Here is a 56,651-nt window from a genome sequence, read left to right on the forward strand (position 1 = left end):
GTCGGCCAAGAGCGGCGCCAGCACCGAGAAACTGTCGAGCGACAAGCTCAGAAACAGGACCGCGGTGGCCACAAGGCTGCGCTGCTCCAGAACCTGCTGTTCCACCTTTTCCTGTCCGCGCCATTGTGCGGCGATGCCGTGCAGGCCCAGTGCCAACGGCACCAGCCCCAGATAGCCGACCCAATCGAGTGGCAGACCACCCAACCCCAGCGCCGCGGCAAGCGCCGCGCTCAGAACCACGGCCTGTGCCAGCAGATAGCCGCCCACAGCGGTGCGCGGCCCCGTGGCCACCACAAGCGCCAGCAGCAGCGCCAGATTGTCCAGATTGGTCAGGGTCTGCGCCAGTGCCGCCGAGGCGGCAAAGCCCAAAGGCGCGCTCACCCCGGCAACCGGTCCAGCACCGCCTGCGCCGCCCGCAGGCCGGGCAGAGCGCCGCCTCGGCCCAGACGCTCCATCGTCAGGCGCATCGCCGCATCCTGCGCCGAGGGGTTGGCATGCACTTCTGCCAACCGCGCGGCGATGTTATCGGGTGTACAGGTGGGGCCCAGACATTCCGGCACCACCCGCGTTTCGCTGACCAGATTGACCAGCGTCACCGTGTCGATGGTCACCATCCGCTCGGCGATCTTCTGGGTCAGCCAGTTCACCTTGTAGGCGATCACCATGGGCGTGCCCGCCGCCGCCAGTTCCAGCGACACCGTGCCCGAGGCCGCCAGCGCCAGATCGGCGGCGGCAAAGGCCGCGCGCTTGCGCACAGCGGCCTGTGCAGGCGCCAGCCCGCGCGGATCGACCAGCTCCGGCGCACCCGGCCAATCCGCCACATGCTGCGCCACCTGATCGGCCACATGCGGCACCACCGGCACCACCACCCGCATATCGGGATGCTCCGGCAAAAACCTCTTGAGTGCCGCGCCAAAGACGGGCGCCAGACGCTCCACCTCGCCCCGCCGCGATCCGGGCAGCGCCAGGAGCAACGGCGCGTCGTCAAGCCCCAGTTCCTCGCGCAGCGCCGCGATCTCGGCGCCGCTCGCCTCGGGCTCTCCCACCACCGGGTGACCTACGAAATCGCATTCCATTCCGGCGCGCTCCATATAGGGCGGCTCAAACGGCAACAGCGCCAGCACGTGGTCGATCACCTTGGCCATCTTGTCGGCGCGTCCGGGCCGCCAGGCCCAGACGCTGGGCGCCACGTAATGCACGGTGCGGATGTCGCTGGCCTCTTTGACCAGCCGTGCAACCCGCAGGCTGAAATCGGGGCTGTCGATGGTGATCATCACATCGGGACGCATCTCCAGCGCCGCTTTTGCGGTCTCGGCGATGCGGCGTTTGAGATGGAAATACTTCGGCAGTACCTCGACAAGTCCCATGATCGAAAGCTCGGCCATGGGAAAGCGGCTGGTCAGCCCCTCCGCCTCCATCGCGGGCCCACCGACCCCGGCAAACTGCACATCGGGACAGAGCTGACGCAGGCCCGCCATCAGCGCCCCGCCCAGACGGTCGCCCGAAGGTTCACCCGCAAGGATGAAGACGCGCATCAGGCGTCCGGTCCCGCAACAAACAGGAAAAGGCCCAGCCGGTCACATTCCGCGATCACCCGATCACGTTCCAGCACGATGACGCCGCCCGCCGCGATCACCAGCCCCGAGAGACCCGCCACCACGGCGGCGGTAACGGTATCGGGGCCGATGGTGGGCAGGTCGGCGCGCCGGTCCTGATCGGGTTTCGGTGCCTTGTAGAGGACGCCACCGCCCGCATCGGGACGCTGGCCAAGGGTTCCCAGCATCCAATTGGTGCCAAACACGCCTTCGACCGCCAGAGCCTGTCCGCGATGGACCACACAGGCCTGACCGATATCGGCGGCCGACATGGCGGCCACGATCTCGGCGCCGCGCTTGGCATCCGCCAAATCCGCAGGTTCAGGCTGCGCCTTGGTCGGGCAGCCGGGGGGCATCAGCAGATCGGGAGCGATTTCATGGGCTGCGCGCACCGCCAACCCGGCGCTTTCGAATATCCCCATCACCGCCCTCAGCGCGCCATCGTCGCCCGAGGTCAGCGCCTGCTGGATCACCGGCACCAGCGGCAGCGTGGCCGCGTCGATCCGGGACGGATCGACCGCAGGCCGCCCCACCGCGCCCGCAAGGCAGATCTCGGTCACACCGCGTGCCTTGAGTTGCTCCACCAGCGAGCCCAGATGCTCGATCGGGAACGGGATATCGACCGCGAGCCGTTCCGGTACAAAGCCCTCCATCGCGCAGATCAGCGGCGGCTCGGACAGGCGGGCAACCAGTTCCTCGGGCAGCGCCCCGGTCCCTGCGATCAACGCCAGCATGTCACTTGCCCGGCGTCAGGAAGGAACGGTCGGTCTGGCCCAGGATGAACTCGGCAATCTCGCGCACATAGGCGCTGTCGAACTCCTCGCCCATGCGGCGGGCGCGGTCCTGAAAGGTACCCTCGCCCTGGGCCAGCATCTGAAAGGCGGCGCGCAGCTGGGTGATATCGGCCCGCGCCACGCCGCGCCGTTTCAGCCCGATCAGGTTCAGACCGTCCAGTTCACCACGCGGCGCCTGCACCAGGCCATAGGGGATCACGTCATTGGCCACCATGGTCAGCGCGCCGATGATAGCGCCGCGCCCGACCCGGACCCATTGATGCAGGCCCGAGATACCACCGATAATCACGTCGTCCTCGACGACACAATGGCCCGCCGCGCCGGCATGGTTGACCATGATCACCCGGTTACCCAGCTGACAATCATGCGCCACATGGCAGCCCGCCATCAACAGGCAGTCGTCCCCGATCCGGGTGACGCCGCCACCCCCGGCGGTGCCAGCGTTCACTGTCACATGTTCGCGAATGCGGTTGCGGGCGCCGATCACGACGCTGGTTTCCTCGCCGCCGAACTTCTTGTCCTGCGGGATCTCGCCGATCACCGCAAAGCTGAAGATCACCGTGTCCTCGCCCACGGTGGTGTCACCGGTGACGACCACATGGCTCTTCAACTCGACCCGGTCGCCCAGAACCACCTTTGGCCCCACGATGCAGAACGGACCGATCACGCAATCGGCGCCGATCTGCGCGCCCTCTTCGATGATGGCGCTGGGATGGATCTGGCTCATGTGCTTTTCTCTCCGGTCAGGTCCACATAGGCCGAGAATTCGGCCTGTGCCGCCACCTCTCCATCCACGGTGGCGGTGCCACGGAACTTGAAGATCTTGCCGCCCATCTTGCCGCGCAGGGTCTCAACATGCATCTTCATGACATCGCCCGGCACCACTTTGCGGCGGAATTTGCAGTTGTCGATATTCATGAAGTAGATCAGCAACTCGCTGTCGACGATATCCATGCCGACCCCCAACATCACACCGGCGGTCTGGGCCATCGCCTCGACAATGGTGACGCCGGGCATGATCGGGGTGCCGGGGAAATGGCCCTGGAAATGCGGCTCGTTCATGGTGACGTTCTTGATTCCAACGGCCGAACTGTAACCGTCGATCTCGACAACCTTGTCCACCAGCAGAAACGGATAGCGGTGCGGCAGGATCCGCTGGATCAGCTGGATATCGGCGCTCTTGGTCTCGGTGGTCATGCTGCACTGTTCCTGTTCTTGTCGGTCTTGATCCGGGATTAGCAAGACTGGCCGCAATCGGCAAGCAAGCGCAAACAGGCGCTAATCCCGACGCAGGGCGCTGCCGTCGCCGATGGCCGCGTCGATGCGGCTGATCGCGATGGCGGTGATATCGGTGGTGTCGAGGCTGAGGAATACTGTCGAGCGCTCCAGGATCACGCTGGCCCCGGTGTCGCGCATCAGCGCCGCAAGGATCGGCCGGGCCAGTTCGACAAATGTGGCGCGGGCCTCTTCGCCGCGCGCCTCCAGCGCCTGCCGCTTTGCGGTCTGGTTCTCGCGATGGGCCTGCACCTTGACGTCAAAGGCTTCGGCCAGCACCCGGAACGCCTGCGGCTCCAGCTCGGTCCGGCGCCGGGTCAGCTCCTGCTCCTCGCGGCTCAGCTCGGCCACGATCCGCTCGTTCTCGGCCGCCAGCAGCGCGCCTTCGGCCTCGATCTCGTCGATGATGCGGCGGCCATAGGCGGATTTCACGAACAGGATCTCGCCCGAGATGGTCAGCACCTCGTGGCGCGGCAGGCCCAACTGCTGCGCGGAGGCATTCAAAGGCAGCGCCAGAAACAGCAGCAGGGCCCCCAAGAGGCCCCGCATTGCCTGCCCTGTGTGCCAAGGCCGCATGCCGTGATCAGAACCGCGCCTGAATGGTCAGGTCGAAGGACTGTTCCTTGTCAAAGGTCTCTTTCTTGAGCGCCTTGGAGAAGTTGAAGCGCAGCGGGCCAAAGGCGGTGGTCCAGAGCAGCGAGAAGCCGATCACGTGACGGAACGAGCCATCCGCACCGACAATGGTGCCACCGGCGGTGTTGACATCGCTCAGATCCCAGACATTGCCGACGTCGTAGAACACGCCGCCACGCAGGCCCAGTTCCTCGGGCAAGCCCAGCGGGAATTCGGCCTCGAACCGGGCCACTGCATAATAGTTGCCGCCAATCGCGTCATCGACCCCGTTGGACAGGTCGCGCGGGCCGACACCCGCAGGCTCAAATCCGCGGAAGGTGTTCGGACCGATCACGAAACGGTCGACCGCACGGCTAAACCCGCTGCCCTGCCAGCTGAACGCGCCCAGATCGAGCGAGGCCCGCAGCGTGATCTCTTCGTGCCAGACACGGGTCTGGGCGATGGCCTTGGCCGAGGTCTTGATATATTCGTTGTCGCCGCCCAGCCCGGCCGCATCGACGCCGACCTCGAACAACACGCCCGCATTGGGGTTCAGGCCACCGATCCGGCTGTCATAGGTATAGGTCAGCCCCAACGCGCTGGATGATTTCTTGCCCTGCGCGATTTCGCTTGCGATCACCGCGCCGCTGACCGTGGTCGCGGTCCGCTGCACCATCTCGCTGGCCTCCCAGCGATAGCGCAGTTGCAGGGTCGACAACTCGCCCAAGCGGAAGGTCAGGCCGGGAGCAAAGAAGGCTCGCTCGGTATCATAGCTGGCAAAGCTGGAATTGGTGTTCGCCACGCCGAGGTCGATGTCAAAGCGCAGGTCGCGGCCCAGCAATTGCGGTTCGGTGAAGGAGAGCACATATTGCTCGGCGTCTTGCGCGGTCGACAGGGTCAGGCCCAATCGCTGACCCCGGCCCAGCCAGTTGTCCTCGGTCAGGCCGATGGCCACGCCGAAACCATCGGAAACCGAGTAGCTGCCGCCAAAGCTGAGCGAGCCGGTCGGCTTTTCCTCGACATCTACATCGACAATAACCTGCGCCGGGGTCGATCCCTCGCGGGTTTCCACGTTGGCATCGGCAAAGAAGCCCAGCGCACGGATGCGCTCGGCGCTTTCACGGATTTCGCGCGGGTTGAACGGGTCACCCTCGACGGTGCGGAACTGGCGGCGGATAACCCTGTCCAGTGTGGTTGTGTTGCCTTCGATGTCGATGCGCTCGACAAAGATGCGCGGGCCTTTGACCAGCGCAAATTCGATATCCAGAGTTTGGTCCCTGTCGTTTCGCGTTATGCGCGGTTCGACCCGCAGGAAATCGACCCCGTTCTTGAGGCCCAAACGCTCCATGCGGGCGATCGAGTTTTCCACCAGGCTTGGTGAATAGACCACGCCCGGCTTGATCTTGAGCACCTCCTGATAAGCCGGCGCCGCGACCCCCGGAATTTCGCTGACCGTAGTGATCTTGCCAAAAGAAAACTGCTGCCCTTCGGTTACATCCATAACCAGGAAGAAGGCGTCACGCTCACGGGTGAATTCGACATTGGCGCTGTTGACGCGGAAATCCACATGGCCACGCGACAGGTAGAAATCGCGCAGCACCTGCTTATCGAATTCGATCCGGTCCGCAATGAATGTGTCCGACCGGATAAAGGTGCGCAGGATCCCGGCCTGCTTGGTCTCAAGCACCCGGCGCAGCCGCCGATCCGAGAAGGCGCGGTTGCCCACAAAGCTCACGCGCTCGATCTCGATCGTGTCGCCTTCGGAGATCTCAAAGACCAGATCGACGCGGTTGTCGCTGCGACGGATGATGCGCGGCACCACGGTGGCGGCGACGCGGCCCTGGGTCGAATAGATCTCGGCGATGGTGGCTGCGTCGCGCTCGGCCTGCTCGGGTGTGAAAACGCGGCGCGACTGCGAGCCGATGGCGCCTTCGAGCGTCTCGTCCTTTACCCGGCGGTTCCCCTCGAAATTGATCCGGTTGATGGTCGGATGCTCAACCACCTTGACCACCAGAGTATTGCCCTGCGGAATCAGCTCGACTGTCTCGAAAACGCCACTGTCAAGCAAACGCTGATAGGCATCGTTGAGCCCCCCGGCCGAGATCGTCTTGCCCCGTTCGATTCCCATCCGGGCGACGATGGTCGAGGTCTCGATACGCTGGTTTCCATCGACCTGAACGGTATTAAATCGGTAATCCTGCGCCTGCGCGTCCTGCGGAAGGGCAGAAAAGGTCATTGCTGTGACAAGAAAAATTGCGGAGACGGAGTTCAACAACATATGGCGGCTGGAAATGCCCGTACCGCAGTATGTACCTGCGCCTGTCCCGTTATGCATCTTTTTTCAACCCAGTTTGCAGCAGTCTTTCGTCTGTCAGTACCGGGATTGACCGGGGTTGTCAAAAGCCCAAAACGAAAGACGCGGCCTTGGCGGCCGCGTCTTGAACTCGAAGTCAGGAGTGCGCGTCAGAGGCTACCCAGAAACGCCCCCAGAAAAAGCGCTGCCACGATTGCGCCCACAAACAGGATACGATCCCAGTTGAGCTGCATCACCAGGCCAAGACCACGATACGATTGTTGCAAGACATGCATCTTTCACGCTCCTGCTAGTTTCCCAAGTCCCGCTCAGGTTAGCCCCCGAATGTGGCGAGACTTGGGCGCATTCACGCTTTGTTGAGAATTGTCGTCTCGTCAGCAGAACAGATCGTTACTGAGCGAGAACAGCATCAGCGACAGGATGAGGGTGATCCCCAGCGCCATCAGCACCCGCAGCACATTGTCGCTGGGCGGTTTGCCGGCCACCGCCTCGTAGGCATAGAACACCAGATGGCCACCATCCAGCGCCGGGATCGGGAACAGGTTAAGCAGCCCCACCGCCGTCGACAGTACCGCGATGAAAGCGATGAAGCTTTGCGCGCCCTGGCTGGCCACCGCGCCCGAGGCCTGGGCGATGCCCACCGGACCCGAGATGTTGCAGGTGGAAATCTGCCCCGCGATCATGTGCCAGAGCCCCGAGAGCGAGGAGTAGACGATATCGCCGGTACGGCTGACCCCGGTGGCCAGCGCCGCCAGCGGGCCGGGCGTTTCGGTCGCCGGGTCAAAGGCCTGACCGCTGGCCACACCGATCCGCCAGTTGGTCTCGTACCCTCCTTCGGGCGTGGGGCTGTCGGTGCGGCGTGGCACGAGCAGCAGCTGGAGCATCTCACCCTCGCGCCAGACATCCAGCAGCAGCGGCTTGCCGTCCGACCCCTCGACGATGTCCTTGAGTTGACGGAAGGCCACGATCGCTTCGCCGTCGATGGCCCGGATCACGTCGCCCGAGCGCAGCCCGGCATCCTGCGCGGCGCTGCGCGGCACCACAGAACCGACCAACGCCGGGAAGAACTGCGGTCCGGTCGCCGTAACCTCTGCCCCGTCGCGCATCACGGAGTATTCAAGCTGCGCCGCCAGCGGCAGCGCGCCTTCGAAATCGCGCCAGGCGGCGCCTTCCTCGGCATCGCTGGCGAAATCCGGCCCCGGAAGCGGCACGCCGCCCACCGACAGGATGGTATCGCCGGGGCGCAGGCTGGTCTCGACCCCGGGCAGATCCCGGATCTCGGCCACGGTCAGCGGCTCGACCGGGGCGCCGCGGGTCATGAAGATGACCGCGAACACCAGGATCGACATCACGAAATTGAACAGCGGTCCCGCCGCCACGGTCGCCGCCCGCGCCCAAAGCGGCGCGCCATGCATGGTGCGGCGCAGGTCACCGGGGTTGCGGCGATAGATCTCGGCCATGCTCTCGCCATCCTTGCCCGAGGCGGCATTGGCATCGCCCAGAAACTTGACGTAACCACCAAAAGGCAGCAGCGCAATCTGCCAGCGGGTGCCGCGCCGGTCCACGCGGCTCCACAACACCGGTCCGAACCCGATCGAGAACACCTCGGCATGGATGCCGGACCAGCGCCCGACGATGTAATGGCCATATTCATGCACCGCGACGATGACCGACAAGGCCACCACAAAGGCCGCGATAGTATAGAGAAGGCTGCCGAATTGCGGGATCAGTCCAATAACGTCCAAAATCTTACCCTGCTCGTTTTGCCAATGCGGCGTCGACCCTTTGACGCGCCAGATGGTCTGTTTGGGTCACAGTATCAAGGGTCATTGGGGCATCAATGAGGCCAGGATCGGACTCAAACCGGTCCAGAACGACCTCGACCAGATGCGCCATGTCCAGAAAGCCGATGCGCCCGGCGATGAAATGATCCAGCGCGCGTTCCTTGGCGGCGTTGAACACCGCGCCCGACAGCCCACCCCGCGCCATCACCCTCCGCGCCAGCCGCAGGGCGGGATAGCGGGCATCGTCCGGGGCGCGGAAATTGAGCTGCCCCAGCGCCGCAAGATCAAGCCGCGCCACCGGCAGGTCGCGCCTTTCGGGCCAGTGCAGCGCATAGCCGATGGCATGGCGCATGTCGGGCGCGCCCAGATGCGCCATCAGCGCACCATCGCGAAAGCCAACCAGTGCATGCACCATGGATTCGGGATGTACGATGACCTCGATCCGTTCCGGGTCGATCCCGAAAAACTCCCGAGTTTCAATGACCTCCAGCGCCTTGTTGAACATGGACGCGCTGTCGATGGTGATGCGCTGGCCCATGTCCCAGTTGGGGTGCTGGGCGGCCTCCTTGGCTGTGGCCCCGGCCAGCCGTTCCAGCGGCCAGTCGCGGAAGGCCCCGCCCGAGGCGGTGATGACGATCCGTTCGACCGCCGCCATGTCCTCGCCCACCAGCGCCTGGAACACCGCCGAATGCTCGCTGTCCACCGGCAGCAGCCGGGCGCCATGGCGACGCGCGGTTTCCAGTACCAAAGGCCCCGCGCAAACCAGCGTTTCCTTGTTGGCCAGCGCCAGCGTGGCGCCCTGTTCCAGAGCCGCCAGTCCGGGGGCCAGCCCCGCCGCGCCGACAATGGCCGACATCACCCAATCCGCCGGGCGCGCACCCGCCTCGATCAGGGCCGCCGGACCCGCCGCCGCCTCGACCCCGCTACCGGCCAGCGCGGCGCGCAGATCATGCAGACGCTCGGGAAAGGCAGTCACCGCCACATCGGCACGCAGCCGCCGGGCATCCTCGGCCAGTCGCCCGATATTGGCGCCACCGCTCAGCGCCACCACATCATAAGCGTCGGGATCGCGGGCAATCAGGTCAATGGTGTTCTGCCCGATGGAACCGGTGGCCCCGAAGATCGAGACCCTGCGCACAGACCCCGCTTGCATCACAGGCCCCCAAGCGTGCGCAGCAGCCCGGCCAGCAGGACAAACACCGCCGCCCCCATCATTCCGTCAAACCGGTCGAGAAATCCGCCATGGCCGGGGATCAGGTTGGAGCTGTCCTTGACCCCCATCTTCCGTTTCAGCGCGCTTTCGGCGATATCACCCGCCTGGCTGGCCATCGAGGCCAGCACCGACAGCACCAGCAGGCTGGCGCCCAGCCCCGCATATATAGCGAAGCCACCGCCAATCAGCGCGGCAGCGGCCCAGCCGCCCGCGGTCCCCGACCAGGTCTTTTTCGGGCTGACGCGCGGCCAGAACTTGGGCCCGCCGATCAACTTGCCCACGAAGTACCCCGCCACGTCGGTGGCAACCACCACCAGCACCAGCCACAGCATCCAGTCGAGGCCCATGACCTCGCGGATCCAGATGAAGCCAAGCCCGGCAAAGGCGATCCAAAGCGCGAAGACCGCGTAAAGCCCCTTGTATCGGGTCACCTGCCCGGCGCCCACCAGCGCCGGCGCCACCAAAACCGGCAGCCGGTAAAGCGGCGGAAGGTGATAGGCCAGCAGCACCGCAAATCCGGTCAGCAGCGCCATCTGCACCGCCGCCCCACCCCGTTCGGGCGCGATCATCCGCATCAGTTCCCACACCATCAGGCCGGTCACCACAGCGATGAAGCTTTCGAACCACAGACCGCCCAGCCACAGCTCGACCCCGGCCACGGCGGCCAGCACCACGGCGGACCCCACCCGGGCGGTCAGGTCGGACCAGCGCCCCTCGCTCATACCTTGACCGCGCCGAACCTGCGGTCGCGGCTCCCATAGCTTTGGCAGAGCCGGGCCAGCTCCTCGGCGGTGAAATCGGGCCAGAGCGTGTCGATGAATTCGTATTCGGAATAGGCCGACTGCCAGAGCAGGAAGTTCGAAATCCGTGCCTCGCCGCTGGTGCGGATCACCAGGTCGGGATCGGGCAGCACGCGGGTGTCGAGGTAGCGCGGCAGCGTCTCCTCGTCCACATCCTCGGGTTTCAGCCGCCCCTCGGCCACATCGCGGGCCAGACGGCGGGTGGCGCGGGCCACCTCGTCACGGCCACCATAGTTGAGCGCGATGGTCAGATGTACACCCTCATTCTCGCGGGTCTGCTCTTCGAGCGTGTCCATCAGCGCGATCAGCTTGGCATCCAGCCGCACCCGGTCGCCGATGAAACGTACGCGGACGCCCCGCGCATGCAGCGCCCGGGTCTCCTTGGCGATGTAGCGGCGAAAGAGGCTCATCAACCCGGCCACCTCGACCTGGGTCCGTTTCCAGTTCTCGGTCGAAAAGGCGAATATGGTCAGATACTTGATGCCCAGGTCGGGACAGGCCTCGACCACCTCGCGCACACGGCGGGCTCCGGCATGGTGCCCGAACAGGCGCGGACGCCCCCTTGCCTGGGCCCAGCGACCATTGCCATCCATGATGATGGCGACATGGCGCGGGCCAGAGACGGGCGCGGAAATGGGGTCCTTGGCCATTTGATCCGGCTCAGACCTGCATGATTTCGGCTTGCTTGGTCTCAAGCGCGCCGTCGACCGCCTTGATCATCTTGTCGGTCAGTTCCTGCACCTCGGCCTCCCAGAACTTCTGATCGTCCTCGGACATGCCGTCGGCCTTGGCCTTCTTGATCTGGTCCATGCCGTCGCGACGCACGTTGCGGATGGCGACGCGGGCATGTTCGGCATATTGGCCGGCGACCTTGGTCAGCTCGCGGCGGCGTTCCTCGTTCAGCTCGGGGATCGGCAGCATGATGATGGTACCGTTGAGCTGCGGGTTGATGCCGAGCCCGCTTTCGCGGATCGCCTTCTCGACCTTGCCCACCATCGACTTGTCCCAGACATTGATGGTGACCATGCGCGGCTCGGGTACGTTGACGGTGCCGATCTGGTTGATCGGGGTCATCTGTCCATAGGCCTCGACCTGGATCGGCTCCAGCATCGAGCCCGAGGCGCGACCGGTGCGCAGCGAGGCGAATTCGGTCTTGAGGTTGGCCATGGCGCCATCCATGCGGCGCTTGAGATCGTCGGTGTCGAGTTCGAAATCGTCAGACATGCTGCTCTCTCCTCTGCTTGAGGTCCTGTTTCTTGGGTCTTAAGCCATCCAGATTGGGTTGTATAGCAATCTTGGCCCGCCCCCTTTGGCCAGACGCCCGATCGCTGTGGTCAGCCCTGCACCTTGGTATAGGTGCCCTCGCCCGCCAGGATGCCGCGGAAACCGCCCGGCTCGTCCAGTGAAAAGACGATCAGCGGCAGGTTGTTGTCGCGCGCCAGCGCGATGGCCGAGGCATCCATCACCTTGAGCCGCTTGGCGAGCACATCGTCATAGCTGATCTCGTCATAACGCTCTGCGTCATCATGCAGCGCGGGGTCCTTGTCATAAACCCCGTCGACGCCATTCTTGCCCATGAAGATCGCCTCGCAGGCCATTTCATTGGCGCGCAGGGTGGCGGCGGTGTCGGTGGTAAAATAGGGGTTGCCGGTGCCGGCGGCAAAGATGCAGACCCGCTTTTTCTCGAGGTGGCGCACGGCGCGGCGGCGGATATAGGGTTCGGCCACTTCGTCCATCCGAATGGCCGAGATCACCCGGGTAAACACGCCCAGCCCTTCGAGCGCGGCCTGCATTCCCAGCGCGTTCATTACCGTGGCGAGCATCCCCATATAGTCGGCGGTTGTGCGCTCCATCCCCTGGGCGGCGCCGCTGAGGCCGCGAAAGATGTTGCCGCCACCGATCACCATGCAGATCTCGACCCCCATGTCATGCACGGTTTTGACCTCTTCGGCGATCCGCTTGACGGTGGGCGGGTGCAGGCCGAATCCCTGATCCCCCATCAGCGCCTCGCCCGAGATCTTCAGCATCACGCGCTTGTACCTGGTTTGCGAGGGATCGGACGGGGTTTCGGGGGATGTGGACGAGGTCATGTTGCGCTCCGCTTTGGCACCGGTCTATTTTCCGGCGCAAAATGGAGGAAAACCCCGATGGGTTCAATGCGGCATGGCCCCTGTCGGGCAAATGAGATGAACCGGGGCGCGCGACCATGGCTGTAGGCCGCGCCCTGCCCCCGATCCCCGAAGGCGTACCGGTGCTGATCGCGGGGCCGACCGCCTCGGGCAAATCGGCGCTGGCGCTGGAGATTGCCGAGCGGTTCGGGGGCGTTATCGTCAACGCCGATGCCAGCCAGGTCTATAACTGCTGGCGCGCGATCAGCGCGCGGCCCTCGCCAGAGGAGGAGGCACGCGCGCCGCATCGCCTCTATGGGCATCTGCCCTATGATGCGCCCTATTCCGCCGGGCACTGGCTGCGCGAGGTGACACCGCTGCTGGACGGCCCGGACCGGCCGATCATCGTGGGCGGTACCGGGCTCTATTTCACCGCGCTGACCGAGGGTATGGCCGAAATCCCCGCCACCCCGCCCGATATCCGGACCGAAGCGGATGCACTGCCCCTCGATACGCTGCTGGCGGGGATCGACCCGGCCACCGCCGCCGGGCTGGACCGGATGAACCGGGCGCGCGTTCAGCGCGCCTGGGAGGTCGAGCGCGCCACCGGGCGGGCGCTGCATCTGTGGCAGGCAGACACGCCACCACCCCCACTGCCGCTGGCGCGCACGGTGCCGCTGGTGCTTGAGGTGGACAAGCTGTGGCTGTGGGACCGCATCGCGCGCCGGTTCGACCAGATGCTGGACGAGGGCGCGCTGGCAGAGGTGGCCGCGATGGCCGACCGATACGACCCGGCCCTGCCCGCCTTCAAGGCGATCGGCGTGCCCGAGCTGATGGCGCATCTGCGCGGCGAGATCACGCTGGACGCGGCGCGCGAACGTGCCAGTATCGCCACACGCCAATATGCCAAGCGGCAACGCAGCTGGTTCCGCGCCCGCATGGGCAATTGGCATCGCCTGCCCGTAAACGGCTGAGCGGTTGGCATTGACCACAAGCGCTGGCAGGATCGCATGTCATGGCCCATGACCCCGCCGAGATAGCAGATATCCGCCTGTCGACCCTGGCGCAGCTGATGCCGCTGGGGCGCTGGCAGGTGCAGCTGGCGCATGACCGGGGCCACCACCTGCTGCTGTGGATCACCCGTGGTCAGGGCACCGGGCTGTTGGATGGCGGACGGATCGGGTTCGGCGCCCATAACGCGCTGTTCGTGCCGGCGCGCCACCTGATGGCGCTGGACCTTGGGCGCGGCTGTCTGGGGCAGGCGCTGCTAATCCCAGGGACCAGCGCGATCCCGCTGCCGGCGCGACCGCTGCTGCTGCGCATCCGCGCGGCGGCGGATCAGGTCGAGCTGACCGGCCTGCTCGACGCGCTGGCGCGCGAGCAGAGCGGCACAAGGGCGCTCGGCGCAACCGCGATGGAAAGCTGGGCGCAGCTAGCGGCGATCTGGCTGCGCCGACAGAGCGATCACGACGACCTGCCCCGCCCCAGCGACCGCGCCCGCGACCTGACGCGCCGCTATGGCGCGCGTTTGGTTCAGGCCTTTGACAGTGGCGCCACCGTGGCCGAGCATGCCGCCGCTATCGACGTCTCGCCTGCCCATCTGACCCGCCTGTGCATGACCGCCACCGGGCTGGGCGCGGCCGAGCTGTTACACCAGAGGCTGGAGCACGCCGCGCGCGGGCTGATCTGCACCAGCCCGGCCAACCTAGGCGATATCGCGCGGCACCTTGGATTCGCCAGCTCGGCGGTTTTTGGCCGCTTTATCCGTCGCCGCACCGGACTCACCCCGGGGGCGCTGCGCCGCAACAACCACCCCAAATAGACACTCCTGTCCATTTTTGCTGAACATATGAAGGTTTTCGACATACCGATGTCGCTTTTTGGCCAAGATGTGACGAAACCAATCATTGACGCAGGCGGGAATCTATTGCGGAATAGGCGCATGGGGACGCCAGAATTCCATCGGACGGCAACAGACCCGCAGCAGCGCAGCAGGCGCCACACGGGCCGCAGACCGACCGCTAATCGAAAAAAGTCACAGGGAGACTTTCATGACCACACACGAAACCCGCAAGCAGCCGGTACACTGGGCTGCCGAAATGCATGCGCAGGAGTTCCGCGACGGCAAGCTGAGCCGCCGTGAGTTCCTGACCCGCGCCACCGGTCTGGGTGTCAGCGCCGCCGCAGCCTATGGGCTGATCGGTCTGACCGCGCCGACCCCTGCTGTCGCCTCAGAAGCCAAGCAGGGCGGTACCCTGCGCGTGCAGATGAGCGTGCGCGAACTGAAGGATCCGCGCACCTACGACTGGTCCGAACTGGGCAACGAAACCCGTGGCACCATGGAATATCTGGTCGAGTACAACTCGGACGGGACCTTCCGCGGGATCCTTCTGGAAAGCTGGGAGATCAACGACGACGCCACCGTCTATACCCTGAACGTCCGCAAGGGCGTCACCTGGAACAACGGCGAAGACTTCACTGCCGATGACGTGGCGCGCAACATCGCCCGCTGGTGTGACAAGAGCTCGGAAACCAACTCGATGGCGGGCCGTTTCGCCACCCTGATCGACGCCGACAGCGGCCAGGCGATCGACGGCGCGATCGAAGTGGTCGACAGCCACACTGTGCGCCTGAACCTGCCCAATTCTGACATCTCGCTGATCGCGGGCATGTCGGACTATCCGGCGGCCATCGTACACAGCTCGTTCAGCGAAAGCGACCTGACCAACAATGTGGGCACCGGCCCCTATGTGATCGAAGAGCTGGAAGTGGGCGTGAAATGCACCCTGGTGCGTAACGAGAATCACAACTGGTGGGGCGAGGCGGTGTTCGGCCGTCCGGCACTCGACCGGATCGAATATATCGACTATGGCACCGACCCGTCGGCCTGGCTGTCGGCTCTGGAATCCGACGAAGTGGACATGCTGCACGAGTCCGTCGGTGAATTCATCGACGTGATGGATGGGCTGGGCTATGCCAAGTCCGAAGTGGTGACCATGAGCACGATCGTGGTACGTCCGAACCAGCTGGCCGAGATCGACGGCGTGAAACCCTATGCCGACAAGCGCGTGCGTCAGGCCATCTCGATGGCCGTGGACAACGCGGTCTGCCTGGAACTGGGCTATGGCGGGCGCGGCGCGCCGGCTGAAAACCACCATGTCGGCCCGAGCCACCCGGAATATGCCGAGCTGCCCGCACGCAAGCACGATCCGGCCGCGGCCAAGGCCCTGATGGAAGAAGCCGGGATGATGGATTTCGAGCACGAGATCGTCTCCATCGACGACGACTGGCGCCGCAACACCACCGACGCCGTGGCAGCCCAGCTGCGCGACGCGGGCTTCAAGGTGAAACGGACGGTTCTGCCCGGCTCGACCTTCTGGAACGACTGGACCAAGTATCCTTTCAGCTCGACCAACTGGAACCACCGTCCGCTGGGCGTCCAAATCTGGGCACTGGCCTATCGTTCGGGCGAGGCCTGGAACGAGTTCGGCTGGGCCAACCCCGAGTTCGACGCCATCCTGGCCGAGGCGCTGGCGCTGGCCGATGCCGACAAGCGGCGCGAGGTGGTGGCCAGGGGCGAGGCCCTGATCCAGGAGGAAGGCGTGACCATCCAGCCCTATTGGCGCGCGCTCTACCGTCACATGAAAGAGGGTCTGGTGGGCACCGACATGCACATCGCCTTTGAACACCACCACTACAAGTGGGGCTGGGCGGCCTGATCGGCCACCACCCGATATCGACCGGAGCGCGCCTTTGGGCGCGCTCCTCCAGCCGCAGCATTGCCCCGCGCCCCGTGCCGGGGTGAAGACGCCGACACCAAGGGCGCGAGAGCTGCGGACCAGCCTGACCAACAGGGGCTAACATGGGACTTTTCATTCTCCGGCGGTTCGGGGTGATGCTGCTGACGGCATTGTGCCTGACCTTCGTGGTCTTCTTCCTCACGAACCTCTATCCGAACCTCGAAAAACTGGCGAAAACGCAGGGCAACCAGCGGATGAGCGACGAGCAGGTGCAGACCTGGCTCGACAATCGCGGTTACAGCGACCCGCTGCTCACCAAATACGGCCGCTGGCTGGGCGTGGTGCCGGGCTTTACCAAGATCCTGAATGACGGTCAGTTCGTCGGAACCTGCGTGCGCCCCGGGCAAACCCCGGAAGAGACGCCGCGGTTTTGCGGTATCGTTCAGGGCGACTGGGGGTATTCGACACGGTTCAAGGCCGATGTGGACGAGATCATCTGGAAACGGCTGGGCAACACGCTTTACCTGATGATGTGGGTCATGATCCTGATGGTGCCCTCTGCCCTGCTCGTGGGTGTGCTGGCAGGGATGCGCGAGGGGTCGCGCACCGACCGGTCACTGTCGACCTTCTCGATCCTCAGCACGGCAACGCCGGAATATGTCTCGGGCGTGATCTTCATCGCGGTCTTCACCTCGTCGACGGTGGGGCTGAAATGGTTCAAGGGCACCGCAACCCAGGCGATGGAGCAGCCGACGTTCGAAAATTTCTTCCTGCCGGTGTTGACTATCGCGCTCTATGGCATGGGCTATATCGCGCGGATGACGCGCGCCTCGATGACCGAGGTGATGACGGCGCAATACATCCGCACTGCGCGGCTCAAGGGCGTGTCCTTCCCCAATATCGTGATCAAGCACGCGCTGAGAAACGCGCTGATCGCGCCTTTTACAGTGATCATGCTGCAATTCCCCTGGCTGCTCAACGGTGTCGTCATCGTCGAGAGCCTGTTCAACTACAAGGGCTTCGGCTGGGTTCTGGTCGAGGCGGCGGGCAATAACGACATCCAGCTCTTGCTGGCGGTATCGGTGGTTTCGGTCTTCGTGGTTCTGATCACGCAGCTGATCTCGGATATCGGCTATGTCTACCTCAACCCGCGCATCCGCATTTCGTAAGGGAGGAACGGAACATGGAACCTCTCGGTACATTCGAAATCATCATCCGCGTGCTGTATCAGCTGTCATCGGTCTGGATCGCGCTCTTGTTGCTCTTTGCCCTGTCGATCGCCTTCAAGCGGCGGCTGGGCCTTTATGGCAAGCTGTTTGACAGTCCGATCGGCATGATCGGCTTTGGCCTGGTGATGTTCTGGGTCTTTGTCGGCATCTTTGGCGCCATGGACCTGATCATCACCCATGACCCGCTGAGCCAGGTCTCGGGCATGAAGAACAAGGTGCCCGGCACACCGCTGGCCGGCGCGGGTGAAGGTGACTATGCCTGGTATCTGCTGGGCGGCGACAATCTGGCGCGTGACGTGTTCAGCCGGGTGGTCAAGGGCGCCTGGATCGTGGTGCAGATCGCACCGCTGGCCACGCTCTTTGCCTTTATGGTCGGGATCACCCTGGGCCTGCCTGCCGGATATTACGGCGGTCGGCTGGACACGTTCCTGTCCTTCCTCGCCAACCTGATCCTGGCCTTTCCGGTCATCCTGCTGTTCTACCTGCTGGTCACACCCGAGATCGTGGCAACCGGCCTGCCCACCATGATGGCCATCGTGCTGTTCATGTTCCCGATCATCTTTCTGGGCGTGCTGCTGAACTCGCGCTACCGTACCCAGCCCGCGTTCCGCACGCCGCTGCTGATCGGGGTGCTGGGGTTCGCGCTGTGGCTCTATCTGGCGCTGATTTCGGAGAACGGCTATCTGGTGCGCAGCATCCCCGGCCTGCCTTCGGTGCTTGACCCGTTCGACATTCCGGGCGGCATCCTGGTGGTCTTTGTCTCGGTGGTCTTCGTCAACTCGCCCACGGTGTTCCGTATCGTGCGGGGCCTGGCGATGGACATCAAGACACGCGACTATGTCGCCGCCGCCCAGACCCGCGGCGAAGGCCCCTGGTACATCATGCTGTGGGAGATCCTGCCCAATGCGCGCGGGCCGCTGATCGTCGATTTCTGTCTGCGCATCGGCTATACCACCATCCTTTTGGGCACGCTGGGCTTCTTTGGCCTGGGTCTGCCGCCGGAAAGCCCGGACTGGGGCAGCACGATCAACGAAGGGCGCAAGCTGTTGTCGATCTACCTGCACCCGGCCCTGCCGCCGGCGCTGGCGCTGCTGTCGCTGGTTCTGGGCCTGAACCTCTTGGCGGACGGGTTGCGCGAAGAAAGCCTGAAGGACTGACGTGATCAAAGCCGGGGGGCCAGCCCCCCGGACCCCCCGGGATATTTGGAGCAAGAGGAAGAAGGCTTTCCTTCCGCTCCGACAGGGAGACAAGAACATGAGCAAGATGGCGGAATATGACGGGCCGATCCTGGAGATCGACAAGCTGTCGATTTCCTTTTTCACCCGGCTGCGGGAGATCCCCGCAGTGATGGATTTCTCGGTCAGCGTGCAGCCCGGCGAGGCGGTGGGGCTGGTGGGCGAATCCGGCTGCGGCAAATCCACCGTGGCGCTGGGGGTGATGCAGGACCTGGGCAAGAACGGCCGCATCGTCGGCGGCACCATCAAGTTCAAGGGTCGCGACCTGGCCGAGATGAGCGCCGACGAATTGCGCGACATTCGCGGCAACGAGATCGCGATGATCTATCAGGAGCCGATGGCCAGCCTGAACCCGGCGATGAAGATCGGCAAACAGCTGATGGAAGTGCCGATGATCCATGAAGGCGTGTCTGCCGAAGAGGCGCGCAAACGGGCGCTGGAAGTGGTGACCGATGTGCGCCTGCCCGACCCCGAGCGGATGCTGAACAGCTATCCGCACCAGCTGTCGGGCGGCCAGCAGCAGCGCATCGTCATCGCCATGGCGCTGATGTCGAAACCGGCGCTGCTGATCCTGGACGAGCCCACCACCGCGCTTGATGTGACGGTCGAGGCCGCCGTGGTCGCGCTGGTCAAGGATCTGGGCAAGAAATACGGCACCTCGATGCTGTTCATCAGCCACAACCTGGGCCTGGTGCTGGAGACCTGCGACCGGCTGTGCGTTATGTATTCCGGCGAGGCGGTCGAGCGCGGCTCGATCAAGGATGTGTTCGACGAGATGCAGCACCCCTATACCCAGGCGCTGTTCCGCTCGATCCCGCTGCCCGGCGCCGACAAGAACAGCCGCCCGCTGGTGGCCATTCCCGGTAACTTCCCCCTGCCGCACGAGCGCCCGCCCGGCTGCAATTTCGGGCCGCGCTGCGATTATTTCGAAGCCGGGCGCTGTGACGCGCAGGACATCCTGATGGAGGCGGTGCCGGGCAATGACCGCCACCACACCCGCTGCCTGAAGTTCCGCGAGATCGACTGGAACGCGCCGATTGCCCTGGGCGAACAGAAGGCAAAGGCGCAGGTTGGCGATGTCGTCCTGAAGATGGACAACCTCAAGAAATATTACGAGGTGGCCGCGAATGCCCTGTTCGGCGGCGGTGAAAAGAAGGTGGTCAAGGCCAACGAGACCCTGTCCTTCGAGGCGCGCGAATCCGAAACCCTGGCCATCGTCGGCGAATCGGGCTGCGGCAAGTCCACCTTTGCCAAGGTGCTGATGGGGTTGGAAACCGCCACCGACGGGAAAATCCTGCTGGACAATCGCAGCATCGAACAGATCCCGATCGAGGCGCGCGACACCAAGACCGTGTCGGATGTGCAGATGGTGTTCCAGAACCCGTTCGACACGCTCAACCCCTCGATGACCGTAGGCCGCCAGATCATCCGCGCACTGGAGATCTTTGGCATCGGCAAGAACGATGGCGAGCGCCAACAGCGGATGCTGGAACTGCTCGATCTGGTAAAACTGCCGCGCGCCTTTGCCGAGCGGATGCCGCGACAGCTGTCGGGTGGCCAGAAACAGCGCGTCGGCATCGCCCGCGCCTTTGCCGGCGGCGCCCGCATCGTGGTGGCGGACGAGCCGGTCTCGGCGCTGGACGTTTCGGTGCAGGCGGCGGTGACCGACCTGTTGATGGAGATCCAGCGCGAGCAGAAGACGACGCTGCTGTTCATCAGCCATGACCTGTCGATCGTGCGTTATCTCAGCGACCGGGTGATGGTGATGTATCTGGGCCATGTGGTCGAGCTGGGCACCACCGACCAGGTGTTCAGCCCGCCCTACCACCCCTATACCGAGGCACTGCTGAGCGCGGTGCCGATCGCCGACACCTCGGTGATCAAGGAACATATCGTGCTCGAAGGCGACATCCCCTCGGCGATGAACCCGCCGCCGGGCTGCCCGTTCCAGACCCGCTGCCGCTGGAAATCCGAAGTGCCGGGCGGCCTGTGCGACAAGGACGTGCCTCCAGTGCGCCAACTGGGCGACGGCCATCAGGTGAAATGCCACCTGAGCGACGATGTGCTGGCCAGAATGGGCCCCGTGATCAAGATCGCCGCAGAATAGGCAGAAACACGAAACCCGCAGCCTTCGGCCTGCGGGTTTTCTCGAATAGCGGGGCTGTGACGGCGCGCTTTGCGAGTGAGCGGGCTCAGCTGCCCCAGATCACCTTGACGTAGTTTTTGGTCTCTTCATAGGGCGGCACGTCGCCGTATTTCTCGACCGCTTCGGGACCGGCGTTATAGGCCGCCAGCGCCAGGCGCCACGATTTGAACTTGCGGTATTGCCACGACAGATAGCGGGCACCGCCGTCGAGATTCTCATACGGATCGCCCGGATCAACCCCCAATGCGCGGGCGGTGCCCGGCATCAGCTGGGCCAGGCCCATCGCACCCTTGTGCGATTTGGCATGCGGATTCCAGCCGCTTTCCTGCTGCACCAGTCGCAGAAACAGATCCTCGGGGATATTGTGGCGCCGGGCCGCGTCGCGGGCCATTTGCAGGTATTCGCCCTTGTACTTGCCAGCGTATCTGCGGGTCGAAGTGCGCTCGGCGCTCGGCGGTTGCAGGCGCGAGGAGCTTTCGTATTGGCTCGCAGCCCTGGTATCCAGTAGTCGCGCCTGTTTCTGGAACAGGTCGCGCCGGTTCTTGGTCGAAAACATATCGGCACTCGCAGGCAGGCCCGACAGGGCAACCGCGGCCACCATGAAACCGGAAAAGAGTCTGCGCATTGGAAATAACCTGTCCGTAACCCCTTGCCGGCAACTATAGCTGGTTTGGCGGTGAAGAAAACCCTGCCTGCACGCTGGCGCGGATCAGGCGAATAGAGCTACCGGTTTCCCTCTGCCCACGCGCGCGTGTAGGGTTTGTCGGGACGGGTCGGCGAGATTCGGGCCGATCACAACACAAGATGCAACAAGAACAGGAGACGGGGAACCCATGGCTGGCTCGGTCAATAAAGTCATTCTGGTGGGAAATCTGGGCCGCGACCCCGAGGTGCGGACATTTCAGAATGGAGGCAAGGTGTGCAATCTGCGCATCGCCACTTCTGAAACCTGGAAGGATCGCAATACGGGCGAACGGCGCGAACGGACCGAATGGCATTCGGTCGCCATCTTCAGCGAAGGTCTGGTCCGCGTGGCCGAACAATATCTGCGCAAAGGGTCCAAGGTCTATCTGGAGGGCCAGTTGCAGACTCGTAAATGGCAGGACCAGTCCGGCCAGGACCGCTATTCCACCGAGGTGGTGCTGCAGGGGTTTGGCGCGACGCTGGTGATGCTCGACGGGCGCGGCGAAGGCGGAAGCGGCGGCGGCGGCTTTGGCAGCGGTCAGGGCGGCGGTGACAGCTATGGCGGCGGTTACGACAGCGGCCCGGCAGGCGATCCCTATGGCGGCTCGTCGGGGGGCGGTAGCAGCGGCGGTGGACGCGGACGCGCTCCCGCATCGGGCGGCATCGACGACGACGAGATCCCGTTCTAAGACCGGAGGCATATCATGACATGGTCCTTCACCCTCGGCCGTTTCTTTGGCTCGGAACTGAAGGTCCATGTCACCTTCTTTCTGCTCATCGCCTGGATCGGCATCTCGGCCTATCAGATGGGCGGCTGGCCCAGCGCGGTGGAAAACACCGGTTTTGTGGTGGCCCTGTTTGCCTGTGTGGTGGCGCATGAATATGGTCACGCCCTGACCGCGCGCCGCTATGGCATCCGCACTCCCGATATCACCTTGCTGCCCATCGGCGGGCTGGCCAGGCTGGACAAGATGCCTGAGAAGCCGGGGCAAGAGATCGTGGTGGCGCTGGCCGGTCCGGCGGTTAATGTGGCGATCTGGGCCGCCCTCACCCTTGTCGGTGTCGATACCAGGTTCGAAACGCTGACCGCAATCGACAGCGCCGAGCCCGATTTCCTGGGCCGGTTGGCCATGGTCAACCTGTTCCTGGCGGTGTTCAACCTGATCCCGGCCTTTCCGATGGATGGCGGCCGGGTGCTGCGTGCCTCGCTCAGCCTTACGATGGACCGGGTGCGCGCCACCCGCATCGCCGCCGCCGCCGGGCAGCTGGTGGCGCTGCTCTTTGGCTTTGCCGGGCTCAGCGGCGGCAACCCGGTACTGGTGCTGATCGCGGTCTTTGTCTTTATCGCCGCCAATGCCGAGGCGCAGGATGTCGCCATGCGCGCGGTGACCCGTCGCCTGCTGGCGCGCGACGCGATGATCACCCGCTTCGAGACGCTGGGTCCCGCCGACACGCTGGCCACCGCCGCGCAGGCGGTGCTGCACACCACCCAGCATGAATTTCCGGTGCTGGATGGGGACGGGCGCCTTTTGGGATTTGTGACACGGGCACGGCTGTTCGCGGCGCTGGCCTCGGATCATCCACGTTCGGATTCGGCAGAAACCGTGATGGAGCGTGACATCCCGCAGGTACCGCTCGCCAGCGGGTTGGAGACGGTGCTGGACGCGCTTTATCAGGGGGCGCCCGCGGTCGCCATCACCACGACTGATGGGCGGATGCTGGGTTATGTCACCCGCGAGAACGTGGGCGAGCTGATGGTGATCCAGGGGCGATAATCGACCCCTTTTCAGCAGCTTGCCAGCGCATCCTCAAGTACCGACAGCACCGCCTCGCGCGGGACGTCCGAGGTGACGAAGGCCTGTCCGATGCCGCGCGCCAGGATAAAGCGCAACTGGCCATCCACCACCTTCTTGTCCTGCGCCATCAGGTCGACCAACGCTGCTGCACCCGGCAGATCGCCGGGGATATCGCACAGATCGGTCTTCATCCCCATTGCCTTGAGATGCGCGCGCACCCGGCTTGGGTCCTCTTGCGAACAAAGCCCCAACCGCGCCGAGAGTTCGAACGCCAGCGCGCAGCCGATCGCCACCCCTTCGCCATGCAACAGCCGGTCGGAATAGCCGGTCGCGGCCTCGAGCGCGTGACAGAAGGTATGACCGAGGTTCAACAGCGCCCGGTCCCCCTGTTCGGTCTCGTCGCGGGCGACGATATCGGCCTTCATCTGAACCGAGCGGGTCACCGCCTCGACCCGGGCGGCCATGTCACCCGCGGCCAGCGCCGGGCCCTGCGCTTCGAGCCAGTCAAAGAACGCCGCATCGCCCAGCAGCCCGTATTTCACCACCTCGCCATAGCCGGCGAGGAAATCGCGGGCCGTCAGTGTGCCCAGCACCGACGTATCGGCCAGCACCAGCGAGGGCTGGTGAAAGGCGCCGATCAGGTTCTTGCCGTGGGAGGCATTGATACCGGTCTTGCCGCCCACCGAACTGTCCACCTGCGCCAGAAGCGAGGTCGGGATCTGCACGAACCGCACGCCCCGGCGCAGAATGGCGGCGGCAAAGCCCGCCAGATCGCCGATCACACCACCGCCAAAGGCCACAACGATATCGTTGCGCTCGACCTTCTCGGCCAGCAGCCAGTCGACCGCGCGTTCCAGATGCGGCCAGCTTTTGGTGGCCTCGCCCGGCGGCAGCGCCAGCGCCTGCATCGTGATCCCGCCAGCGGCCAGACCTTCGCGCAGCGCCTCCAGATGCAGGCTTGCCACCGTCTCATCGGTCAGCACGCAGACCCGGCGCCGTTTCAGCAGGGGTGCAATGCGCGCGCCCGCCTCGGCCAGCAGCCCCGGGCCGATTTCCACATCATAGCTGCGCGCCCCCAGCGCCACATGCACCGTGTTCATCATGTCAGCTCAGTTCCAATACATCCTTGCGCGTTGCCAACGCCGCGATCACCCGGTCAACCATCTGCTCGATCGCGGTTTCGCCATCGGAAATCACGCAGAGATCGGCCTCGGAGTAAAGCGGCACCCGCGCCTCATAAAGCGCGCGCAAGGTCGCACGCGGATCGGCGGTGCGCAGCAGCGGGCGGGTGTCCTTATGCCGGACCCGATTCCACAGCACCGTCAGATCGGCCTTGAGCCAGACCGACACGCCACGCTCGGAGATCATCCGGCGATTCGCCTCGGCCAGAAAGGCGCCGCCACCGGTGGACAGCACGCAGGGCGCCCCCTTCAGCAGCCGCCCGATGACCTGGCTTTCGCGGTCGCGAAAGAATGCCTCGCCATCACGCTCGAAAATCTCGGGGATCGACATGTTTGCGGCATTTTCGATCTCGGCGTCGCTGTCCAGAAAGGGCACGCCCAGGCGCTGCGCCAGGGCCCGGCCCACGGCGGTCTTGCCCGCCCCCATCATGCCAACCATGACGACGGTCTTGCGCAGCGCGGCGGCGCGACCATCTTCTGTTTTGGCCGAGTTATGCTCAATTTTGCTCATTGTCCTCTGAATGACGTGATCTTGTGAAAAAGGCCAGTTATAACTTGGGCAAAAGAACGAAAGAGGCAGCGTCAAATCATGGGTCGTTTGGTCAAATTTCTGGTCTATGTCGTGTGTCTCGGTGCTGTCGCGCTGATCGGATATGCCTATCTGGGCCCGTTCTTCGGGGTTGATTTCTCGGCACCACAGACCGAACAGCGCCTGCCGGTGGTGTTGGATGCGGACTAGGGACGGGACTATCCCGAAACGCATCAGGCTGGCCGCGCTTCTGGCCTGTCTACCGATTGCGGGACTGGCCCAGCAAGAGCCGCTGTCAGTGATCGACTGGCTGGCCAACCCGGCCCCCGGCACCTTGCCTGGCACCGCTCTGCTGGAGCCGCCTGTAACCCAGAGCGGGCTGACACCGCAGATCGAGGTCACCCCGCTCGAGGCGTTGCCAATGCCGCTGGGGCTGGTCTCGACCAAGCTGACCGGCCTGCCGCTGGACCTGTGGCAGGGCAGCGACCCGGTGTTGCTGGCCGAGCGGCTGATGCGGGTGCCGGTGCGCGACAATCCGGCGATGCAGACCCTGCTTTATACCCTGCTGCTGTCCGAGACCCGCCCCCCCTATGCCAGCCCGCAGGCCGCCGAGACGGTCTTGCTGGCGCGGGTGGACCGGCTGATGCAGCTGGGCGCGGTCGACCCGGCCCAGGCGCTGATCCAGCTGGCGGGTCCCACCGCCTCGCAAGAACGGTTTCGGCGCTGGTTCGACGCGACCCTGCTGACCGGGGACGAGGACAGCAGTTGCGCCGCGCTGGCCGCCAGCCCGCATCTGGCGACCGATTATGCGGCGCTGATCTTTTGCACCGCGCGTCGGGGAGACTGGACCTCGGCGGCGCTGACGCTGGAGACCGCGCATGCGCTGGAGCTGCTGCCGCCCGAAATGCTGTCGCTGCTCGACCGGTTCCTCAGCCCCGAGATTTTCGAGGACCTGCCACCGCCCCCGGCCCCCGCGCGCCCCGATCCGCTGACCTTTCGCCTTTTCGAGGCGATCGGCGAGCCGCTGAACACGTCTGGCCTGCCACGTGCCTTTGCCAATGCCGACCTGCGCGATCTGGCCGGCTGGAAGGCCCAGCTGGAGGCCGCTGAGCGTCTGACCCGCATCGGCGCGCTGACACCCAACCAGCTGCTGGGCCTCTATACCCAACGCAGCCCGGCCGCTTCGGGCGGTATCTGGGACCGGGTCGAGGCGGTGCAGCAATTCGAAACAGCCTTGCAAAGCGGCAGCGCCGAAGCGGTGGCCAAGACCCTGCCCATTGCTTGGGCAGCGATGCGGCAGGCACGGCTCGAAGTGCCCTTTGCACAACTCTTTGCCGAAGCGCTCCCCGTGCTGGACGCACCCGAGGCCGCCGCACTCGCCTGGCGCATCCGGCTGTTGTCTCCGGGTTATGAAACGGCGGCGCATGACCCCGCGGATACCAGTGGCGACCGCGCCTTTCTTGCCGCGCTGGCGCGCGGCGTTCCCGGTTCGGTCGCCCCGCCCTCGCCCCAGGCCGGGGCCATCGCGGACGGGTTCGACAGTGCCACCGCCCTGCCCCCCGAAATGGAGGCGATGTTGAGCGACGGTCATCTGGGCGAAGCGATTCTCGAAGCGATGGACCGGTTCGGCAGCGGCGCCATGGGCAATCATGACGATCTGGGCGTGGCGCTGGCCCTGTTCCACCGCGTCGGGCTGGAGGACACCGCGCGGCGCGCCGCGCTGCAACTGATGCTGCTGACGCGGAGTTGAGCGATGTCCACAACCCCTGCCCATCCTCATCAATGGATCTCGACCTTTCTCGACGCGCAGGCGGCCGAACTGGGGGCCGCCAACAACACGCTGCTGGCCTATGGCCGCGACCTCAAGGATTTCATCGAATGGCTTGAGCGGCGCGGCGCCACGCTGGGCGGGGCCGAGCGCGACACGGTCGAGGCCTATCTGGTCGATTGTGATGCGCAGGGGTTGGCGCGCGCGACCCGGGCGCGGCGTCTGTCCGCGATCAAGCAGCTATACCGTTTCGCCTTTGACGAGGGCTGGCGCACGGACAACCCCGCCATCCAGATCAAGGGGCCCGGGCGGCTGAAATCGTTGCCCAAGACGCTTGAGGTGGTCGAGGTCGACCGTCTGCTGGAGGCCGCCCGCCAGACCGGCCGCACCAGCGCCGACCGGCTGCGCAATACCTGTCTGATGGAACTGCTCTATGCCACCGGCATGCGGGTCAGCGAACTGGTCTCGCTGCCCGCGTCGGCCGCGCGGGGCGATCCGCGCATGCTGCTGGTGCGCGGCAAGGGCGGCAAGGAACGCATGGTACCTTTGTCGCCGCCCGCCCGCGCGGCGCTGGCCGCCTGGCTGACGGTGCGCGACGCCGCCGAAGAGGACGGCGCCCGGCGCGGCAGCGCCCGCTCGCCGCACCTGTTTCCCTCGCGCGGGAAATCGGGTCATCTGACCCGGCACCGCTTCTATCTGCTGATCAAGGAACTGGCCGTCGCCGGCGGTGTGTCGCCCGACAAGGTCACCCCGCATACGCTGCGTCATGCCTTTGCCACCCATCTGCTGGCCAATGGCGCCGATCTGCGCACCATCCAGACCCTGCTGGGCCATGCCGATGTCTCGACCACCGAGATTTACACCCATGTTCTGGACGCAAGGCTGGCCGAACTGGTGCTGGATCACCACCCGCTGGCCCGCGACGACAAGTCCGATACCGACTGAGCCCTTGATCGCGCCCCCCGCCGACCCCATAACGGATGTCAGCGAAACAAGTTTTCAGGACCGATGGACCCCTCTGCCTCCGCGCTCGACAGCGCCTTCTGGATCACGACCGGCGCGATCCTGTTCCTGCTCATTCTCTCCGGTTTCTTTTCGGGGTCCGAGACCGCGCTGACCGCCGCCTCGCGCGGCAAGCTGCGCAGCCAGGCCGACCGGGGATCAAGCGGTGCCGAAAAGGCACTCAAGATCACCGAGAACAACGAAAAGCTGATCGGTTCGGTCCTGCTTGGCAACAATATCGTCAACATCCTGTCGGCCTCTCTCGCCACCGCACTGTTCACGCGGATGTTCGGGGAAAGCGGCGTGGCCCTGGCCACCATCGTGATGACGATGCTGGTCCTGATCTTTGCCGAGGTGCTGCCCAAGACATACGCCATCACCAATGCCGAAAAGGCCGCCGCCGCCGTCGCCCCGATCATCGGCGTGGTGGTGATGCTGTTTTCACCGATCGTGGCCCTGGTCCGGGTTCTGGTGCGGGGGGTTCTGCGCCTCTTTGGCGTTCAGATCGACCCCGACAGCCATATCATGGCGGTGCGCGAGGAGATCGCCGGCGCGCTCTATCTCGGCCATTCCGAGGGCGTGGTCGAAAAAGAGGACCGCGACCGTATCCTGGGCGCGCTCGACCTGGCCGAGCGCACGGTCGAGGAAATCATGCTGCATCGCTCGAATATCGTGATGCTGGATGCCGATGCCGAGCCCGAAACCATTCTGGAACACTGCCTGCAAAGCCCCCATACCCGCCTGCCCGTCTATCGCGGCGAGCCCGAGAACATCATCGGCGTGGTCCATGCCAAGGACCTGTTCCGCGCCATGTATGCCCAGGTTGGCGGCAGCGAGGGTCACACCGCGCGGCTCAAGGATTTCGACATCACCCGGGTCGCCAACGCGCCCTATTTCGTGCCCGAGACCACGACGCTCGACGACCAGATGCGCGCCTTCTTGCGCATTCGCAGCCATTTCGCGCTGGTGGTGGACGAATACGGCTCTTTGCGCGGGCTGATCACGCTCGAGGATATTCTCGAAGAGATCGTGGGCGAGATCACCGATGAATTCGACCCCGATGCCGAAATGCCGGTGACCCGTGGCGACGATGGCCAGTTCCTGGTCGAGGGCGCCATGACCATCCGCGACGTGAACCGGGCAATGGACTGGTCGCTGCCCGATGACGAGGCCAATACGGTCGCCGGACTGGTCATTCACGAGGCACAGATGATCCCGACCGTGGGTCAGGTCTTTGCCTTTCACGGCTTCCGCTTCGAGGTGACGGGCCGCGAGGGCAACCGGATCACCGGGCTCAAGATCCGCCCGCTATGACCCGCGCGGGCCGGATCCGGGGCTGGTTCGACGCTGTTGTCCTCGATCTGGGCCGGCAGATGCGCTGGTCGTTCCTGCCGCCGCTGATGGTCTATTTCGCCGCCGGGGCGCAGGGGCTGACCGCCGTTGTCGGCACGTTCTTCGTCAAGGAATATCTGGATGTCTCGGCGGCCTTCATCGCCGGGCTGGCCTTCTGGGCCGGGCTGCCCTGGGCGCTGAAGATGCCGCTGGGCCATCTGGTCGACCTGATCTGGCGCTGGAAGGCCTGGCTGATCTATCTGGGCGCGGCGCTGATCGCGGCCAGTTTCGCCATCATGTACGGGCTGGCAACCCGGGCCGACTGGATGCCGGGCATCATGTCAGTGACCGCCTGGTACGTGCTGGCGGTGATCCTGGCGCCCTGCGGCTATGTGGTGCAGGACGCAGTCGCCGATGCCATGTCGGTCGAGGCGGTGCCGCGCCACGATGCGCAAGGCGCCGAGTTGTCGCCCGAGGTGCAGCGTGCCCAGCACACCACGATGCAGACACTGGGACGCTTCGCCCTGATCGGCGGCGCCAGCGCGGTCGCCGCCCTGAACATCGTTCTGTTCGACGGGATCGAAACGCTGGCCCCGGCCGAGAAAGCCGCCCGCTATGGGCATATTTATGCGCTTGCCCTTCTGATCCCCTGTATCTCGATCTCGGGCGTGCTGCTGGCCGGCTGGCAGAAACGGAAGGCCATCGCGCGGCTGATCGCAGGCGGAATGGACCGGGTGCGCGCGCTGGCCGCATTCGACCCCGAGGGCGAGAAGGTGCGGCTGAACCACTGGTATTTCACCGGCGGCGCCATCTTTGTCGCGATGACGCTGACCGTCGGGCTGATGGACCTGCCGTTTTCGCAAGAGATCGTCTTTGCCGGATCGATGGCCATCGTGCTGACCCTGATGCGGCAACTGGTGCGCAATCTGGATCAGGCGCATGCACGCGCGCTGATCGGCACCGCGATCATCGTCTTCATGTTCCGCGCCATGCCGCTGAACGGCGCCGCCTCGACCTGGTTCGATATCGACGTGCTGGGCTTTGACCAGCAATTCCTGTCGCTCTTGTATCTCATCACCTCGGTTCTGACCCTGGTGGGCATGGTGGTGCTGCGGCCCTTGATCGCCTCGCGCACCATCGCCGATATCGTGATCCTGCTGACGCTGGCGGCGGGGGTGTTGTCGCTGCCCGGGATCGGTCTTTACTACGGGGTGCATCACTGGACCGCCGCCATGACCGGCGGCATTGTCGACGCGCGGTTCATCGCAATCGTCAACACGGCGGTGGAATCGCCGCTGGGTCAGGTGGCGATGATCCCCATGCTGGCCTGGATCGCGCGCAATGCGCCCGCCAATCTCAAGGCAACGTTCTTTGCGGTCATGGCCTCGTTCACCAATCTGGCCTTGTCCGCGTCGAGCCTTGGGACCAAGTACCTCAACCAGATCTATACCGTCACCCGCGAGGTGCGCGCCGAGGACGGCACGGTGACGGTTCCGGCGGATTACACGCAGCTTGGCTATCTGCTGATGACGGTGGCCGCAATCACCGTGATTGTCCCCCTGCTCACCGTCTGGCTGGTGCAGCAGAGCCGGTTCAAGAGCCGCGACTAGCGCGTTCCAGCCGGTCGCGATCCTCGGCCGCGCTCAACCCCGCGAGCCCCCGCGCCATGCTGCGCGCGGCAGAGCGGCGGGCAGCTTGTTCCAGTTCACCCTCGCTGCGCATGCCTATCGCCGCCAGCGCCCGCTGCAGCGCAAGTTGCACCTCGATGTTGCCTGCCCCATCCCGCGCGATCCGGTCAAAGGTTTCGGCAAACAGGGCATCGGGCGGAAGCGGCCGCAACCAGACCCGGTCGCAAGCCGGGCTTTTGTCGTTCTGCTCGCCATTTGCCAGCAGCACCAGAGAGGACAGCCGGTCGATCACGGTGATCGCCGTCGACGGGTCGTTGATCCCCGGCGACAGCGCCCGGCAGGCCATGTCGCCCAGCACCGACAGGCCGAACAGCGGGTCTTGCACGAATGTGCGCGCGCCCTCGATGACAAAGGCGCGACAGGCGTCCCCGGCGCCCCCTGCCTCCGGATCTCTGCAAGCGAACCGGGCCAGTTCCTGCCCCTCCTGCACGTAATCGCCGACAGAGACGGTGACATAGATCCGGGTTTCGGCCCTTTGGGCCAGCTCTTGCAGCATCCCGACAAAGATCTGCTGGACATATCCGGGCTGCGGCGCCCGCAGGGCCTGCCCGTCCTCGGGCAGCTCCGTTTCCTTGGTGAGCGCGTGTGCCCCGTAACAAGGCGTCTTTGCCAGTGCCCGCAGCGACACCGCCGCGCGACGTTCGACCTGGGCCAGGGTCTCGCCGAAACTGCCCAGATCCTCCAGATGCGCGATCCAGCGGATGATCGACACCACGATCAGGGCAATGACCAGCATCGTCATGGCAAACAGCGCCACGCTTTCCTGTTCGCCAAAGATCGGCGTGCGCCGCAGGACCATCCCGGACATGGAGAACAGATAGGCGCCGACAAAGACGGCAAGGATCGAATGGGTGGCGGTATCGTCCTTGAGGATCACATGGGTGCGCGGCCCCCATTGCGACCAGGCCGCACGATGGGCGCCGGTCATCACCGTCAGTGAAAAGGTGGTCACCGCCAGCATGCTGGTCGCCAGCGTTGCCAGGATCGGGTCCACTGCCGCCGCGCCGATGCGGTCGGCCAGCCCCGGCGGGATCAGATCACCCAGAAGCGCCGCCAACGGGACCGACAACAGGCTGAGCGCGGCGATCAGGATGATCCGTACATAGAGCAGCCGCAGCACGCGCCGGGCAATATTCAGAAGTTTATCGCGCAAATCGCCCTCTCGAACCGGCTGCACATTTCATTTGCGACACATCCCGTCGCAGAGCGACAAGAACCCGCGCCATATCTGCCCTGACTGATAGGTCAGACCTGTCCCTAGACTAGCGGAGACTGAAATGAAAACCACCACCCGAGTGGCCGTCATCGGCGGCGGTGTTGTCGGCTGTTCCGTCCTTTATCACCTGACCAAGCTGGGCTGGTCGGACGTGATGCTGATCGAGCGGTCCGAGCTGACCTCGGGCTCGACCTGGCATGCGGCGGGCGGCTTTCACACGCTGAACGGCGATACAAACATGGCCGCGCTTCAGGGCTATACCATCCGGCTTTACAAGGAGTTGGAAGAGATCACCGGCATGTCCTGCGGGCTGCATCATGTGGGTGGCATCACGCTGGCGGACAATCGCGACCGGTTCGACATGCTGCTGGCCGAACGGGCCAAACACCGGTTCATGGGGCTGGAAACCGAGATTGTCGGCCCCGAAGAGATTGCCAAGATCGCCCCCATCACAAATCTGGATGGCATCATCGGCGCGCTCTACGACCCGCTCGACGGGCATCTGGACCCATCCGGCACCACCCATGCCTATGCCAAGGCCGCCCGCATGGGCGGCGCCACCATCGAAACCCACTGCATGGTGCGCGAGACCAACCAGCGCCCGGACGGCACCTGGGACGTGGTCACCGACAAGGGCACCATCCACGCCGAACATGTGGTCAATGCAGGTGGCCTCTGGGCGCGCGAGGTGGGCGCGATGGCGGGCGTCTACTTCCCGCTGCACCCGATGGAGCACCAATACATCGTCACCGACGATATTCCCGAAATCTATGAGCGCGGCAGCGAACACCCGCATGTGATGGACCCGGCGGGCGAAAGCTATCTGCGGCAAGAGGGGCGCGGGCTGTGCATCGGCTTCTATGAACAGCCCTGCAAGCCCTGGGCGGTGGATGGCACGCCCTGGACCTTCGGCCACGAATTGCTGCCCGACGACTTTGACAAGATCGAGGAAAGCATTGAATTCGCTTACAAACGCTTTCCCGTTCTGGCGAGCGCCGGGGTCAAGTCGGTCATTCACGGCCCCTTCACCTTTGCCCCCGATGGCAACCCGCTGGTGGGGCCGGTGCCGGGCATGCGCAACTATTGGTCGGCCTGTGGCGTCATGGCGGGATTCAGCCAGGGCGGCGGTGTCGGCCTGACGCTGGCGCAATGGATGATCGAGGGCGAACCCGAGCGCGATGTCACCGCGATGGACGTGGCCCGGTTCGGGCGCTGGATCAGCCCCGGCTATACCCGCCCCAAGGTGATCGAGAACTATCAGAAACGGTTCAGCGTGTCATATCCGAACGAGGAACTGCCTGCCGCCCGCCCCAACCGCACCACGCCGATGTATGATATCTTTTCCGACATGGGCGCGGTCTGGGGCCAGCAATACGGGCTGGAGGTTGCCAATTACTATGCCCAACGCGACGAGCCGACCTATGAAACCCCCTCCTTCCGCCGCTCGGACGCGTTTGCGGCCACCGGCCGCGAGGTGCGCGGTGTGCGTCAAGGCGTGGGCATCAACGAGGTCCACAACTTCGGCAAATACATGGTGACGGGCCCCCGCGCGCGCGCCTGGCTCGACCGGATCATGGCGGGTCGCATCCCGGCGCCTGGGCGGCTGTCGCTGACGCCGATGCTGAGCGCCAAGGGCAAGCTGATCGGGGATTTCACCGTTTCCTGCCTGAGCGAGACCGAGTTTCAGCTGACCGCCTCCTACGGGTCGCAGGATTATCACATGCGCTGGTTCCAGCAACATCAGGAGGACAGTGTAACCATCGAAAATATCAGCGATAAACGTAACGGATTCCAGATTGCCGGACCAAAGGCACGGGCGGTTCTGGCCGCTTGCACCCGCGACGATGTCGACAGCCTGCGGTTCATGGATGTGCGGCGGATGGTGGTGGGCATGACCGACTGTATCGTGCAGCGGGTCAGCTATACCGGCGATCTGGGCTATGAGATCTATTGCGATCCAATGGCGCAGCGTCAGCTGTGGTGGGCCCTGTGGCAGGCCGGTCAGGACCACGGCATGATCCCCTTTGGCATGCGCGCGATGATGAGCCTGCGGCTGGACAAGTTCTTTGGCTCGTGGCTGCGGGAGTTCTCTCCCGACTATACCGCCGCCGAAACCGGGCTGGACCGGTTCATCGCCTTCAAGAAAGAGGCGGATTTCATCGGCCGCGCGGCCGCCGAGGCGGAGCGCGCCGCAGGCCCTGCCCGCCGGCTCTGCGCCTTCGAAGTCGAGGCCGAGGACGCCGATGTCAATGCCTATGAGCCGATCTGGCTGGAGGGCGCGGTGGTGGGCTTCTGCACATCGGGCGGCTATTCGCATCACGCGGGGAAATCGGTCGCACTGGGTTTTCTGCCGGTCGAGCGCATCGCCGATGGGCTTGCGGTCGAGATCGAGATCCTGGGCCAGATGCGCCCCGCGCGGGTGATCAGCCAGCCGCTTTTTGACGCGGATGGTGCGCGCATGCGCGGGTGACAACTCCCGCGCCAGCAGCCAGAGTTGCGGCATGAAGCCGATTCCCATCCTGTTGCTGGCCGCGGGCCGGTCCCGTCGCATGGGCGGGGCCGACAAGCTGATGCAAGAGATCGACGGCATGCCGCTGCTGCGCCGGACCGCCTTGCGGGCGCTGAAAGTGGCACCGGTGATCGTGGCCGTGCCGCCAGCACCGCATCCGCGCCATGACGCGCTGGCGGGGTTGCCCGTTGATATCGTCGCGGTGCCCGATGCCGACGAGGGCATGAATGCCAGCCTGCGCCGCGCAGTTTCGGCGTTGCCGGACGAGACGCCCGCAGCCATGGTTCTGCTTGCCGACCTGCCCGACCTGACCAGTGACGACCTGACGCTGGTACTGGGCGCCGTAGATTTTTCGACGAAAAATCTCATCTGGCGCGGGGCGACCGCATCGGGACATCCCGGCCATCCCGTTGTGTTTCAAAGGGCCTTGTTCCCCGCGCTTCTGGAACTGACCGGCGATACCGGGGCGCAATCGGTGGTACAGGCACATCGCGACCGGCTGGTGCTGGTCCCGTTGCCGGGCGCGCATGCCCGCACCGATCTGGACACGCCCGAGGCCTGGGCAAACTGGCGCGCGAAACGGCAATAGGCGAGGCGCGAAAACCGCGCCCCGCCCTGCCCGCGCGCCCCGAGACCGCGCGGTTCAAGCTGCATATTCGGGGAGGCCGAAGCCCGCTGTTACATCAGCAGGCGGGCTTCGTGTTTCTTCAGCGACCGGCGCGCGGCGGCATAGGCCTCGACGCCCTCGCGGGTCTTCAGCTCGGGGAACAGCTCGAGCAGTTCGTCGCGCTGTGCATCGGCAAGACCGGCCAGAGACAGATCGCCCGGCTGGAAGCTCTCGGTCCAGGCCCCGTCCGACAGCACCACTTCGTGCTGGTCGAACATGAAGTGGATATAGGTCACTTCCGAGATCTCGACGATGTCGACCCCTTCGAGCCCGATCAGATGCTTGGCCGCGACCAGAACCTCGCGCTCTTCGAAGTAGAGCGCCGTCTTGTCATTGGCCACCAGGATCCGGTGGTTGGGGCTGACGATCATGTCCCGCTCGGGCAGGCCGCCACCCAGCGCGCCCTGACGGATCAGGACCGGGTTCAGATGACCGGCACGGGCCAGTTCTGCGCCGGTCAGCGTGCGGGCGCCGACCCAGCGGATTTCCTGGATACCGTTGTCGCGGGTGATCACCCGGTCGCCAACCTGCAACTCCTCGACCAGACGCTCGCCCTTGGGGGTCGCGATCTTGGTGCCCGGCGTGAAGCAGGGCAGAATGACCGTCTCGATCTCGCTGAATGTGGTGGTGCCGGTTTCGGTGCCACCCGCATCGAAGTAGCGCACGATGCCCGCCTCGGGGTCGCCCGCGTCGTATTCGACGGTGACCGAACCACCGGGAGCGGCCGCGTTTGTCAGGTCAAGCACGTCCTCGTCCAGCCCGTCGGCATCCTCGCCGCCGATGATGACCTCGCCCTGACCGACATTGACGAACCGGTCGTCGCCAAAGCCGCCGCCCAGGATGTCACCGCCATCGTCGGGGTTCTCGTTGCTGCCGGACAGGGTGTCGTCGCCTTCGCCGCCGAACACGATGTCGCGTCCCGCGCCACCATCAAGCGAGTCGTCGCCCTCTCCGCCGTCGAGAGCGTCCCCACCCTCTTCGCCGAACACGGTATCGTTGCCCGCGCCGCCGAACACCACGTCGGTGTCCAGACCGCTGCGGACCAGATCGTCGCCGTCACCGGCCAGAACGATATCCTGTTCGTCGACCAGCGGCAGCACCGCGTCGTCGTTGTCGACCATGTCGCCTTCGGGATCACCGGTATAGGCCAGGTCAATGGTGTCATTGCCCGAGGTGCCGTCAACGATGCCGTCATAGCTGTCCGGCGGGGTCGGGCCGCTACCCGGCGGCGGGGTCGGGTTTCCACCCGGATTTCCGATCACCAGCGCGTTCTCGACCTCCGAGAAATCGGCGGTGCCGGCCACGCTCAGATCGGGATTGTAAAAGGTGATGGTTCCGGATTCACCGGTCGGATCGGTCTGGTCATAGTCGACCACGGCCAGTCCGGTCGCGATGGCAATGTCAAAGTCGTTGCCGCCTTCACCACCCTCGATCGTGTCGCCCACGCCAGCGCCGATGGTGTCGCGGTCGTCGTCACCATAGAGGACGTCGGCCTCGGATCCGCCCAGGATCACATCGTTTCCAGTGCCGCCGTGGATCTCGTCCTCGCCGTGACCGCCCTGCAGGGTGTCATTGCCGTCGCCGCCTTCGATGCTGTCCTCGTCGATGCCGCCGTCGATCAGGTCATCGCCGCTGCCGCCCAGAATGGTGTCGTCGTCATCCTGACCATAGAGCGTATCGTTGCCCTCGCCGCCGTCGATGAAATCGAGCCCGTTGGTGGTCTCGGGATCGGCGGGGCCATCGGTGCCATCGTCGCGGATGTTGAGATTGTCCGGGAAGCGCGGGTCGAGACCGCCATAAACCACGTCGTCGCCGGCGCCGGCCAGGATCGAGTCCGCGCCCTCGCCGCCCACGATCATGTCGGCGCCATCGCCACCCTCGATGGTGTCGTCATCCAGGCCGCCGTCGATCGTGTCGTTGCCAGCGCCGCCGGTGATCCGGTCGGTGTCGTCGCCGGTCATGATCACGTCATTGCCGTCGCCGCCATCCACGGTATCGCGATCGTCGTCGACAACCGGATCCGCCGGAACCGCAGGCAGGCCGTTATACGAGGGGAAGCCGCGGTCGGGCAGATTGCCCGACAGGCTGCCCGAGGTATCGATCACATCGTCGCCATCGCCGCCCTCGACGCTGTCATTTCCGTCACCGCCGGTCAGCGTGTCGTCGCCCCCCTGACCGATCAGCGTATCGTCGCCGTCACCGCCGGTCAGGCTGTCATTGCCGTCCACGCCTGTATCAGTGTTCGGAACGTCGAAGTAAACGTCGGTAACACTGATCTCGCTAGGGTTCGGACCACTTTGGCCGTGTTCGATCGTCAGGCGAGCAACCGGTCCCGGAATGGTGACCAAGATCGAGAAGTTCGAATTGTTGGGATCGGCATAACCGCCGTCGCCGGTCGCCGTTTCATTGCCGGCTACACTGTCTGTGTCGCTTTCAGTGACACGCAACCCACCGGCGATATTCACCGTGATCGGGTCGCCGTTGACGTCAAATGCCTGAACCGTCGCCTGGCCGTCACCGTCGATATCGTTGATCCGGAAGGACACGTTGGTCACGGCTTCCGAGAATTCCAGCTGATAGGTGCCGGTGTTCGCCTGGCCATTCAGTTCGGACTCCAGCGCGCTGTCGTCAGTGGCCGCCGGACCATTGGTGTCGATATTACCGACAAACTGTTCCTGCGTGGCGAATACGGTGGTGACACCCGTGTCAGCATTCAGCACCGAGAAAGTGACATCGACGCCGCCTGTGGTCTGGGTAAAGCCGCCGCTGAGATCGTCTTGATCATCAATCGCGCCTCCATCATCGGGATCAGGCGCACGGAACCATTCAAACACCTCGCGAGTGCTACCGCCGGCACCGCCTCCTGGCGCGTTGTCGTCGCCGATCAGCAGGTCGTCGCCGGCCTCACCATTGACCGTGTCGTTGCCGCTGCCGGCATAGACAGTGTCGTCGCCCTCACCCGCGTCGATGCTGTCATCGCCGGCACCGCCGTCGACCACATCGTCATCGGGACCATGGGTCGGGTCGATCGCGTCGCCGCCGTCGATCACGTCCCCCTCGGGGTCGCCGGTATAGCCCAGGTCGATGGTGTCGTTGCCCGGGGTGCCGTCGACGATCCCATTGGGTTGGCCGATCACCGGTGCATCCAGCACCGCCACATAGTCGATGCCGCCAAAAAAGTTCTGGTCGTAATCGCCATCGGTCGCCTCGCGGGCACCGATGGCAAAGCTCTGTTCGTCACCGGTCGTGACATCCAGCGTCATGCCGGTCTGGTCACTGGACACGGTGGTCTCGGTCCCCTGGGTCTCGTTCACCACGCGCATGTCCAGGCCGTTGTCGGACCAGGCGTAGGTGACGGTGACGATATCGCCGATGCTATAGAAATTGGCGCCGGTGCTGAGGATCTCTTCGACCCCGTTCGAGCGGTGCAGAACCTCAACCATGCCGTCGTTAGTGACGCGCACCTCGAAATACCCGCTGTCGGCCCCTGCGGTGGTGCCGGCGCCATCATCGACATTGCCGGAGTCCTCGACACCGCGGCTGACCACCGTGTAGGGGCCATCGCCCGGATGACCGAAGACGCGGAACGATGTGATCAGCGACCCTTCCTCGAGGTCAAATTGGTCATCATCACCATCGTTTACGTCCATGCGCTCATCAGGATGGCCGGTATACATCCACCCCGCACTGAAATCGGGGCCATTCACGGGTGTACCATCCTGCGCGATACCGTCCCCAAGGCCGGTGTCGCTGGTTTCCGCGCCGGGGCGGAAATCCCACAGACCAATCAGGTTGGCCGAATACGGATTGTCAAAATTGTTCGCCATACCAATCTCCTTCCCGGCACACCTGCACCGATACGCGTCCCCACGCGAAATCCTACGTTAACGGGACGATGACTGGTCCAATCGCGACCACACCTCTTGCGAACCCGAGCGGGTGGAGAAAGCTGGCGCAAAGCAAGACTGCCTTGTTTCGGCACGCGATGGCGCACCGATTATTCCCTCGCCACAAACGACCAATGCAGCCGTTGCGCGAACGCGCATCCTTCTCACGTCTTCAAGACGCCAAGTTGTGCGGTCGCCCCCGTGACCAACAGACATCGCCCCCCCAGTTGGGCTGCATTCATGATTAGCGGAGCCTTGGAGACGGACAAAGCGAAAAAGGGTCCAAAATTTGCCCCATTCCGCCAACGCGACCAACTCTGCCCCGACATAGCTGCAATCGAACTCTCTCCTGGGTTGATTGCTGTTTCCATTATAAAAACTTCTCCCTTCGCGCAGAATCGCTCCCTCCCCCATTTTCCTCAACTTTGAAAGAAAATCGTGCGATCGCGCTTCGGGCGTTTGTTTCTGTTTTCAGAACAATCTGCCGTCATCCGCATACGGCTCTCTAGCCTTGGGAAGCGCCTTGATTTTGCCACAATTGACAGCGGCGAGGTGTCCAATACTAGCTCACGGCGTGGTTCTTTGAAAGAACGGGAACAATCCAAAGCCGGCAATGATCGAATCAAGTTCAAGTTGTTCAGACATTTCGCGCAAACATGTTTGTGGAGGATCAGTCTCAGGGGGGTACGAATTAACTTTTCTTAATCCCCGGCTCAGCCCGGCCTCAGAATGCGCCGCTATCTCTGTCTCGAACCCGGCCCGGACCGGACCAGAGACAGGAGACCAAGATGAGCATCCGCATGTCCCGCAAACTGACCCCCTCGCTGCCCGCCTGGGCTGCCGCCCCTGCCCTGGGTGCGCTGCTGCTGACCAGCGCGACCCTGCCCGTCAGCGCCGACGAGGCGCTGGCCGATCTGGTCGAACAGGTCGCCCCCAGCGTGGTCACCGTGCTGGCCAGCCAGGACGCCGCACCGCGCCCGACCGGCGCGCAGCCTTCGCCCTTCGAAGGCACCCCGTTCGAGGAGTTCTTTCACCAGTTCGGCGGCCCGCGCGGCATGCCGATGCCCGATAGCGGCCCGAGCCAGGGGCTCGGCTCGGGCTTCATCCTCGACACCGAGGGCTATATCGTCACCAACAATCACGTGGTGGACGGCGCCGACCGGGTCACTGTCCGCCTCAGCGATGACCGTGAGTTCACAGCCCAGGTGGTTGGCACCGACCCGCTGACCGATCTGGCGCTGCTGCGGATCGAGGCGGGCGAGGCGCTGCCCGCCGTCACGTTGGGTGACAGCGACGCGATCCGAGTGGGCGAGGATGTGGTGGCCGTGGGCAACCCCTTTGGCCTCAGCTCGACCGTGACCACCGGCATCGTCTCGGCCAAGGGGCGCAATATCTCGGACGGGCCCTATGCCGAGTTCATCCAGACCGACGCCGCCATCAACAAGGGCAATTCGGGCGGACCGCTGTTCAACATGGCGGGCGAGGTCGTGGGCGTGAACTCGGTGATCTATTCGCCCTCGGGTGGGTCGGTCGGCCTGGGCTTTGCCGTCACCTCGAACATCGTCGATCATGTGATCGCCGACCTGCGCGAGGACGGTCAGGTCGATCGCGGCTGGCTGGGCGTGTCGATCCAGAACCTTGGCGCCGATATCGCCGCCGCGCTGGGCCTTGACGGGACCTCCGGTGCGCTGGTGTCCGAGGTCGTGGCCGATGGCCCCTCGGACGGCACCCTGCGCCCCGGTGACGTGATCGTCGCCTTCGAGGGCAAACCGGTGCGCAGCAGCGCCGACCTACCCCGGCTGGTGGGCGCGACCGAATCCGGAACCCGCGCCAGTATCCGGGTGATGCGCGATGGCAAGGCGCAGGATATCACCGTCACCATCGGCACCCATCAGGCCAGCGCCGAGGTGATCCCGGCCAGCGCCGACGGCCCGGCCGACGCGCCCGGCCTTGGCCTTACCGTCTCGCCGCTGAGCGAAGAGGCCCGCAAGGGCGCCGGGCTGGACAGCGACACCGGCGGCGTGCTGATCACCGATATCGCGCCCGATGGCCCCGCCGCCCGCGCCGGCCTGCGCCCCGGCGACGTGATCCTGCGGCTGGGCGGCGCCGACACCGCCAGCCCGGCGGCGCTGAAACAGGCGCTGGAAAGCGAAAAGACCGATCCGGCGCTGATGCTGATCAACCGCGGCGGCAACCAGATCTTTCTCGCGGTCAAGATCACCTGACCGACAGGTCGCTGACCCGGCCGTGCCCCCGCACGCCGGGTCTGGATCCGGGCCATGTTATGTGCCTTTCGGTCCCGGATCTGCCGGGCGCGTCCCATCCGCGCCCGGCACGTGCATTTGCCGCCTCGCCCCTGTATATCCATCGGAAAAGAGGACCATTGAGATGAGCCGACGTGTGCTGATCGTCGAGGATGACCCCGAAACGCGCGACTTCCTCGCCAAGGGCTTTGCCGAGGAGGGCTTTGCCGTGGAATGTGCCGCAGACGGGCGCGATGGCCTTTATCACGCCACCGATGGCGGCTTTGACGCGATGGTGCTGGACCGGATGCTGCCCGGCCTCGACGGGCTGGCGCTGATCAAGTCGGTGCGGGCGGCCGGACTGAACACCCCGGTCATCATGCTGACGGCGATGAGCGCGGTGGACGAGCGCGTCAAGGGGCTGCGCGCGGGCGCCGACGACTATCTGGTCAAACCCTTCTCGTTTCAGGAGCTGCTGGCCCGGGTCGAGGCGTTGCTGCGCCGCCCGCAGGACACGCAAGAGGCCACGACGCTGACCTGTCGCGATCTGGAGATGGACCTGATGCGCCGCAAGGTGACCCGCGCCGGGCGCGAGATCACCCTGACCCCGCGCGAATTCCAGATCCTCGAATTCTTCCTGCGCCGCAAGAACCGGGTGATTACCCGCACCATGCTGCTGGAGGGGGTCTGGGATTACCATTTCGACCCCAACACCAATATCGTCGACGTGCATATCTCGAAGCTGCGGCGCCAGATCGACGAGGGCGCCGAGGTGCCGCTGATCACCACCGTACGCGGTGCGGGCTACATGATCTCCGATGGCTAAGCCGCTGGTCCTGATGCGAAATGCCCGCACCCGGCTGGTGCTGCTCAGCATGGTGCTGAGCACGGCAATGACGGTGGCGGTGCTGGCGCTGGTCTATGTCACCGCCAACCGGACCATCGCGGGCGAGACCCGCTCGGTGGTGACCGCCGAGCTGGCCGGGTTGGCCGATGAATATCAGCGTCTGGGTGTCATCGGCCTGCTGACCGCGATCGAGCGGCGCAGCCAGGACGCCAGCGAGCGCGATGCGCTCTACCTGCTGACCGATCGCGGAGGTGCGGTGCTGGCGGGCAATCTGGTGCGCTGGCCGCCCGGTGTGTCCGCGGGCAGTGGCTGGATCGAACTGGATCTGATCCGCACCGAATCCGGTGAAAGCGTGCCGGTCTCGGCCGCCTCGATCCGCCTGCCCGGCGGCGAGGGGCTGCTGGTGGGGCGCGACGCCTCGGCCCGGCGGCAATTCGACCGGGTGCTGCTGCGCTCGGTGGGTCTGGCATTGTTGGCGGCGCTGGCGCTCAGCCTGCTGACCGGCTGGCTGCTGACGCGGCTGGTGTTCTCGCGGCTCAAGGACATCTCGCGCACCGCCGGAGAGATCGTCTCGGGTGATCTGGGCCGCCGCATCCCGCTGCGCGGCACCGGGGACGAGTTCGACCGCATGGCGGCAACCCTGAACGAGATGCTGGACCGGATCGAGGAACTGGTGGGCCATCTGCGCACCACCTCGAATTCCATCGCCCATGACCTGCGCTCCCCCCTGTCGCGGCTGCGCCAGCGGGTCGAGACGTTGACCGACCCCGACCGCGACCCTGAAGAGCGCGGCGCCGACGGCGCCCGCGCCCTGGCCGAGGTGGACCACCTGTTGCGGGTCTTTTCGCAACTGACCGAGATCTCGCGCGCCGAGGCGGGGCTGGGGCGCGAGGAATTCGAACCGGTGGACCTGGCCGCGCTGGCACGCAATCTGGGCGAGTTCTATGAACCGCTCGCCGCCGAGACCGGCGTGACCCTGACGGTCGAGGCCAAGGCCGCGACCCTGCCCGGCCACCCGGCCCTGCTGGCGCAGGCGCTGTCCAACCTGCTCGACAACGCGCTGCGTTATGCGCCCCCGGGCAGCACGGTCTCGCTGACCGTGATTGAAACCGGATCGAACATAGTGCTGGCTGTACGCGACCAGGGTCCCGGCGTCCCCGAAGAGGACCTCTCCCGCCTGGCCGAACCCTTCGTCACGCTCGACCCGTCGCGCACGGGCGGCAATTCGGGCCTGGGCCTGGCGCTGGTCGCCGCAATCGCCCGGATGCATGGCGGCAGCTTCGAAGCGGAGAACCACGCGCCGGGGCTGGAGGCGCGCTTGATCCTGCCGCACGGCGCCTGAGCCGACCCTGCCCGCTCACAGGCGCGCGGGCAGTTCCGCATAGCCGTGGAACCGGATGCGCCCGCCGGGCACACGGCCGTCCAGCAACTGGTAGTCGGGAAACCGCTCCAGCAGCCGGCCCAGTGCGATTCGCCCTTCGAGCCGCGCCAGCGTCAGCCCGACACAGACATGCGGCCCGCCAGCAAAGGCCAGATGGCGGTTCGGCTTGCGCGCGATGTCGAACCGGGTCGGATCGTCGAACACCGCCGGGTCGCGATTGGCCGCCCCGATGCACAGATGCAGGTTGGTCCCCTTGGACAGGCGAAGCCCCTCCAGCTCGATCTCGGCGGTGGTCTCGCGATTGCCCAACTGGTTGGGCGAGCGGAAGCGCAGGATCTCTTCGACAGCCGAGGGCAGCAGCGCCGGATCGCCCAGCAGCCGGGCGCGTTCCTCGGGGTAGTCATGCAACAGCGCCAGCCCGTTGCCGATCAGGTTCGAGGTGGTCTCGTGACCGGCATTCAGGATGAAGATGCAGTTTTGCAGCAGCTCGATTTCCGACAACTGCTGATCGGCGCCCTCGCCTCGAATGAGCCGGGTCAGCACATCGGTTTCCGGGTCACCCGGTTTTGCGCGGCGCCGCGCCACCAGATCCTCGAGATAGATCTTGAACTCAGTCACCGCCAGCTGGCCCTGCGCCAGCTGCTCCGCGCTCAGCTTCGGTTCCAGGGCGCCCAGGATGATCAGCGACCAGTCGCGCAGCGGCCCGCGCTCGTCCATCGGCACATCCAGCAGGTTGCCGATGATCTGGATCGGGATGGTCGAGGCGAAATCGGCGATCAGGTCCACCCGGTCGCGCCCGGCCATTGCGTCCAGCAGGTGATCCACCGTCTCGATCAGCCCCGGTTCCATCCGCGCGATGGCGCGCGGCGTCAGCGCCGAGGTCATGATCTTGCGCACCCGCGTGTGCAGCGGCGGGTCGTTGAACACAAGCGAGGTGGTGTGATGCTCGAACAGTGGCGAGCCGACCCCGAACTTGGGACCAAAGGCCGCCTTCTTGTCCGAGGAATAGAGCGTGGTGTCGCGATAGATGCGGTCCAGATCCGCATGCCGGCTGAGCAGCACCGACCCGTCCGGCTGCGCCAACACCGGCGCATGGGCCAAGAGCGCATCATAAAAGGGAAACGGATCCTCCAGAAACCCGGGAGGCGGCGCCGTCAAATCCAGGGTTTCGATCTCCGATACCGTCACAGCTTCGCTCATTCCGTGCCTCCCTGTGGCCCACCCGGCCACGCCCTGCTCCAGCCGGTCAGCGCCCGGGCACTATCCTCGTCCGATCGCTTCAACCGTCGGGGCGAAACCCGCTCGTCCCGGCGCAACTCCGCATCCGAAGCCAGCACCGGACGGTCGAGCTCCTGACGCGACAACAAGATACCCTGCGCTCCGGTCGACCCACGCACACGATAGAGATGCACCTGTTCCCAATCCAGATGCCCGCCTGCGGCGAGGGCGCGCAGGTCGGCCACGAAATTGTGGCATTGCACGTTTTCGACCAGCAACACATGGTCGCGCGCCTGCCGTACCATGTTGGCCAGCGCCACGAAGTGACTGACCGCTGTGTGGATATGCATGATCACTGCCTGGCTATAGACCAGGTCCGCACGCGGCCATTGGTGGGAGAACGGCATGGTGATATCCTGCACCCCAAGCCGGCCCGCCAGTTCCGGATGGCGCGACAGCGCCAAGCTTAGCTGAGTATGCCCCCGATCACCACCGGTCACCCTGATACCGGGAAAGAGCCGCGCCGCATGCGCCACATGATCGCCACCGCCGCAGCCCACCTCGTGAACCGACTCAGGCGCAAGCTGCCCGATGGTCTCAAGGATCAACTGCACATTGGGATGCAGCGCCTCTCCCTGCACCGCGACCTGCCCGCTCACGGCATCGAAACTCAGGTCCCCCTCGCCCGAAATCGCCTTGTACAGCGGTTCCACGTCGCCTTTCAGGCGCCGCTCGTAACTGTCGGCGGTATAGGACTCCCAATCGAAATCGTCGTCATAAAACCTGCGCGATTTGTAAAAAAGCCGTTTCAACATCCGCATATCTCCCCTCACGAAACCGTGAGTATCGCGCCGCCGCCCTCCGGACAAGTTTCGATGACAGGTCAGCGACCCAGAGCTATGGTGCCGCCATGACCGATCCCGTTTCCTCGATCCGCAATCTCGGCCCCGCCATGGACGAAGCCTGTGCCCGTGCCGGTATCCACTCGGCCGAAGAACTGCGCGCGCTGGGCGCCGATGCGGCCTATGCCCGGCTGTTGGCCGCTGGCAGCAAGCCGCATTTCATCGGCTACTATGTGCTGGTGATGGGACTGCAAGGCCGCCCCTGGAACGATTGCAAGGGCAAGGAAAAGGCCGAGCTGCGCGCCCGTTTCGACGCGATCAAGGCCGCGACCAGACCCGCCCCGGCCAGCAAGCTGGTGGCAGAACTCGACGCTCTGGGCGTCCGTGTCCGCCCCGAGGATCTGCGCCCGCAATCCTGACGCAGATCTGCTCTTTCCTCTTGCCGCAAATATCCCGGGGGAATCGCGCCCCCGGCGCGATGGGGGCAGCGCCCCCACCCCCGCCCAATAAAAAAAGCCGCCCTCGAAACCGGGGCGGCTTTTCCTGTTCGTTCACGTCCGCAGACCGGCGGCTTAGCCGACCAGTTCGATACCCGAGAAGAAATAGGCGATCTCGACCGCAGCGGTTTCGGGCGCGTCCGAGCCGTGGACCGAGTTTTCGCCGACCGACTCGGCAAACTCGGCGCGGATGGTGCCGGGGGCCGCGTCGGCGGGGTTGGTGGCGCCCATCACTTCGCGGTTCTTGGCAATGGCGTTCTCGCCTTCCAGCACCTGCACCACGACCGGGGCCGAGGACATGAATTCGCACAGCTCGTCATAGAACGGGCGCGCGGCGTGCACTTCATAGAACTTACCGGCCTGTTCCTTGGTCATGTGAATACGCTTCTGCGCGACGATGCGCAGGCCGGCTTCCTCGAACTTGGCGTTGATCTTGCCGGTCAGGTTGCGGCGGGTTGCATCGGGCTTGATGATCGAAAAGGTGCGTTCCAGTGCCATCGGGGCTCTCCTTGAATCTGGCGGCGCGCCTTTCGCGCCGGATGTATCGCGCGCCGCCTATCATGATGGAACGCACAAGGAAAGTGCCATGATGGCAAATCCGGACCCGGATACGGGGATTGTCGGGTCAGGTCTCGGTCAGAGGGTCGCGCAGGTCGACCCAGCGTGTGTAGAGCGCGGCGACAAGGCTGAGCAGGCTGGCGGCCAGCATCAGCCCCAGAACGGCATAGGGCGCGTTCTGGGCATTCACGACCACACCCGTTGCCGTGGTCAGCGCCGCCCCCAGCGCGACGGTCAGTGCCCCCGACAGGCCCGAGGCGCTGCCCGCCAGATGCGGGCGCACCGACATCAGACCCGCATTGGCATTGGCCAGCGTCAGCCCGTTGCCAAAGCCCACGAATATGGCCGAGGCAAAGAATACCCAGACCGATCCCAGACCGACAAGAAACAGCATCAACCCCAACAGCGGCCCCAGGCTCGCCACCCAGCGCCCGGCCACGATCAGCGGCATCAGCCCCACACGCGGCGCGATGCGCCCGGTGACGAAGTTGCCTGCCATGAACCCCAGGGTGATGATACCGATGCCCAAGCCCAGCATCGCCGGGCTGAGGTCGAACGCAGCCGCCGCGACCATGGGCGCTCCGGTGATGAAGGCGTAAAAGCCCCCCACCGAGAAGGCGGCACACAGGCTGTAGCCCCAGAACCGGCGTGATCCGAACAACTCGGGGTATTGCCGCATCTGCGCCCCGAAGGTGGCCGAGCGGTTCTGGTTGGTTTCGCCCATATCCGCCCAGACAAGCGCCAGCATCGCAAACCCCATGGCGGCATAGAGAACGAACCCGGCCCGCCAGCCAAACAGGCTCTCCAGCACGCCGCCCAGCATCGGCCCCAGCATCGGCGCCAGCGCCATCGCCATCGACAATTGCCCCAGCCGCGCCGCCGCCTGTGACGGCGGGTAGAGATCGCGCAGCGCCGCCCGCGGCAGGACCTGCCCTGCAATCACCGCGCCCTGCACCATCCGGAAGCCGAGAAAGACCCATATATTCTCGGCCAGCGCGCAGCCGACCGAGGCCAGCGCGAAAACACCCATCGACCACAACATAACCGGACGCCGCCCATAGCGGTCGGACAAGGGGCCCATGATCAGCTGCAACACCCCGGTAACGATCAGGTATCCCGCGATCGACAGGTTCGCCAGCGCATAGTCCACCCCGAAATCCGAGGCGATATGCGCCAGCGAGGGCAGGAACATGTTCAATGTCAGGACCGCCAGCCCGGTGACCAGAACAAGCGTGATCAGATGCGGCGGGTTGGTGGCGGGACGCATGGGCGGGATCCGGCGGATGGGGCGGTCTCTCTGCGCTATCACGGTCGCGTGCGCCTGACCATCCCAAGCCGCTGGCGGCCCCTTCACCTGTCTGTTATGAGCGCGCCCATGTTGAGGATCGATAACATCACTTACGCGGTCGAGGGCCGGCCGCTGTTCGACGGCGCCAGCGCCGTCATCCCCGATGGCCACAAGGTCGGACTGGTGGGCCGCAACGGCACCGGCAAGACCACGCTCTTTCGCCTGATCCGGGGCGAACTGGCGCTGGAGACCGGCGAGATTGCCCTGCCCCGCCGCGCCCGCATCGGCGGCGTCGCGCAAGAGGCGCCCGCCTCGGACGTGTCTTTGCTCGACACGGTTCTGGCCGCCGATACCGAACGGGGCGCGCTGATGGCCGAGGCCGAAACCGCCACCGACCCCACCCGCATCGCCGAAGTGCAGACCCGGCTGGCCGATATCGACGCCTGGAGCGCGCCTGCGCGCGCCGCCTCGATCCTCAAGGGGCTGGGATTCGACGATGACGAACAGCTCAAACCCTGCTCCGATTTCTCGGGCGGCTGGCGGATGCGGGTGGCGCTGGCGGCGGTGCTGTTTGCCCAGCCCGACCTGCTGCTGCTCGATGAACCGACCAACTATCTCGACCTCGAAGGGGCGCTATGGCTGGAGAGCTATCTGGCGAAATATCCCCATACGGTGATCATCATCAGCCACGACCGCGGGCTGTTGAACCGTGCCGTGGGCGCGATCCTGCATCTGGAGGATCGCAAGCTGACCCTCTATCAGGGCCCCTATGACCAGTTCGCCCGCCAGCGGGCCGAAAACCTGGCTCAGGCCCAGGCGATGGCAAAGAAGCAAGAGGCGCGCCGCGCGCATCTGCAATCCTACGTCGACCGCTTCCGGTACAAGGCGGACAAGGCCAAACAGGCACAGTCGCGTCTGAAGGCGCTGGCCCGGATGCAGCCGATCAGCAGCCCGCAAGAGGCCGCGCTGCGTGCCTTCACCTTTCCCAAGCCCGAAGAAATGTCGCCCCCGATCATCCATCTCGAAGGCGGGGTGACGGGCTATGGCGAAACCGAGGTCCTGAAACGTTTGAACCTGCGCATCGACCAGGACGACCGGATCGCGCTGTTGGGCAAGAACGGTCAGGGCAAATCCACCCTGTCGAAACTGCTCTCGGACCGGCTGCCGCTGATGGCGGGGCGGATGACCCGCTCGCCCAAGCTGCGCATTGGCTATTTCGCCCAGCATCAGGTCGATGAGCTTTACGTTGATGAAACCCCGCTCGACCACCTGCGCCGCCTGCGCCCGGGCGAGACGCCCGCCAAATGGCGGGCGCGGCTGGCGGGGTTCGGCCTTGGCCCCGAACAGGCGGAAACAGCGGTGGGGCGGCTTTCGGGCGGACAAAAGGCGCGACTGAGCCTGCTGATCGCCACGCTTGATGCGCCGCATATGCTGATCCTCGACGAGCCGACCAACCACCTCGATATCGAAAGCCGCGAAGCGCTGGTCGAGGCGCTGACCGATTATACCGGCGCGGTGATTTTGGTCAGCCACGACATGCACCTGCTCAGCCTTGTGGCCGACCGGCTGTGGCTGGTCTCGGACGGGTCGGTGAAACCCTTCGAGGGCGATCTGGAGGCCTATCGCGACTTCCTGCTGGCCCGCGACAAGCCGGAACCACCCAAACCGGCCGAGGCCAAGCCCAAGCGCGCCAGTCGCGACACGGTTCTGGCACTGCGGGCCGAGCTGCGCAAATGCGAGGAACGGGTCGAGAAGCTGTCCGAGATGCACGACAAACTCGCCGCCAAGCTGGCCGATCCCGCGCTCTACGCCGATGACAAGGTCGCTGATCTCGAAGTCTGGAACCGCAAATATGCGGAACTGAAAGACGCGATGGAGCGGGCCGAGACCCTGTGGATGGACGCGCAGGAGAAGCTCGACGCGGCGCAGGCGACATGATCGTCCGGCAGGCAGACGCAGCGGATGCCGCCGCGATGAGCGCGGTATTGCAGCCGATCCTGACCGGCTGGAACAGTGCCCGCCGGGGCGATGCGGCGACCGTTCTGGGCCATTACATCGCCCATCCCGACCGGCTGAGCTGTGCCGTGGCCTGCGAGGGCGCGCACATCCTGGGCTTTCAGTCTCTGAAAGTCGCGGGGAAGCAGAACGACTATGACCTGCCCGCCGGCTGGGGCATCATCGGCACCTATGTCGCGGGCGATGCGGGCCGCCGGGGCATCGGGCGGGCGCTGTTTGGTGAAACACTGGCCGCAGCACAGCGCGCCGGGCTGGCCCATATCGACGCCACCATCGGCGCCAGCAACCCCCAGGGTTTGGCCTATTACACCGCTTTGGGTTTCCAGACCTGGCGCACGCTTGACGGCGCCGTGGGCAAGCGGTTCGACCTGACCGCACCCCAGCAGACGGAGGGGACATGATCGACACCGCCTTTCTGATCACCGCCTTCACCACGCTGTTCGTGGTGATCGACCCGCCGGGGCAGACGCCCATCTTCATGGCGCTGACCCAGGGCATGGACAGCCGCACCAAACGCGCCATCGCGCTGCGCGCCTGCCTGACGGCGGCGGGAATCCTCGCCATGTTCGCGGCCTTTGGCGAAGCGGTGCTGGGCTTTGTCGGCATCTCGATGCCCGCCTTTCGCGTCGCGGGCGGCGTTCTCCTGTTCCTCACTGCGCTCGACATGCTGTTCGAGCGGCGCACCAAGCGGCGCGAGGACCGGGCCGAGGCCGAGGAACATGCCGATCCGTCAGTGTTCCCGCTGGGCATTCCGCTGATCGCCGGTCCCGGCTCGATCGCCACCATGATCCTCTTGGCGGGACAGCATCCGGGCGCCGAGGGGCTGGCCACGGTGATCGGGGTGATGCTGGCGGTGCTGGCGGTAGTGCTCTTCCTTTATCTGATCTCCGGCCTCCTGGGGCGACTTCTGGGCAAGACCGGGCTGAACGTGGTCACCCGCCTGTTGGGCATGCTGCTGGCGGCGCTGGCGGTGCAATTCATCCTCGACGGGCTCAGGGCCTTTGGCTTTGCCAGCTGACACCCCATATCGGCAAGGACGCTACAGGAAAGGCCGCTCATGGACGCAGATAACACCGCCCGCCTGATCTATCTGATGCTGCTTGGCGCGGCGCTTGTGTTCTGGTTCATCAGCCACAACCGCGCCAGCCTGGGCAAGTCGCTGCAAATGGCACTGGCCTGGGTGTTCATCTTCATGGGTGTAATCGCGGTGGTGGGCCTGTGGGACGACATTCGCGGCACCGTGGCTGGCACACCCCGGATATCGGTCAGCGACAACCGGGTCGAGATCCCGCGCAGCCCGGACGGCCACTATTATGCAACCCTTATTGTCGAGGACAAACCGCTGCGCTTTCTGGTCGATACCGGCGCCAGCCAGGTGGTGCTGAGCCATGCGGATGCCGAACGGCTGGGCATCGACACATCCGCACTCAACTATTTCGGGCGGGCCTATACCGCCAATGGCGAGGTGCGCACCGCGCCGGTGAAACTGGGCCAGGTGCAGCTGGGCGGGTTCACCGATCAGGGCGTCACTGCCTGGGTGAACGAGGGCGAGATGAGTGAATCGCTCTTGGGCATGGACTATCTGCAACGGTTCAGCAGCATCCAGATCGCGGGTGGAACCCTGGTGCTGGCCCGTTGAACCGTCGCGGGCGGGCCACCGCGTGACGCATCCGGCGCTGCCTGGGCGGGGCGTTCATGTGCATTCTGACACCAGCCTGCCCTGACCGGAGCTACCCGTATGAGCCATTTCCCCTATGACCTCACCGCGCCCATCGGCAGCGCCGCCACGCTGGGGCTGATCGTGTTGCAGGCCGACGAGACGGTCGAGCAGGATTTTCAGCGCCTCTTTGCCGCCCGCGATCAGGCGCTTTATGTCACCCGCATCCCCTCGGGCGCGGATGTGACGCCCGAGACCCTGCGCCAGATGGAGCGTGACCTGCCGCACGCGGCCAGCCTGCTGCCGCCCTCGGTGGCGTTCTCGACCGTGGGCTATGCCTGCACCTCGGGCGCCACGATGATCGGGCCGGACCGGGTGGCCGAGCTGATCCGGGGCGCCTGCGACACTCAGGCCAGCACTGATCCGCTGACGGCGGCGCGCGCGGCGCTGCGTGCGCTGGGCATCACCCGTCTGGGCATCGTGTCACCCTATGTCGCCTCTGTGGCCGAACCGGTGCGGCACGCCTTGGGCGCGGCCGGGGTCGAGACGCCCGAAACGCTGAGTTTCGGCGAGGCGAGCGAGGCGCGTGTGGCGCGGATCGACCCGGCCTCGATCCGGGCGGCGGCGCTGGACCTGGGGCGGCGCGGCGGTCTGGACGGGCTGTTCCTGAGCTGCACCAACCTGCGCACGCTGGATGTGATCGACGAGATCGAGGCAGAGCTGGGCATTCCAGTGGTCAGTTCCAACCTGGCGCTGGCCTGGCACATGGCGACGCAGGCCGGTCTGACCCTGCCGCACGCGCCGGGGCGGCTGATGCGGCAACTGGCGGGCTGAGGCCCCGCCTCAGGCCCGGTCGAACGCCGCCAGCATCGCCGCGCGCAGCCGCGCCACATCGGCATCGACCGGCGCGGCAGGGTCGCAGACAAAGGGCTCTAGCACCTCGACCCGGATCACCCCGCCCCTGGGCAGGAAGCGGCCACGCGGCAGCAACTGGTCCGAGGCGTGGATGACGATGGGCCGGATGCTGCGGCCACTGGCGCGCGCCGCCAGAACCGCGCCCGCCTTGAACGGGCCAAGCGACTCGCCGCGCGCGCGGGTGCCCTCGGGGAACAGCACCACCGAGCGGCGGGCGGGCATTTCGCGCACCGCCGCGCCCAGCGTCTCCATCGCCAGGCTGCCGTTCTTGCGGTCGATCTCGACCAGACCGGCGCCGGTGAAACCGGTGCGCAGCAGCGGGTGGCGGCAGAGTTCCTTCTTGGCGGCAAAGGTGAACCATTTCGCGTCCGGCACCGCGTCCATCAGCGCGAACCCGTCCAGATGGCTGCGATGGTTGATCACGATGATGCTGTCGCGATCCTGTGCCAGCGCGGCGCGCTCGGCCTCGGTGATCTCGACCCGGATGCCCAGCAACCACAACAGCCGCGAACAGGCGCGCTTGACCAGCCGCCAATACCAGCCGCGAAACCCGCGCCGCCGGGCGCAAAGCAGCGGCACGAAGGCGATGAACAGGAAATAGAACGGCCCGATCAGGACCAGCACCACACGCTTGATCAGCCGGACCGGCGCGGAGGCGGTCGCCGCGTTTTGGGAAACGGAGGTATCGGTCATCTGGCCCTGCCATCGGTTCAGGCCCCGGCGGGGCGATTGGGCCATGACAACAGATTGCTTGCGCACCGGCGGGCCAGTGTCACAACCTGCACTGGGCGCCTTGGACCGCGACAGGCGCGACCCTGCCCCTATCGGTCAGTTCCCCGCAGATATCAATGAAAAACAGACCATGCGGCCCGGCAGGCTCAGCCGCCCGCCTCGGCCTTCTTCTCCCACCGGCCCGATTCCTCGGACCAGTATTGCGCCGCGCAGCCCGCCGATGTCAGCGCCCGCCACTGGCCGCGCGCGGCCTCGACCGCCTGCGGATCGGTGCCGTCGAACAGGATACAGACCCGTTCCAGCGCGGCGACCTCCTCTGCGGTGACCGAGGCGCCATCCACGCTCATCACGCAGCGCGCGCCATTGGGCGCATCCGCGCCGGTGGTCAGCAGCACCGGCTGGTCGGCGTCATGGGCGCCCCCCGCCAGCCCATGCGGCAGGAACCCGTCATCGGGCCCCAGCCACAGCTTTTCGTCCAGCCAGCCCAGCCGCCCGGGATCGGTCCCCCGTACCGCCACCCGCCAGCCCGCGCCCAGTGCCTTGGTCAGCAGCACCGGCAAAGTCGCCTCCAGCGGATTGCGGGTCAGGTGATAGAAATAGGCGGCCCCCATCGGATCACTCTGCCAGCCGGTCCACCAGACGGTTCAGCGCCAGCACGCCCCAGCCTGTGGCACCCTTTGGCGCCATGTCGGTCTCGGCGGTGACCGAGGCGACCCCGGCGATGTCGAGATGGATCCAGGGCGTGCCCTCCTGCACGAAGCGGGCCAGGAACTGCGCCGCGGTGATCGAGCCCGCCGGGCGCCCGCCCACGTTCTTCATGTCCGCGATGCGCGATTTCAGCATGTCGTCATAGGCCTGACCAAGCGGCATCCGCCAGGCGCCCTCGCCCTCTTCGCCCGCCGATTTCAGAAAGGCGTTGCACAGCGTGTCGTCGTTCGAGAAGACGCCGGCATTCTCGTGGCCCAGCCCGATGATGATCGCACCGGTCAGGGTGGCAAGGTCGATCATGCCGGCGGGCTTGAACCGCTCCTGCGCGTACCACATCACGTCACACAGCACGAGCCGCCCCTCGGCATCGGTGTTGATGATCTCGACCGTGTCGCCCTTCATGGATTTCACCACGTCGCCCGGCCGGGTGGCCCGGCCCGAGGGCATATTCTCGACCAGGCCCACCAGGCCCACCACATTGGCCTTGGCCTTGCGCAGCGCCAGCGCCCGCATGGTGCCCGCGACCACACCGGCGCCGCCCATGTCCATGGTCATGTCTTCCATCCCGGCGGCGGGTTTCAGCGAGATGCCACCGGTGTCGAACACCACGCCCTTGCCCACCAACGCCAGCGGGGCAGCATCCTTGTCGCCGCCCTTCCAGTGCATCACCACCACCTTCGACGGGCTGTCCGAGCCCTGACCGACGCTGAGCAGCGTGCGCATGCCCAGTTTGGCCAACTCGTCCTCCTCCAGCACCTCGACCTCGAGCCCCAGCGCCTCCATCTCCTTGAGGCGGTTGGCGAATTCCGTGGTGGTCAGCACGTTGGCCGGTTCGTTGACCAGATCGCGGGTCATGTGCACACCCTCGGCCAGGCCCGCCAGCGGCGCATAGGCGCTGGCGACCTCCTCGGCCTTGGTGTGGGCGATGGTGACCGAGGCATCAGCAGCCTCGGCAGCCTCATCCTCGGGTTTGGATTTATGAGCGGTGAAATCATAGGCGCGCAGGGCGATGCCCAGCGCCAGCTGCTCGGCGCGGACCTGACCGCCCGCCATCAGCAACAGCGGCTTGCCGCCCGCCAGCTTGGCCAGTGCCGCGCCCCCCTTGCGGGCGGTCAGCGCATCGGCGCGGCGCGGCAGCACCAGCACATCCAGCGCCTCGGCGGCCATGCCCGCAGGCCAGGCCAGCGACACCACCTGCCCCGGTTTCACCTTGGCGAACCGGTCGCTTTCGACCAGCCGCGCCAGCGCCCCGCGCGTCAGCCGATTGGCCCGGCGAGCGCCCGGATCAAGTTTGCCCTCGGGCGGCACGATCACCGCAACGCGTCCGGTCGCGGTGGCCATCGCGTCCAGGTCGGGCATCTCGAAACGGATCGGGGTGGGGCTGGTCATTCGGTCTCTCCTCAACATCTGTCCGCCTAGAGGTAGCCTGCCCACCGCATCTTGGCCAGATAGCAGTTTTCCCCGCCGATCAATTGCATTAAGGTCCGGCCCAATCGACAGACCGTTCCGGGGGTATCGCAGTGTCACGATACGGCAGAGTGCCGCTGTTGCCGCTTCGCGCGCGCCTTGACGCGACACAGTCGAATCTCACTATGCGCCCGTTTCCTGACCGGGGTGCAGCATGATTCTGGACCGCTACTTCGCCCGCCGCTTCATCCAGAGTTTTCTGGTGATTGGGCTGGTGTTCCTAGGGCTGGTCCTTTTGATCGACCTGATCGAACAGCTCCGCCGCTTCGAGGGATTCGATGTCGGCATTGGCCAGCTTCTTGGGCTGACCCTGCTGAACGCCCCCGCCGCGATCAGCGAGATCCTGCCGCTGTTGATGATCCTGTCGACCATCGTGCTGTTTGTCGGACTGGCCCGCAGCTCCGAACTGGTGGTGACCCGCGCCATCGGGCGCTCAGGGATCCGGGCGCTGGTCGGGCCGGTGCTGGTGGCGATGGTGATCGGAGTGCTGGCGGTGACCACGCTGAACCCCATCGTGGCCGCGACCGCCGTGCGGTATCAGAGCCTTGCCGATACCTATCGCAATGGCGGCCCCTCGGTGCTGTCGCTCAGCGAAGAGGGGCTGTGGCTGCGTCAGGGCGACAGCAGCGGCCAGTCGGTGATCCATGCCACCGGCTTTGGTGGCGACGGGGTGACCCTCTTTGACGTGACCATCCTCAGCTTTGGCCCCGAGGGCAGCGCCCAGCGGCGCACCATCGCCGAAAGCGCCCAGTTGCAGGAAGGCAAATGGCTGCTGAACAAGGCCAAGGTCTGGCCTCTGAAGGTGGGACAGAACCCCGAGGCCAACGCCGTCTATCACGACCGGATCGAAATGCCGACTTCGCTGACGCAAGAGCGTATCCGCGACAGTCTGGGCCGGCGCGAGACGGTGTCAATCTATGACCTGCCCCAGACCATCGAACAGCTGCAACAGGCGGGCTTTTCGACCAAGCGGCACAAGGTCTGGTTGCAGGTCGAGCTGGCCCGACCGCTGTTTCTGGTGTCGATGGTGCTGGTGGGCGCGGCCTTTACCATGCGCCATACGCGGTTCGGCGGCACCGGGCTGGCGGTTCTGTCGGCGGTGTTGCTGGGCTTTACCCTCTATTTCACCCGCAACTTCGCGCAGATTCTGGGCGAGAACGGGCAAATCCCCGTGGCGC

The 56,651-nt window shown here is 65.3% G+C and carries 51 protein-coding genes (2 of these 51 running past the window's edge); 25 read left to right on the forward strand and 26 right to left on the reverse strand.

Features of this window, described 5'->3' with window-relative positions:
- The 14 genes from AC2FNY_RS03030 to pyrH form a co-directional block, all read right to left on the reverse strand.
- On the reverse strand, positions 1-381 hold the 5' portion of the coding sequence (locus tag AC2FNY_RS03030) for a hypothetical protein (RefSeq protein WP_496801583.1). 198 nt of this gene lie to the left of the window's left edge; only the first 381 of its 579 coding nucleotides appear in the window; the start codon lies at positions 379-381; its stop codon lies beyond the left edge, outside the window.
- The gene (gene lpxB, locus AC2FNY_RS03035) at positions 378-1,535 is read right to left on the reverse strand and encodes a lipid-A-disaccharide synthase (protein ID WP_496801584.1); all 1,158 of its coding nucleotides are present in this window, start codon (positions 1,533-1,535) and stop codon (positions 378-380) included. Before lpxB ends, AC2FNY_RS03030 begins: the two co-directional genes overlap by 4 nt.
- Positions 1,535-2,329, reverse strand: a complete 795-nt coding sequence (locus tag AC2FNY_RS03040; protein ID WP_496801585.1) for an LpxI family protein — start codon at positions 2,327-2,329, stop codon at positions 1,535-1,537. The genes lpxB and AC2FNY_RS03040 overlap by 1 nt, the downstream gene beginning before the upstream one ends.
- 1 nt (position 2,330) lies before the next feature.
- Positions 2,331-3,116: an acyl-ACP--UDP-N-acetylglucosamine O-acyltransferase gene (gene lpxA, locus AC2FNY_RS03045; RefSeq protein ID WP_234162426.1), complete on the reverse strand. Its 786-nt coding sequence runs from the start codon at positions 3,114-3,116 to the stop codon at positions 2,331-2,333.
- Positions 3,113-3,586, reverse strand: coding sequence for a 3-hydroxyacyl-ACP dehydratase FabZ (gene fabZ / locus AC2FNY_RS03050; RefSeq protein WP_234136461.1), 474 nt, complete (start codon positions 3,584-3,586; stop codon positions 3,113-3,115). The genes lpxA and fabZ overlap by 4 nt, the downstream gene beginning before the upstream one ends.
- Before the next feature lie 81 nt (positions 3,587-3,667).
- Positions 3,668-4,213 (reverse strand): OmpH/Skp family outer membrane protein, encoded by a 546-nt coding sequence (locus AC2FNY_RS03055; RefSeq protein WP_496801586.1) that lies wholly within the window; start codon positions 4,211-4,213, stop codon positions 3,668-3,670.
- A 34-nt stretch (positions 4,214-4,247) separates the two neighbouring features.
- Positions 4,248-6,611, reverse strand: a complete 2,364-nt coding sequence (gene bamA / locus AC2FNY_RS03060; protein ID WP_496801587.1) for an outer membrane protein assembly factor BamA — start codon at positions 6,609-6,611, stop codon at positions 4,248-4,250.
- A gap of 128 nt (positions 6,612-6,739) precedes the next feature.
- Positions 6,740-6,865 (reverse strand): hypothetical protein, encoded by a 126-nt coding sequence (locus tag AC2FNY_RS03065; protein ID WP_255699810.1) that lies wholly within the window; start codon positions 6,863-6,865, stop codon positions 6,740-6,742.
- Between the two features lie 99 nt (positions 6,866-6,964).
- Positions 6,965-8,335 (reverse strand): RIP metalloprotease RseP, encoded by a 1,371-nt coding sequence (gene rseP, locus AC2FNY_RS03070; RefSeq protein ID WP_496801588.1) that lies wholly within the window; start codon positions 8,333-8,335, stop codon positions 6,965-6,967.
- 4 nt (positions 8,336-8,339) lie between these two features.
- Positions 8,340-9,512: a 1-deoxy-D-xylulose-5-phosphate reductoisomerase gene (gene dxr / locus AC2FNY_RS03075; RefSeq protein ID WP_496801700.1), complete on the reverse strand. Its 1,173-nt coding sequence runs from the start codon at positions 9,510-9,512 to the stop codon at positions 8,340-8,342.
- Positions 9,513-9,526: 14 nt separating this feature from the next.
- A complete protein-coding gene (locus AC2FNY_RS03080; protein ID WP_496801589.1) occupies positions 9,527-10,309 on the reverse strand; it encodes a phosphatidate cytidylyltransferase in 783 nt (260 codons plus the stop codon).
- Entirely contained in the window at positions 10,306-11,037 is a 732-nt protein-coding gene (uppS, locus tag AC2FNY_RS03085) for an undecaprenyl pyrophosphate synthase (RefSeq protein ID WP_496801590.1), read from the reverse strand. Before uppS ends, AC2FNY_RS03080 begins: the two co-directional genes overlap by 4 nt.
- 10 nt (positions 11,038-11,047) lie before the next feature.
- The gene (frr, locus tag AC2FNY_RS03090) at positions 11,048-11,611 is read right to left on the reverse strand and encodes a ribosome recycling factor (RefSeq protein WP_234136454.1); all 564 of its coding nucleotides are present in this window, start codon (positions 11,609-11,611) and stop codon (positions 11,048-11,050) included.
- Between the two features lie 110 nt (positions 11,612-11,721).
- Positions 11,722-12,477 carry a UMP kinase gene (pyrH, locus tag AC2FNY_RS03095; RefSeq protein WP_496801591.1) on the reverse strand — a complete coding sequence of 252 codons (756 nt, stop codon included), beginning with the start codon at positions 12,475-12,477 and terminating at the stop codon, positions 11,722-11,724.
- Positions 12,478-12,593: 116 nt separating this feature from the next.
- Between pyrH and miaA the strand changes: the two genes are divergently transcribed.
- The 6 genes from miaA to AC2FNY_RS03125 all read left to right on the forward strand — a co-directional run bounded on the left by miaA (position 12,594) and on the right by AC2FNY_RS03125 (position 20,806).
- On the forward strand, positions 12,594-13,469 hold the full coding sequence (gene miaA / locus AC2FNY_RS03100; protein WP_496801592.1) for a tRNA (adenosine(37)-N6)-dimethylallyltransferase MiaA: 876 nt from the start codon (positions 12,594-12,596) through the stop codon (positions 13,467-13,469).
- A gap of 41 nt (positions 13,470-13,510) precedes the next feature.
- Positions 13,511-14,317 (forward strand): helix-turn-helix transcriptional regulator, encoded by an 807-nt coding sequence (locus tag AC2FNY_RS03105; RefSeq protein WP_234215865.1) that lies wholly within the window; start codon positions 13,511-13,513, stop codon positions 14,315-14,317.
- Between the two features lie 229 nt (positions 14,318-14,546).
- On the forward strand, positions 14,547-16,214 hold the full coding sequence (locus AC2FNY_RS03110) for an ABC transporter substrate-binding protein (protein WP_496801593.1): 1,668 nt from the start codon (positions 14,547-14,549) through the stop codon (positions 16,212-16,214).
- Between the two features lie 143 nt (positions 16,215-16,357).
- On the forward strand, positions 16,358-17,404 hold the full coding sequence (locus AC2FNY_RS03115; protein WP_496801594.1) for an ABC transporter permease: 1,047 nt from the start codon (positions 16,358-16,360) through the stop codon (positions 17,402-17,404).
- Between the two features lie 14 nt (positions 17,405-17,418).
- Positions 17,419-18,621 (forward strand): ABC transporter permease, encoded by a 1,203-nt coding sequence (locus tag AC2FNY_RS03120; RefSeq protein WP_234162422.1) that lies wholly within the window; start codon positions 17,419-17,421, stop codon positions 18,619-18,621.
- Positions 18,622-18,718: 97 nt separating this feature from the next.
- Entirely contained in the window at positions 18,719-20,806 is a 2,088-nt protein-coding gene (locus AC2FNY_RS03125; RefSeq protein ID WP_496801595.1) for a dipeptide ABC transporter ATP-binding protein, read from the forward strand.
- A gap of 85 nt (positions 20,807-20,891) precedes the next feature.
- On the opposite strand, the gene AC2FNY_RS03130 is transcribed toward AC2FNY_RS03125, so the two are convergent.
- The gene (locus AC2FNY_RS03130; RefSeq protein WP_496801596.1) at positions 20,892-21,470 is read right to left on the reverse strand and encodes a lytic transglycosylase domain-containing protein; all 579 of its coding nucleotides are present in this window, start codon (positions 21,468-21,470) and stop codon (positions 20,892-20,894) included.
- A 208-nt stretch (positions 21,471-21,678) separates the two neighbouring features.
- Between AC2FNY_RS03130 and ssb the strand changes: the two genes are divergently transcribed.
- Positions 21,679-22,218 carry a single-stranded DNA-binding protein gene (ssb, locus tag AC2FNY_RS03135; RefSeq protein ID WP_496801597.1) on the forward strand — a complete coding sequence of 180 codons (540 nt, stop codon included), beginning with the start codon at positions 21,679-21,681 and terminating at the stop codon, positions 22,216-22,218.
- 15 nt (positions 22,219-22,233) lie between these two features.
- Entirely contained in the window at positions 22,234-23,304 is a 1,071-nt protein-coding gene (locus AC2FNY_RS03140; RefSeq protein ID WP_496801598.1) for a site-2 protease family protein, read from the forward strand.
- A gap of 11 nt (positions 23,305-23,315) precedes the next feature.
- On the opposite strand, the gene aroB is transcribed toward AC2FNY_RS03140, so the two are convergent.
- Together aroB and AC2FNY_RS03150 are read right to left on the reverse strand one after the other, a co-directional pair.
- On the reverse strand, positions 23,316-24,428 hold the full coding sequence (gene aroB, locus AC2FNY_RS03145; RefSeq protein WP_496801599.1) for a 3-dehydroquinate synthase: 1,113 nt from the start codon (positions 24,426-24,428) through the stop codon (positions 23,316-23,318).
- 1 nt (position 24,429) lies between these two features.
- On the reverse strand, positions 24,430-25,017 hold the full coding sequence (locus AC2FNY_RS03150) for a shikimate kinase (RefSeq protein WP_496801600.1): 588 nt from the start codon (positions 25,015-25,017) through the stop codon (positions 24,430-24,432).
- Between the two features lie 78 nt (positions 25,018-25,095).
- Between AC2FNY_RS03150 and AC2FNY_RS03155 the strand changes: the two genes are divergently transcribed.
- The 5 genes from AC2FNY_RS03155 (at position 25,096) to AC2FNY_RS03175 (ending at position 30,747) form a co-directional block, all read left to right on the forward strand.
- Positions 25,096-25,245: a hypothetical protein gene (locus AC2FNY_RS03155; RefSeq protein ID WP_234136441.1), complete on the forward strand. Its 150-nt coding sequence runs from the start codon at positions 25,096-25,098 to the stop codon at positions 25,243-25,245.
- Positions 25,235-26,785 (forward strand): hypothetical protein, encoded by a 1,551-nt coding sequence (locus tag AC2FNY_RS03160; protein ID WP_496801601.1) that lies wholly within the window; start codon positions 25,235-25,237, stop codon positions 26,783-26,785. The genes AC2FNY_RS03155 and AC2FNY_RS03160 overlap by 11 nt, the downstream gene beginning before the upstream one ends.
- Before the next feature lie 3 nt (positions 26,786-26,788).
- Positions 26,789-27,748 (forward strand): tyrosine recombinase, encoded by a 960-nt coding sequence (locus tag AC2FNY_RS03165; RefSeq protein WP_496801602.1) that lies wholly within the window; start codon positions 26,789-26,791, stop codon positions 27,746-27,748.
- Between the two features lie 63 nt (positions 27,749-27,811).
- The gene (locus AC2FNY_RS03170; protein ID WP_234136438.1) at positions 27,812-29,119 is read left to right on the forward strand and encodes an HlyC/CorC family transporter; all 1,308 of its coding nucleotides are present in this window, start codon (positions 27,812-27,814) and stop codon (positions 29,117-29,119) included.
- The gene (locus tag AC2FNY_RS03175) at positions 29,116-30,747 is read left to right on the forward strand and encodes an MFS transporter (protein ID WP_496801603.1); all 1,632 of its coding nucleotides are present in this window, start codon (positions 29,116-29,118) and stop codon (positions 30,745-30,747) included. The genes AC2FNY_RS03170 and AC2FNY_RS03175 overlap by 4 nt, the downstream gene beginning before the upstream one ends.
- Here the strand turns inward: AC2FNY_RS03175 and AC2FNY_RS03180 are convergent.
- Complete coding sequence (locus AC2FNY_RS03180) at positions 30,731-31,978, reverse strand: DUF2254 domain-containing protein (protein ID WP_496801604.1); 1,248 nt, start codon at positions 31,976-31,978, stop codon at positions 30,731-30,733. The genes AC2FNY_RS03175 and AC2FNY_RS03180 overlap by 17 nt on opposite strands.
- Before the next feature lie 124 nt (positions 31,979-32,102).
- Here AC2FNY_RS03180 and AC2FNY_RS03185 point away from each other — a divergent pair, with 124 nt between their 5' ends.
- Both AC2FNY_RS03185 and AC2FNY_RS03190 read left to right on the forward strand, forming a co-directional pair.
- Complete coding sequence (locus AC2FNY_RS03185; protein ID WP_496801605.1) at positions 32,103-34,511, forward strand: GcvT family protein; 2,409 nt, start codon at positions 32,103-32,105, stop codon at positions 34,509-34,511.
- Between the two features lie 31 nt (positions 34,512-34,542).
- Positions 34,543-35,139 carry a nucleotidyltransferase family protein gene (locus AC2FNY_RS03190; protein WP_496801606.1) on the forward strand — a complete coding sequence of 199 codons (597 nt, stop codon included), beginning with the start codon at positions 34,543-34,545 and terminating at the stop codon, positions 35,137-35,139.
- Between the two features lie 89 nt (positions 35,140-35,228).
- On the opposite strand, the gene AC2FNY_RS03195 is transcribed toward AC2FNY_RS03190, so the two are convergent.
- Positions 35,229-39,044: a Hint domain-containing protein gene (locus AC2FNY_RS03195; protein ID WP_496801607.1), complete on the reverse strand. Its 3,816-nt coding sequence runs from the start codon at positions 39,042-39,044 to the stop codon at positions 35,229-35,231.
- Positions 39,045-39,892: 848 nt separating this feature from the next.
- Here AC2FNY_RS03195 and AC2FNY_RS03200 point away from each other — a divergent pair.
- From AC2FNY_RS03200 to AC2FNY_RS03210, 3 genes are all read left to right on the forward strand, one after another.
- On the forward strand, positions 39,893-41,329 hold the full coding sequence (locus AC2FNY_RS03200) for a DegQ family serine endoprotease (RefSeq protein WP_496801608.1): 1,437 nt from the start codon (positions 39,893-39,895) through the stop codon (positions 41,327-41,329).
- A 163-nt stretch (positions 41,330-41,492) separates the two neighbouring features.
- Positions 41,493-42,173: a response regulator transcription factor gene (locus AC2FNY_RS03205; RefSeq protein ID WP_234166332.1), complete on the forward strand. Its 681-nt coding sequence runs from the start codon at positions 41,493-41,495 to the stop codon at positions 42,171-42,173.
- Complete coding sequence (locus AC2FNY_RS03210) at positions 42,166-43,536, forward strand: sensor histidine kinase (RefSeq protein WP_496801609.1); 1,371 nt, start codon at positions 42,166-42,168, stop codon at positions 43,534-43,536. Before AC2FNY_RS03205 ends, AC2FNY_RS03210 begins: the two co-directional genes overlap by 8 nt.
- Positions 43,537-43,551: 15 nt before the next feature.
- Here the strand turns inward: AC2FNY_RS03210 and AC2FNY_RS03215 are convergent, their stop codons facing one another.
- Both AC2FNY_RS03215 and AC2FNY_RS03220 read right to left on the reverse strand, forming a co-directional pair.
- Complete coding sequence (locus AC2FNY_RS03215; protein WP_496801610.1) at positions 43,552-44,775, reverse strand: cytochrome P450; 1,224 nt, start codon at positions 44,773-44,775, stop codon at positions 43,552-43,554.
- Positions 44,772-45,608 carry a class I SAM-dependent methyltransferase gene (locus AC2FNY_RS03220; protein WP_234136428.1) on the reverse strand — a complete coding sequence of 279 codons (837 nt, stop codon included), beginning with the start codon at positions 45,606-45,608 and terminating at the stop codon, positions 44,772-44,774. The genes AC2FNY_RS03215 and AC2FNY_RS03220 overlap by 4 nt, the downstream gene beginning before the upstream one ends.
- A gap of 95 nt (positions 45,609-45,703) precedes the next feature.
- Between AC2FNY_RS03220 and AC2FNY_RS03225 the strand changes: the two genes are divergently transcribed.
- Positions 45,704-46,054 carry a TfoX/Sxy family DNA transformation protein gene (locus AC2FNY_RS03225; RefSeq protein ID WP_496801611.1) on the forward strand — a complete coding sequence of 117 codons (351 nt, stop codon included), beginning with the start codon at positions 45,704-45,706 and terminating at the stop codon, positions 46,052-46,054.
- A gap of 153 nt (positions 46,055-46,207) precedes the next feature.
- Here the strand turns inward: AC2FNY_RS03225 and ndk are convergent, their stop codons facing one another.
- Together ndk and AC2FNY_RS03235 are read right to left on the reverse strand one after the other, a co-directional pair.
- Positions 46,208-46,630: a nucleoside-diphosphate kinase gene (ndk, locus tag AC2FNY_RS03230; protein WP_093027089.1), complete on the reverse strand. Its 423-nt coding sequence runs from the start codon at positions 46,628-46,630 to the stop codon at positions 46,208-46,210.
- A gap of 127 nt (positions 46,631-46,757) precedes the next feature.
- Positions 46,758-47,957 carry a multidrug effflux MFS transporter gene (locus tag AC2FNY_RS03235; RefSeq protein WP_496801612.1) on the reverse strand — a complete coding sequence of 400 codons (1,200 nt, stop codon included), beginning with the start codon at positions 47,955-47,957 and terminating at the stop codon, positions 46,758-46,760.
- Positions 47,958-48,065: 108 nt separating this feature from the next.
- Between AC2FNY_RS03235 and AC2FNY_RS03240 the strand changes: the two genes are divergently transcribed.
- The 5 genes from AC2FNY_RS03240 (at position 48,066) to AC2FNY_RS03260 (ending at position 52,485) form a co-directional block, all read left to right on the forward strand.
- Positions 48,066-49,916, forward strand: a complete 1,851-nt coding sequence (locus AC2FNY_RS03240; RefSeq protein ID WP_496801613.1) for an ABC-F family ATP-binding cassette domain-containing protein — start codon at positions 48,066-48,068, stop codon at positions 49,914-49,916.
- Complete coding sequence (locus AC2FNY_RS03245) at positions 49,913-50,395, forward strand: GNAT family N-acetyltransferase (protein WP_496801614.1); 483 nt, start codon at positions 49,913-49,915, stop codon at positions 50,393-50,395. The genes AC2FNY_RS03240 and AC2FNY_RS03245 overlap by 4 nt, the downstream gene beginning before the upstream one ends.
- Entirely contained in the window at positions 50,392-51,012 is a 621-nt protein-coding gene (locus tag AC2FNY_RS03250) for a MarC family protein (protein ID WP_234166324.1), read from the forward strand. Before AC2FNY_RS03245 ends, AC2FNY_RS03250 begins: the two co-directional genes overlap by 4 nt.
- Positions 51,013-51,051: 39 nt before the next feature.
- The gene (locus AC2FNY_RS03255) at positions 51,052-51,633 is read left to right on the forward strand and encodes a TIGR02281 family clan AA aspartic protease (RefSeq protein ID WP_234136422.1); all 582 of its coding nucleotides are present in this window, start codon (positions 51,052-51,054) and stop codon (positions 51,631-51,633) included.
- A gap of 99 nt (positions 51,634-51,732) precedes the next feature.
- Positions 51,733-52,485 (forward strand): maleate cis-trans isomerase family protein, encoded by a 753-nt coding sequence (locus AC2FNY_RS03260; protein ID WP_496801615.1) that lies wholly within the window; start codon positions 51,733-51,735, stop codon positions 52,483-52,485.
- Between the two features lie 9 nt (positions 52,486-52,494).
- Here the strand turns inward: AC2FNY_RS03260 and AC2FNY_RS03265 are convergent, their stop codons facing one another.
- From AC2FNY_RS03265 to AC2FNY_RS03275, 3 genes are all read right to left on the reverse strand, one after another.
- Positions 52,495-53,259: a lysophospholipid acyltransferase family protein gene (locus AC2FNY_RS03265; protein WP_496801616.1), complete on the reverse strand. Its 765-nt coding sequence runs from the start codon at positions 53,257-53,259 to the stop codon at positions 52,495-52,497.
- Between the two features lie 185 nt (positions 53,260-53,444).
- A complete protein-coding gene (locus tag AC2FNY_RS03270; protein WP_234145012.1) occupies positions 53,445-53,909 on the reverse strand; it encodes a DNA polymerase III subunit chi in 465 nt (154 codons plus the stop codon).
- A 4-nt stretch (positions 53,910-53,913) separates the two neighbouring features.
- On the reverse strand, positions 53,914-55,395 hold the full coding sequence (locus AC2FNY_RS03275; protein ID WP_496801617.1) for a leucyl aminopeptidase: 1,482 nt from the start codon (positions 55,393-55,395) through the stop codon (positions 53,914-53,916).
- 232 nt (positions 55,396-55,627) lie between these two features.
- Between AC2FNY_RS03275 and lptG the strand changes: the two genes are divergently transcribed.
- Positions 55,628-56,651 carry the 5' portion of an LPS export ABC transporter permease LptG gene (gene lptG, locus AC2FNY_RS03280; RefSeq protein WP_234136417.1) on the forward strand. It continues 74 nt past the right edge of the window, so only the first 1,024 of its 1,098 coding nucleotides appear in the window; it begins with the start codon at positions 55,628-55,630; its stop codon lies off the right edge, out of view.

The organism is Ruegeria sp. BHSC223, assembly GCF_059613025.1.

What these genes read in the sequence shown, in the direction of transcription:
- AC2FNY_RS03245 (WP_496801614.1), top strand. Translation starts at nt 49,913, where the DNA reads ATGATCGTCCGGCAGGCAGACGCAGCGGATGCCGCCGCGATGAGCGCG.
- AC2FNY_RS03140 (WP_496801598.1), top strand. Translation starts at nt 22,234, where the DNA reads ATGACATGGTCCTTCACCCTCGGCCGTTTCTTTGGCTCGGAACTGAAG.
- AC2FNY_RS03055 (WP_496801586.1), bottom strand. Translation starts at nt 4,213, where the DNA reads ATGCGGGGCCTCTTGGGGGCCCTGCTGCTGTTTCTGGCGCTGCCTTTG.
- AC2FNY_RS03155 (WP_234136441.1), top strand. Translation starts at nt 25,096, where the DNA reads ATGGGTCGTTTGGTCAAATTTCTGGTCTATGTCGTGTGTCTCGGTGCT.
- AC2FNY_RS03250 (WP_234166324.1), top strand. Translation starts at nt 50,392, where the DNA reads ATGATCGACACCGCCTTTCTGATCACCGCCTTCACCACGCTGTTCGTG.
- AC2FNY_RS03265 (WP_496801616.1), bottom strand. Translation starts at nt 53,259, where the DNA reads ATGACCGATACCTCCGTTTCCCAAAACGCGGCGACCGCCTCCGCGCCG.
- AC2FNY_RS03220 (WP_234136428.1), bottom strand. Translation starts at nt 45,608, where the DNA reads ATGTTGAAACGGCTTTTTTACAAATCGCGCAGGTTTTATGACGACGAT.
- AC2FNY_RS03105 (WP_234215865.1), top strand. Translation starts at nt 13,511, where the DNA reads ATGGCCCATGACCCCGCCGAGATAGCAGATATCCGCCTGTCGACCCTG.
- AC2FNY_RS03190 (WP_496801606.1), top strand. Translation starts at nt 34,543, where the DNA reads ATGAAGCCGATTCCCATCCTGTTGCTGGCCGCGGGCCGGTCCCGTCGC.
- AC2FNY_RS03225 (WP_496801611.1), top strand. Translation starts at nt 45,704, where the DNA reads ATGACCGATCCCGTTTCCTCGATCCGCAATCTCGGCCCCGCCATGGAC.
- AC2FNY_RS03150 (WP_496801600.1), bottom strand. Translation starts at nt 25,017, where the DNA reads ATGAGCAAAATTGAGCATAACTCGGCCAAAACAGAAGATGGTCGCGCC.
- pyrH (WP_496801591.1), bottom strand. Translation starts at nt 12,477, where the DNA reads ATGACCTCGTCCACATCCCCCGAAACCCCGTCCGATCCCTCGCAAACC.
- AC2FNY_RS03270 (WP_234145012.1), bottom strand. Translation starts at nt 53,909, where the DNA reads ATGGGGGCCGCCTATTTCTATCACCTGACCCGCAATCCGCTGGAGGCG.
- AC2FNY_RS03200 (WP_496801608.1), top strand. Translation starts at nt 39,893, where the DNA reads ATGAGCATCCGCATGTCCCGCAAACTGACCCCCTCGCTGCCCGCCTGG.
- AC2FNY_RS03175 (WP_496801603.1), top strand. Translation starts at nt 29,116, where the DNA reads ATGACCCGCGCGGGCCGGATCCGGGGCTGGTTCGACGCTGTTGTCCTC.
- AC2FNY_RS03235 (WP_496801612.1), bottom strand. Translation starts at nt 47,957, where the DNA reads ATGCGTCCCGCCACCAACCCGCCGCATCTGATCACGCTTGTTCTGGTC.
- AC2FNY_RS03240 (WP_496801613.1), top strand. Translation starts at nt 48,066, where the DNA reads ATGTTGAGGATCGATAACATCACTTACGCGGTCGAGGGCCGGCCGCTG.
- miaA (WP_496801592.1), top strand. Translation starts at nt 12,594, where the DNA reads ATGGCTGTAGGCCGCGCCCTGCCCCCGATCCCCGAAGGCGTACCGGTG.
- AC2FNY_RS03165 (WP_496801602.1), top strand. Translation starts at nt 26,789, where the DNA reads ATGTCCACAACCCCTGCCCATCCTCATCAATGGATCTCGACCTTTCTC.
- AC2FNY_RS03040 (WP_496801585.1), bottom strand. Translation starts at nt 2,329, where the DNA reads ATGCTGGCGTTGATCGCAGGGACCGGGGCGCTGCCCGAGGAACTGGTT.
- AC2FNY_RS03170 (WP_234136438.1), top strand. Translation starts at nt 27,812, where the DNA reads ATGGACCCCTCTGCCTCCGCGCTCGACAGCGCCTTCTGGATCACGACC.
- frr (WP_234136454.1), bottom strand. Translation starts at nt 11,611, where the DNA reads ATGTCTGACGATTTCGAACTCGACACCGACGATCTCAAGCGCCGCATG.
- AC2FNY_RS03205 (WP_234166332.1), top strand. Translation starts at nt 41,493, where the DNA reads ATGAGCCGACGTGTGCTGATCGTCGAGGATGACCCCGAAACGCGCGAC.
- AC2FNY_RS03215 (WP_496801610.1), bottom strand. Translation starts at nt 44,775, where the DNA reads ATGAGCGAAGCTGTGACGGTATCGGAGATCGAAACCCTGGATTTGACG.
- AC2FNY_RS03195 (WP_496801607.1), bottom strand. Translation starts at nt 39,044, where the DNA reads ATGGCGAACAATTTTGACAATCCGTATTCGGCCAACCTGATTGGTCTG.
- AC2FNY_RS03115 (WP_496801594.1), top strand. Translation starts at nt 16,358, where the DNA reads ATGGGACTTTTCATTCTCCGGCGGTTCGGGGTGATGCTGCTGACGGCA.
- uppS (WP_496801590.1), bottom strand. Translation starts at nt 11,037, where the DNA reads ATGGCCAAGGACCCCATTTCCGCGCCCGTCTCTGGCCCGCGCCATGTC.
- lpxB (WP_496801584.1), bottom strand. Translation starts at nt 1,535, where the DNA reads ATGCGCGTCTTCATCCTTGCGGGTGAACCTTCGGGCGACCGTCTGGGC.
- AC2FNY_RS03110 (WP_496801593.1), top strand. Translation starts at nt 14,547, where the DNA reads ATGACCACACACGAAACCCGCAAGCAGCCGGTACACTGGGCTGCCGAA.
- aroB (WP_496801599.1), bottom strand. Translation starts at nt 24,428, where the DNA reads ATGATGAACACGGTGCATGTGGCGCTGGGGGCGCGCAGCTATGATGTG.
- AC2FNY_RS03160 (WP_496801601.1), top strand. Translation starts at nt 25,235, where the DNA reads ATGCGGACTAGGGACGGGACTATCCCGAAACGCATCAGGCTGGCCGCG.
- AC2FNY_RS03130 (WP_496801596.1), bottom strand. Translation starts at nt 21,470, where the DNA reads ATGCGCAGACTCTTTTCCGGTTTCATGGTGGCCGCGGTTGCCCTGTCG.
- AC2FNY_RS03120 (WP_234162422.1), top strand. Translation starts at nt 17,419, where the DNA reads ATGGAACCTCTCGGTACATTCGAAATCATCATCCGCGTGCTGTATCAG.
- fabZ (WP_234136461.1), bottom strand. Translation starts at nt 3,586, where the DNA reads ATGACCACCGAGACCAAGAGCGCCGATATCCAGCTGATCCAGCGGATC.
- AC2FNY_RS03065 (WP_255699810.1), bottom strand. Translation starts at nt 6,865, where the DNA reads ATGCATGTCTTGCAACAATCGTATCGTGGTCTTGGCCTGGTGATGCAG.
- ndk (WP_093027089.1), bottom strand. Translation starts at nt 46,630, where the DNA reads ATGGCACTGGAACGCACCTTTTCGATCATCAAGCCCGATGCAACCCGC.
- AC2FNY_RS03080 (WP_496801589.1), bottom strand. Translation starts at nt 10,309, where the DNA reads ATGAGCGAGGGGCGCTGGTCCGACCTGACCGCCCGGGTGGGGTCCGCC.
- AC2FNY_RS03185 (WP_496801605.1), top strand. Translation starts at nt 32,103, where the DNA reads ATGAAAACCACCACCCGAGTGGCCGTCATCGGCGGCGGTGTTGTCGGC.
- lpxA (WP_234162426.1), bottom strand. Translation starts at nt 3,116, where the DNA reads ATGAGCCAGATCCATCCCAGCGCCATCATCGAAGAGGGCGCGCAGATC.
- bamA (WP_496801587.1), bottom strand. Translation starts at nt 6,611, where the DNA reads ATGCATAACGGGACAGGCGCAGGTACATACTGCGGTACGGGCATTTCC.
- AC2FNY_RS03210 (WP_496801609.1), top strand. Translation starts at nt 42,166, where the DNA reads ATGGCTAAGCCGCTGGTCCTGATGCGAAATGCCCGCACCCGGCTGGTG.
- AC2FNY_RS03255 (WP_234136422.1), top strand. Translation starts at nt 51,052, where the DNA reads ATGGACGCAGATAACACCGCCCGCCTGATCTATCTGATGCTGCTTGGC.
- AC2FNY_RS03260 (WP_496801615.1), top strand. Translation starts at nt 51,733, where the DNA reads ATGAGCCATTTCCCCTATGACCTCACCGCGCCCATCGGCAGCGCCGCC.
- ssb (WP_496801597.1), top strand. Translation starts at nt 21,679, where the DNA reads ATGGCTGGCTCGGTCAATAAAGTCATTCTGGTGGGAAATCTGGGCCGC.
- AC2FNY_RS03275 (WP_496801617.1), bottom strand. Translation starts at nt 55,395, where the DNA reads ATGACCAGCCCCACCCCGATCCGTTTCGAGATGCCCGACCTGGACGCG.
- AC2FNY_RS03125 (WP_496801595.1), top strand. Translation starts at nt 18,719, where the DNA reads ATGAGCAAGATGGCGGAATATGACGGGCCGATCCTGGAGATCGACAAG.